The sequence below is a fragment of the Ferruginibacter sp. genome, from assembly GCF_028288465.1.
GTDB lineage: Bacteria > Bacteroidota > Bacteroidia > Chitinophagales > Chitinophagaceae > Ferruginibacter.
Genome location: NZ_JAQBNR010000056.1, coordinates 1 through 57,671 on the forward strand (window position 1 = coordinate 1; position 57,671 = coordinate 57,671).

Sequence of the window (57,671 nt, forward strand, 5' to 3'; positions counted from 1 at the left end):
TGCCAACGGGGATGCTGCCATCCTTACCAGCAGCGGCTTTACGCTGAGCAAGCTGCCGGAGCCCAATTACATTACCAACCCCGGCAATGTTACGCTGGCCAACGGTGTAAGCACGGGTGTAATGGAAGTATCGGTGGGTGCGGTAAAGGGCGCCAAAGGCTATGTGTACCAGATAGCGGGCGAAGAGCCTGTTACGGGAACTGAATGGCAAAGCACCAACAGCAGCCGCAGCAAATTTACCTTCACCAACCTGCAGCCGGGTAAACGCTACTGGGTAAGGGTGGCGGCTACGGGCAGCGGTGAACAGATTGCCTACAGCCCGGTGGCAAGCCAGTTTGTACAGTGACAGACAGGTGTTGATTGCTTTAAAGCTTTATTGATTGCAGTCTGCTGGTATTGACAGCCTGTATTTTGATAAAGCTTTTTAGTGCCCGGAAAAATAAGTAAAAATACGCATTGACATTTTGAATAATATTTATTTTATTTGTATTACTTTTTTCACTAACCCATTACATTTATGAAATCAGATGCCGCTATCAGAAAGCTTATTGAACAACGTAGCCTGCCCCAGGGATTTTTAAAATGGATTACCGACAGGCATATTTTTGAATTTTTTGGCATCAGTCCGGAAACGCTGAAAAACTGGCGCCGGCTGGGTAAAGTAACCTACAGTCGCTTTTGCGGTATTATTTTATATGATGCAGATGAGATGCTGGCGGAAATTGAAAAAGCAAAAGTGATGCGGAAAGTTGTTTAGCGGAGGATGGAACGCTGATGACGCGGATTAATACGGATGATGGCTGATTTTTTGTTCATACTGCATTAGAAAACACATATTTTAGAGCCGAAACATTCGTCTATTGGCTTCTTCCGTCCTATCAGCGTTTCAATTATTTTATTTTTTACATCAGCACTATATAGACACATAAATAATCCGTTTTTTATCCGTGCCATCTGTGTCATCAGCGTTCGATTGCTTTAGTTCCGCAAGAACACTTGCTGCCATAAAAAAACCGCCTCAATATTGAGACGGCCATTTTATACCATAATCCTGAACGATTATTATCTTTAGGAAAAACCTGTTTTATTTTTAACTGCGCTGATCTTGTGCCCCACTACTCTTTTCCTCCCTTCGTTCATCATCGCTTGTATATACTCTAAGTCCTAAAACCGTGCCAACAACATAATGCGTTGGTTTTAAGCAGTATATGATTTGGCCAGCTGCGCCATTTTCCATTTATTGGAAGCAAATGACACAAACGGGACTGGCGACCGATAGTCGAAACAGGCACATGGTTAAATTGTTTTATTGATGGATTGTTTGATGTTGAATTGCTTTCGTATTGAATTGCTTATTGTTGAATTGTTATTTGCAGGAGTTGGCTTTTATCGTTGGGATCAGTTTTTGTCTGAACTGTGATTTGTTTGATTTTTGTGATTTTTGTGATTTGCCGGTTGCAGTACACTGCATTTTTGATCATGATAATCATTGAATCATAAAATCATAGTTCAGACAGGTGTGAGGTTGACGACCTGGAGTACCCTGCCTCGTAATCCTGTAAATCATCGAATCATAAAAATCCCGTTCAGACTTGCTACAATTTCCTCAACTCCTTCTTCAATATTTTTCCGGTGGCACTCATGGGCAATGCGGCAACAAATTCAATGTGCCGCGGATATTTGTAAGAGGCGATGCGTTCTTTTGTCCAGTTGAGCAGTTCGGCTGAGGATACTGTATAGCTTTCCTTTAACACTACAAATGCTTTTACCTCCTCTCCCAGTTCTTCATGCGGTATGCCTATCACCGCCACCAGCGATACGGCTTCGTGCTGTATCATAGTTTCTTCCACTTCTCTCGGGTACACATTGTAACCGCCCCGAATGATCATATCCTTTGTACGGTCAACGATGTAATAAAAACCATCCGCGTCTTTAACAGCAATGTCGCCGGAATGCATCCAGCCATTTTGTAAAACGGTGGCAGTTGCTTCGGTTTTTTTATAATATCCCTTCATTACGTTGTGGCCCCGGTACAACAATTCACCTTTTTCACCAACGGGTACTTCGTTACCCTCTGCATCAATTAGTTTCACCTGTACGCCCCAAACCGGTGTGCCCACGGAACCTGGCTTACGACCCGTTTTTAAATCATTGAACGTTACTACCGGCGAACCTTCCGACATGCCATAGCCCTCAATGACGGGCACGTTAAAACGCTGCTCAAAATCCTGCAGCACTTTTACCGGCAGCGAAGCACCACCGGACAGGCAGAGTTTTAAATTGGCTGCAATGGCATTAAAATCAACTTGTGGGTTGGTATAATTTAACAGGCCCCAAAACATCGTAGGCACGCCAATAAAAAGCGTTACTTTATGTTGTTGCATCAATGCAAACGCCTGGGCTGCATCAAAACGGGTAAGCAAAACGCCGGTGCCCCCTTTGTACACGCCTGCGTTTAATAAAGCCGTCATACCAAAAATGTGAAACAGGGGCAACACAACTAAACTTGTATCATCAGCAGTACTGTTCATCAAATCACAAATTAAAATGGCATTCAGCAGCAGGTTGCTGTGTGTCAGCTCTGCGCCTTTGGGGCGGCCCGTTGTGCCGGAGGTGTATATAATAACACAGGTATCTTCGGCACCGGTCTGGCAGGTTTCAAATGTTACCGGTTGATCTTCCATTAAATCAGCAATGGTCTGTACCCTTTCTATAGATGCCGGCATTGCGGCATCCGGCATAATCAAAAAGAATAACCCACAGGCATCTACTGTATTAAAGGCATCATAGCCCATTTGCCCCATGGGTAACTCCGGTGTGCCGGTAAAACAGCAATAGGCTTTGGCATCACTATCCGTGAGATGAAAGGCTATTTCATCTTTTTTTAGCAGCACACTCAATGGTACCACCACAGCGCCGGTTTTAATAATGCCATAATATAAAACCGGGAAGGCCGGTACATTGGGACAGCTCAATGCCACTTTATCACCCGGCTGAATGCCCCTGCTGGTTAAACCATTGGCCACTTTGTTTGCAGCTGCATTTAATGCCGCATACGTCATTGATTGATCCATGAAAGTAAAAGCGGCTTTGGACGGATATCGTTTGGCGCTATCCTCCAGGATGACAGACAGGTTCAGCATCGGTTGTAGCTTTGCAATCGTTATTTAAATATGGCGTAGTGCTTTATTGTGAACTCAATAAATTAGTTCAACAATTTAAACAAAAATCCGGAGCATTAAAATTTGAAATAAAAAAAACTGCAACCAACAAATACGCTGCAAATCGCCCTTTGCCTGGAGGCGAAGGTGTCCGCCGCGGCGGACGGATGAGGTTGATGCGCAACCGTGAATGGCTTAGTATTGGCAAGCCGGTACGTTGTTAAAATAAAAAGATGACTTACTTTCTTTTTTTTCCTGATAAAAAAAAGAAACAAAAAAAATCAAGGCTGCGAATAAAAAGGCTGAAATTTTCAGTACAATCCTACAATCAAGGAACTCGCCCGAAGAGTGCAATACTTTGTGGTGCATGCGTGCTCAAACAGCCTTGATTGCTTAACGGATTGCACTGAAAATTTCTAGCACTTTTTATTCGAGGCCGTTTGAAGCGTATGCACAAGCGATGCGGCAAGGAATGTAGATTGGCAGTTAAAAGAATTACGAACAACTAAAGCGCTTCAATCCATCCTTCGAGTTGAATACAGTAACTGCGTAAGCTGCCTCTTTCGGTTCGGTCCCGCCCCAGGCGGGATTCAAAAAAATGCGCAGCAATATTTTTTTGAAAGAAGCGAAAGCAGCAGCGTCGCAGTTACGCAGCCCCGCCGGCGGCAGAGGCGAATCTTGATACAGAAAGCTGTTCCCATTGCCGTGAGGCGCAGGCAAACCTGGGAGCCAATTTCAAATGGAGCTTCAATTTTATTTCATCGTTTATGATTATCCTTTTATCTTTAGCCAATGCCATTGAGAAATAATCATATACTTTCAGGCCGCAATTATTCAACTAAAATTTACTACAACTAATGGGAAAAGTAATTCTGGTAACCGGTGCATCATCCGGCATAGGCCTTGCCTGTGCAACAGCGCTTCAATCAAAAGGGCATACCGTATATGGTTCTGCCCGTAACCTTAACCGGTTACAATCTGTATCGTTTAAACCAGTTGAGTTAGATGTTACCGATGATGTTTCTGTAAAAAAGGCCATTGCTGCCATTATACAGGCAGAAGGCAAACTGGATGTACTGGTAAACAACGCCGGCAATGGTGTTGCAGGCCCTGCTTATACCATGTCTGTAGAAAATGCAAAGAAACAATTTGAAGTTAATTTTTTTGGCGTTGTGCGCATGTGCACTGCCGTTTTGCCCGGGATGATTGAAAGAAAACAGGGAACGATTATTAATATTGGTTCACTGGCTGGTCTTTTTGGGCTGCCTTACCAAAGTATGTACAGTGCATCCAAGTACGCCATTGAAGGCTACTCTCAAAGCCTGCGGATGGAGCTGCGCAATACGGGTGTAAAAGTAGTAGTGATTAACCCCGGCGATTTTAAAACCGGCTTTACAGAAAGCAGGGAAAAAACGGCGTTTGGCATTGCCAACCCTCAATTGGAAGCAGAGTACAAAGCCGCTGTTGCCAGTATGGAAAAAGACGAAAGCATTGGCCAAAGCCCGGATGTACTGGCGGCTAAATTGTGTAAGATTGTAGATACCGCCAATCCGGCTCACCGTTACCTGATCGGGGCGTTTGGACAAACCATTGCTCCTACGTTAAAAAGGGTATTACCAGGCGGCTTGTTTGAAAAATTGATGAATGATCATTACGGCATAAAATAATTGCCGGCATTAAAGGCGTTGCTTACTTGTCATAATTGAAGTTGCTGATTCCTGCAATGCTATGTGGCATTTATCCTAAGGTCTGTTACCACTTTCACAAAAATGTTCTGCAGAATAAAAATCCAATAATGCCTGATGGCGGAGAAAAACGACAAAAAAACAATCTGGGCCTGGGCCATGTTCGACTGGGCTAACCAATCATATAATATGGTGATCACTTCCACCATATTTCCTGCTTACTATGTAGCCATTACCGCCAATAAAGAAAAAGGCGATATGGTTTCTTTCTTTGGTCATCAATATGTAAACACGGTTCTCTCCAATTACATACTGGGTTTGTCTTATCTTATTATCGTGGTAATGTTGCCCATACTCACTTCCATTGCCGATTACAAGGGACATAAAAAATTATACCTGCAATTCTTTACCTGGATGGGCAGCCTGGCATGTGCGGGACTGTTCTTTTTTACGATGGATAATTTTGAATTTAGTATGATCTGTTTTGGCATTGCTTCTGTTGGTTATTGTGGCGGCTTTGTATTTTATAATTCTTACCTGCCGCAAATTGCCACCATTGATCAGCAGGATGCTGTGAGCGCCAAAGGATTTATTTATGGTTTTGCAGGAAGCATTGTGGTGCAAATTATCTGTTTTGTTTTTGTATTATCACCTGCTACTTTCGGCATAACAGACGAAGCATTACCTGCCCGTATATCGTTTTTAATAGTCGGTATCTGGTGGATAGGATTTTCTATCATTCCGTTTTACCTGTTGCCAAAAGGCATGCCCAATGCAGGTTCTCACAACTACAGTGTTTTTACAGGAGGTTTTAAAGAACTGGCCAAGGTATGGTACAACTTAAAACACCTGCCCTTATTAAAACGATTTTTACCTGCCTTCTTTTTTTATTCAGTAGGTGTGCAAACCATTATGCTGGTGGCTGCCAATTTTGGCGCCAAGGAATTAAAAATGCCGGAAGAAAGTTTGATCAGTATCATCCTGATTATTCAGCTGGTGGCCATTATTGGTGCTTCTTTTACAGCGAAATTGTCTGGTAAATATGGCAATACCAAAGTGCTGGCGGGCATTGTTTTTATCTGGGCGTTGATATGTGCCGGCGTTTATTTTGTTACCAACGCAATGCAGTTTTATGTTGCTGCTGTATTGGTTGGCATCGTGATGGGGGGTGTACAGTCGTTGTCCCGCTCGACGTATTCCAAATACATTCCGCAAAATATTCCAGACACAGCTTCTTATTTCAGCTTTTATGATGTGACCGAAAAACTGTCGATTGTTGTTGGCTTATTTACCTTTGGCTTTGTAGAATCACTAACGCATGAAATGCGGGATTCGGCACTGGTACTGGATGGCTTTTTTGTTATTGGATTGCTGTTGCTGGTATCATTATCCATTTTTGAAACAAGCCATCAGTCTGCAAAAACAGTTATTGCTTAAAAGAGGAACGTATGAAAAAATCAGCTTCTGCAAGACGTCATTTTATTAAACTATCGGCGATGGGTATTGGCAGTCTTGCCGCAGCGCCGGTTGTACAAGCCATGCCGGCATCAGCAACAAATACTGCAGATAAAAAGTTGCGTATTGTTTGCGTTGGTGCCCACCCCGGTGATCCTGAATTTGGCTGCGGTGGTACCATGGCAAAATACAGCGATGCCGGGCATAAGGTTACTTTTTTGTATCTCACAAAAGGTGAAGCCAGTGACCCAAAAAAAACATATGCTGAGATGGCGGATCTGCGAACAAAAGAAGCTGCTTTATCCTGCAAAATATTAGGCGCTACCGCCATGTATGCAGGGCAGATTGATGGCAACACCGTGCTGGATAAAAACAAGAATGAAGAGATGACTAAAATGATCCTGGCACTTGAACCAAACATCGTATTTACACAATGGCCGGTAGACGGACATCCTGATCACCAGGTGACCGGTTTGTTACCACTGACTGCCTGGGTAAGGGCAGAAAGAAAATTCCATTTATACTTTTACGAAGTAAATACAGGCAGTGAAACCATGGGCTTTACTCCCACCGATTACGTTGATATTACCTCCTTACGGGAACGAAAGAAAGAAGCGATGTTTGCACACAAAACGCAAGACCCCATCAATACATACAACGATTACTTTAAGCCACTGGAAGAATTTCGCGGCCTGGAAGCAGGCGTAAAAGCAGCCGAAGCATTTATTCATTTTAAAGCCAAAGGCGAAAGGGCAAGCATCATCGGGTTGTAGTTTATCTTAACAATTGTATTTGATATCCTAAGCATTAATTACTGCAACTGCTCCACGCTTTCCGTCTCCATCACGTACCGCCTTCCCCGCCCTGTTTGCTGTTCAATAAATCATTGTCGTTTACCTAAGGAAAGTCAGTCCGGTGGGCAAGGTGGTCGACCTTGTTTAAAGACTGGTAACTATAAAGAGGTCGACCACCTTCATTCGATAAGTAAGCTACTTTGTTTAATGAATAATTATTTTTTCAACGTCTACGGTATTATCTCCAATAAATTTAACCATGTAAACCGCGGTTGGTAATTTACTAACGGGAATTTTTATCTGTCCGGATTGTCCTGCAATATTTTGTTTTGCTACAATGCTTCCATTGCTGCTCACTACTTCAATAGCACGATAACCAGGATTATCCAGGTATGCATTGATAATACCATTGCTTACGATTGTTGGTGCAATTAAAGTTTTGGTGGTGTTATTTACCGGGAATTGTATCACATTGGAATAGCTATAACTGCCATCTGTATTGAGTATTTTCAACCGGTAGAAAACAGTACCGTTGTAACGAAAGGCGTGTAAAAAACGATAGTTATTGGCAGCAGATGACAATGCAGGCTGCACAGTTCCCGCAAATGAAAATGCGCTGCCGTTTAAACTGTATTCAACATCATACTGACGTATGTTTTGTTCTGCAGCTGTTCGCCATTGCAGTGCCACCCCTGCTTTTTCCGGCGCACCGGTAAAGGCTGTTAATGTTACGGGCAAAGGTCCGGGTGCGTCTATGCGGTACACGCTGTTGCCTGTGAGCGAGACGGCGTATACTTCTCCATTGTCTGTCTCACCAAAATCAGCGATGTTATTTGTTGCAAGCACTTGTGTTGTAGTAATCCATCCGCCGGAACCATTTGGTTTCGTAAGGTAAAATGTACCTGAATAAAAATCGGCGCTGATGTTATACCCTTGCAGCGATGGATACTGCGTTCCCCGGTAAACGACGCCGCCTGTAATGGCAGCTGCCGGATTTTGGGTAGGATAAGTATACACCGGAAAAACGTAATTGGCTATCGGTCCGCAGCCGGTGGTGTTGTAAGTATTATTGCCTTCGTAACAACGCCATCCATAGTTTACCCCGGCAGTGGCTGCCGCTGGCCTGAAATTAATTTCTTCAAAAGAATCCTGACCAACATCACCTATCCACATATCATTGGTAAGCCGGTCAAAACTCCAGCGGAAGGGATTGCGCAAACCAAGATCATAAATTTCATTGCCAAAAGGATTACCAGCGGGAATGGTGTAATAGGGACTCGTGCTGGAAGTGTTTACATCAAACCGCAAAATTTTTCCCAGCAACACAGCGGTATTCTGTGCGTTGTTGGGAACATCACCTCCTCCTCCGCCATCACCGGTTGACAGGTAAAGAAATCCATCAGCACCAAAGTGCAGTTCGCCTCCGTTGTGGTTGGAATTTGTTGGGTGAGGTATCGTAATCAAAATTACTTTTGAAGCAGGATCCGCAACATTGGCATCGCTGCTGATATGGTATCTTGCCAGTTCCAGGTCACCAGCCGTGTTGGTATAATACACATAAAAAAAGCCATTGGAAGCATAATTTGGATGAAACACCATACTGAGCAAACCCCGCTCTCCGCCAACATTTACGTTAGATACGGTAAGAAAATCTGCCAGGAAATTAAACGAAGCATCATACGCTTTTATGGTACCGCCCTGCTGTACAATAAAAACACGGTTTGTTCCGTCACCGGCATTTACAAACTGTATAGGTGAACTTAACCCGGAAGTAATCACCGGTGTTAAAGCGATGGTTGGTTGAGCAAAACTTTTTCCTGTTAAAAGCAAACAGCACATACAACAAAGCAGGCGGTTTAGCATTCCATTCTTCAAGCAGGTAATGTCAAATTGTATCATAGCAAATAATTTTATGGTAAACATATTAAAAAGTAACACAAAGTATATGCCGGTAATTTTTTAAAGTCTGCGCCGGTTAAATTTATCTCACTCCAAAAAAATGTCTTTGCCATTGATGCCCTATTTTTGAAAAAAAATAAAACAACTGTTTATGATGACTGCAGGTACGCAACAGGAAGTGAGTTTGCTGACAGAAGGCGATGTAAATTTCGCACCCTCCCGTAAAGGCTGGTACAAAACCCTGGATACAACTACGATGGATTTACTTGAAAAGGACAGTGAAGTTTTTTTGCACCAGTCCCTCTCCACGCCCTGCCTTGATGTATTGCAAAGCTGCGAAGGCATTTATATTACCGACACCAGCGGAAAAAAACTGATGGATTTTCATGGCAATAATGTGCACCAGGTGGGTTACCGCAACGCCTATGTAGTTGATAAAGTAAAAGCGCAACTGGACATACTTCCCTTTAGTCCACGCAGGTATACCAATGCCGTTGCAATTGATTGTGCAAAAAAAATTACTTCCCTTTTTCCACCGGCACTTTCAAGGATCTTATTTGCACCGGGGGGTACAAGTACCATCGGCATTGCATTGAAACTGGCCCGGGTGGTAACAGGAAAATATAAAGTGGTATCGCTGGCAGATTCTTTTCATGGTGCTTCTATTGATGCCATTGCGGCGGGCGGAGAAGAACAATTTAAAAGATACCTGGGGCCATTGATACCAAACACAACCAACATTCCGCAGCCAACAGGCTACCGGCATAAAAACGGTGTTGAAGATGATTTAGCCTACGCCAATGCACTGGAAGATATTTTAAAAAATGATACCGGTGTTGGTGCATTCATTGCTGAAACCGTTCGCAATACAGATGTACAAATACCCTCCAAAGCTTACTGGCAAAGGGTAAGGGAAATCTGTACGCAGTATAATGTATTATTGATACTGGATGAAATACCCATCGCCTTTGGGCGCACCGGAAAAATGTTTGCTTTTGAACACTACGATATTGAGCCGGATATTGTTTGCCTTGGCAAAGGTCTTGGTGGTGGTGTTATCCCATTCGCGGCCATGATTTGCCGGGAAGGGTATAACATTGCCGGCGATGTTTCGCTGGGACATTATACACATGAAAAAAGTCCGCTGGGCAGCGCCGCCGCACTGGCTATGATTGAATACCTGGAACAGGAGCACATTCTTGAAAAGGTACAGGCAGATGAAATATTTATGCGGGAACAACTGCAGCTGTTGAAAGAGCGGCACCCGGTTATTGGGGATGTGCGGGGCATCGGTTTGCTTTGGGGTATTGAACTGGTAAAAGATGCCGTTACAAAAGTAAAAGCTATTACCGAAGCAGAAAAGATCATGTATGAATGCCTGGCTAACGGGCTAAGTTTTAAAGTGTCACAGGGTAATGTATTGCAGCTTTGTCCGCCACTGATTATTACGAGAGCGCAATTAATGAGTGCGATTACAATTATAGACAATGCAATTGCAACAATTTGCGGAACATAACATAATCGTTTGGTGCTGTTAAATAATGTTCTGAATAAAAGGAGCAGCAGCTGATTATTTTTTGTGACAGACTTTGGGTTGCTACGATAAGAATGGACGAGGCATATGCCGGTTTTAGTAATTACAAAAACACATTGTATGCATAGAAAACTTAGACACTCACCATGGAGACGATTGCCAAACCCAAGGCGCCTTTTACCTGATCTTATCTATTGAAATTTTGTACAATGGTATTAATAACGGGTTTAAATATCTGGTGGGTAACTGCAGCATTTTGTAGTGGGCTCGAATCAAAGACCAATCCGGTTGGTTTAATTTGGCATGACTGCTCTCCAGATATACATAGGGATCAGTGTGCGATGAAATAACAACGGCGTGTTTATAAACCTTGAAAAATCAAGCAGGCCTGATGTATGCGTAAGCGTATTTCCTATGGTGATGTTTTAAGGCACATTCCGAGAGTAGTGAACTTTATAAATAAGTTAATGAGTATTGCCATACAATCAGATTTCCATGTGTAATAGACAGTATTTAATCGGACAATGAAGAATTTTTAGTCTTATAGTGTCAGGATATATTTGTTTTATGCTGCCGGTGTGACCTGCCCTAAAAACTTCTTCCTTTTTAAGGTAATAGAATCCTTGAAAGTTTCCACCAGCAATAACCTTAAAATCTACTTTGACCTGCTGATTGACAAATTAAAGAGCACATCAAGCGAGGATAATATTGGGATCATAAGCTATTGCAGTTTGCTATAAATCTGAAACTAATTTATGAACCGGAAGAGTCACTTCGAATTCTTTTCGGCTAATTAATTACTAAGCCATTTATTGGATAATAATCAACCATTCAATACATTTATAATTGGATAGCATTACCACACTTCACCATCAGGGAAGGTAATCAGATAATACTATGCAGTTAAAAAAAGAACTCATACAGCAAATACAGTCCATCATTGCAACGGCAAAGGACAGGGCCATTCGTTCGGTTGATACCGAGCGGGTGCTGATGTATTGGCAAATAGGTAAGGTAATTTTAGAAGAAGAGCAGGAAGGCAAGGAAAGGGCTGGTTACGGTGAGTTTCTTATAAAATCGTTATCCGAAAAACTTCAGCCGGAGTTTGGCAGTGGCTTTTCCATCCGCCAGTTAGAAATGTGCCGCCAGTTTTACCGCACATTTCCAATTACGAACGCACTGCGTTCGCAATTCAGCTGGACCCACTACCGCACACTCATACGAATTGAAAAAGAAGAAAAACGGGATTTTTACCTAGCCGAAGCAGCAAAGAACAACTGGACAGCCAGGCAACTGGAAAGACAGGTTAACAGCCAGTTGTTTGAACGGCTTTTACTAAGCAATGAATTAAAAGATGTGCTGGCAGTGGCCAGGGAAGAAAATTACCATCCGATGCCAAAGAAATTATTAAAGACCCGATGGTGCTGGAGTTCCTGGGCTTAAAAAGAGAAGCTGCTTATTACGAAAAGGATTTGGAGAGCGACATCATTACCCACCTGCAGGAATTTTTACTCGAGATAGGCAACGGCTTTTCTTTTGTAGCAAGGCAAAAACGCATCCATATAGAAGGCGATGAATTTTCTATTGATCTTGTTTTTTACAACCGGCTGCTGCAATGCTTTGTAGTATTTGAAATTAAAACCACCAAACTCACTCATGAAGATATCGGGCAGTTACAGATGTATGTCAACTACTACGACCGCTTTGAAAAACAGGATTTCGAAAACTCCACCATCGGCATTTTATTATGTGCCGATAAAAACGATGCAGTAGTAAAAATCACTTTACCCGAAAGCAACAAAACAATCATTGCCAGCAAATATCAGCTATACCTGCCCACAGAGCAGCAGTTAATAGATGAAGTAAAGAAGGAAATTGAAAAATTAGACAACGGTAAAAATGGCAACTGATGCAGCAGTAATTACTTTCAAATATCATCCCTTTTACAATACCGGCAATTGTACAGGCAATCAGTACCAAATCACAAACGTCAGGACTCGCACTTATCCAGAATTTTGACGAAGGCCTGGCTGCCAAAAGGTTCTTATTAAACATCACTTAAAAAAAGTAACTGTCAATGTCTGGAATTTCCTTTATTAAGAAACTGTTTACCTGCATTCTTGCAGGGTTGGTCATTGGCGCATCGGCTTTTCGAATAACCATTACTTACTTTAGAAACTGGGGCACAATCGGCAGTTTTTCGATAATTTCCCTCGTGACCGTAGTTACCGCCATAACATACGCCTTCATATGGCAAGCCCGAAAAACAAATACCCCTTCGACGCTGGCTTTCTGGCAAGGGCTGATCCGTTATGGAGTTGCGTTTGACCTGGCTGAATTCGGATGGGCAAAAATCTGTCATTTGCAATTGGTGATGCCCATGAGCAAGCTTGATCTTCCTTATAAAAGTTGTTCACCATCGGATATATTCTGGAATTTTTTTAGCTATTCTTACACGCTTGGGTGTATTATAGCTGCACTACAGATTACAGGTGCAATGCTGCTGCTGTTTCACAAAACAAGACTGGTGGGTGTATTTATGTTGTTGCCGTTACTTGCCAACATTTTACTGATGGATATTTTTTACGAGATTGGCTACAGTGTAGTGATACATGCTTTCATAATGATGGCCGGGCTTGTATATTTTATGTTCATTGAATTCAACCGCCTGAAGGAATTTTCTTTGCAGCAACGAACCCCTTACCTGAATTGCATTTTTCCCGCTTCGTGAAATTAATGGTTCGTCTTTCTATCATTTATATTCCGTTATTGTTAATAGCCATGCATGGAAAAGTGGATAATTATCCAAACCTTACCGGGAAGTACGAGGTAAAAAAATTACTTATTAACCAGCAGGTACTGCATCAGGATACCTGTGCAGACAGCCTGCTTACGGTGGTTTATTTTGACATTAAAAATGGCTGTGTATTTCAATTCAACACGCCGGCTAAAAGATGGAACGGCAGTTTTACAAAGACAAGCAATCACATCAACATAAAATGGTATGCGCCATCCGGTAAGCCGGTTTTCAACGGTACACTGTCGACGCTGAACAACTCCGGAAATATGACACTTACGGGAATGCTGGGGAAAGATTCGATGGACGTAATACTACAGAAGGTGATTAATTAAGTCTTGCTGCGGTTATCTATTTTTTTTAACAGGTATTTACTTTAGTAAATAAAAGGTCATAACCATTTTTTATGCATCATCAATTATGCATAAACCCTTTACAGATTTATTATTAACGCCTGGTTACTTGCCAGCCTGAAAAAGGTTTAACAGTAGCGCAATTGGGGCCGCCATCTTTGGCTTTTCCGGCAACTTTTGTAGCCAGCATAAGATTGGCATCTCCCAATAACAGATCGATCGTCTCTGGCACTATTTCTTTTAAGGGTATTTTTAATCTACGTGTCCAGATAGAATCTAATTGCCCTGCGCAAGTCCCGATATCTATATAAATAAAACGTTCGTTCAAAACTCCGTGGACAAACGGGCCGCAAAAATCGTATTGATTCAATTTAGTTTTCTTTACTTCAATCCGGCATTCAAAGCAAAGTTTACCTGTTACAGATCTTTGTTTTTGGATTGTCTCGTATTGATTTCCCCTGCCTTCCTGAATACCAAAGTCAACACCTGGCGGAGGGTTTTCCAAAATAATTTGTATTGATATTTCCGGGTTCATTGTTTGATTCTATAATAATTTAAAAATGTCATCGCCAAAGTCAATTCAGTTTATGTTGCCTTAGATTCTTTTGGTGAAAACTTAAAATTACAGAATCTATTGAATTGATTTTGTCTTTCTCAAATGGAATGATTGTTAACTGGTCCTGAAGAAACAAAAAATTCCTGTCTCTTCCTACAAGAAAGTGCAATTAAAAAACAGGTTAATTCCTTACTAAATCATTTAGTATTTAAGTCGCATGGGAAATGTTATTTTAATATCGAATTGGGTTCTTATCGATTAAAAACAGAAATCACCTACGGGCCAAATAATACAATCAATTATAAGGTGCATTTACGGGACAAGTTTTTTATTCTTGAAGAAAGTTTATTGAACAAGTCCGACAAATGGAAGTTGAGAGAGATGTCAGATACTATTGATCTGGATAGGTTATTAGAAAATCTTCCCGAAATAATTAAAGGAATTGAAAAATACATGAGACCGAAAACACAAAAGAAAAGACCGTGGGATTAATGCAATCCGGTTGCTACCCTAAGTGGATATTTTTAAGGCAATCTTTCCTATAAAAATGTAGCTGAATTTCCATTGGAAATTAACTTAAATTCTTCCATGATTCTTCCCGGTTTTATGACCGAATGATGTAAACTTGCAGTATAAAATTCAATCAACATGAAAAGCACTTACCTCCTATTTACCTCCATGCTATTTTCGACGTTGGCATTTGGCCAAACGGAAATCAAGCTCGAAGATATCAGCAAGCATACCGGCGATTCCGTTAAGATTTGCACCACTATATTTGGTGGTATTTTTCTTGACAGAAGCAAAGGCTCACCAACACTTTTAAACGCAGGAGGAAGTTTTCCGGACAACCCTTTGACCCTCGTGATCTGGCCTGAGCTGAGGCAATCATTTGATATTAAACCGGAGGAATTTTTTAAAGGTAAACCGGTTTGTATTTTTGGAAAAATTGAAATTTTTAAAAACAAACCACAAATTGTAGTTCAGTCAAAAAATCAAATTCAGGTGCAGTAAATTGTTGCTTTACACCACCTGGATGGGCAGGTTTTCACCGTATTTTATCTGACACAATTATCAGCTAAAAACTTTTATATAAACAGCATTTAAATGGAAGAATCTGGCGAAGATCACCTCAGCGTAACCCGGCATAATGCAGCTGCATTGGAAAAGGAAGGCCACTTGCACGAGGCTGCCAGGATGTATGAACAACTCCTAAAATCGGCACCCTTCAGTATTTACATTTTGAATAAGCTGATGATAGTAAATCGTAGAATGAAAGCCTATAAAAAGGAAGTATTTTTTATTGATAAGGCAATAGCAATTCATGAGTCAAAATATCGTGTAGAAAAACCAAAGGATGTTAAGGTTGAAAGAATTAGTAAACAACTAAATTCTCTATTAGGCCACACCAATAAAAAAGGCCAAAATTTGTTGGTAATTCCCGAAGTGGAAAGATTACAAAAAAGAAAAGCAACAGCGCTGAAAAAGTTGAAAAATTAATTAAGGTTTCTATTGAAATTTTCAAAAGCTTTGCAAGGGCACTGCTTAGTACAGGAGGTATGGCATCTCCAGGTTGCAGAAGTTATCATGTACCAACTGGCCTGGTGTTTGTGCGCCACAATTAAATATTCAACCAAATAAATCGGAATAGTATGAAAAAGAATACCATTTGCCTGTGGTACAACCATGATGCAGAAGCCGCTGCGCAGTTTTATGCCCAAACCTTTCCTGACAGTACAGTAGGCGCTGTTCACCGGGCTCCGTCTGATTATCCTGATGGCAAGGAGGGGGAAGTGCTGACAGTAGAATTTACGGTATGCGGTGTACCCTGCATTGGACTTAATGGAGGAGAAACGTTTAAGCACAGCGAGGCATTTTCCTTTCAGATTTCCACTGAGGACCAGGAAGAAACTGACCGTTACTGGAACGCGATTGTTGAAGGAGGTGGTGAAGAAAGTCAATGCGGCTGGTGCAAGGACAAATGGGGTCTGTCGTGGCAAATAACGCCACGCGTTTTATCAGACGCGATGATACAGGGTGGTGCTATTGCAAAACGTGCGTTCGAAGCGATGATGCAGATGCGTAAGATTGATGTTGCCGCAATTGAGGCTGCAGTCAACGGTCAAGCTGTTTGAGCACCACCGTTGGTACCGGTACTACATAATTGAACTTGCATAGGCTGTTGGAGTAAGGCTGGTGTTAGCTATCCTTACTCCAGACAACAAATGCCTTACAATAATAATCCATCCATTGCTAAATGATAATAACATCGCCAGTAAATAAGTACTGCTAAATCTTCTTACTCTTCAAAAGGAACCAATTCTGCTTTACCCAGTAAGATTCCTATTGAAAAGTGTTAGACAGGTCTTAAATAAGTGAAAGACATACACACGTTTGTAAGCAAACAAGAGTGAAAGTTTTGCACTCGTCAACCAGGCTACTTCCAATGGCGGAAAGTCGGCATTTTCTTATGACAAAAAAGAAGCAAAATCAAAATATTTTTAGTTTCAACCAGCTGGCATGAAGGATGAAATTGCAAGAGTAATTGCAAATAAAATGGAGGGATAAAAAAGGTACCTTCAATTTGAATTTTTACCCCAAAATTATTTTAAACTGTTTCATTTTCTTTTACATCAATCGCAGATTTCAGCATTCTTAAAACAACTTTTTCAGCACCTGATTTTGCTTCTTCAAAATCGTACCAATTCCCTTCTTTTGTTCTGTATAATTTGCGGGAAAACGGTCCGCTTTGATCATCCTTTTTTGTGAAATGATATTGCTGCAAAACTGCAACAACACTGCCCAGTGCATTCTTTAATTCGTATGGTTGTGTAGTGTAATAAAAGACGCTGCCATCTTCTAAATTAATCTGCTCCGCGAAAAGATTTTTCAGGGCGTCTCTCATCTCACAATAATAAATGAAATATTTCAATTTCACCAGGTGTAGTTTTTCTGGTTGCTATTTTTATAACCTGAGCTGGGCTGATTGGTATAAATTTTGTCGCGGGGTGCAGGGAATCATAACCTTGAACATCAACCAGCTTCCTTTATTTTGGAACGTTGACTGTCTGTTTTCGTTACACTTACTGTTTGTTTCTGCTACCTCGTTAGAAATGAATTAACCCTTGCAAACCGGGTATAAATAAATTCGACCAGAACCCAGGCGAAAAGCACGATGAAAGCCGGCAAGAATCATCAGACCATTGACTGTTTTAAAACTTAAGAACAGAAATTAAAAAACCAAATGATAGGTAGAGCAGAATCAATTGCCTGCAAACACGCATACTACCCATTTTATAAATTATCTGCATTACCAGGCAACATATACCATATCGTCTTGTCTCTATAATTGTGTTCGTCATTTACAGTTTTGCCGCAGTGCGAAGAGATGCAGTAAAATTATAAGAACCTTTTGGTACAAAACTGGACGCTTCTCATAGGAAAATAAGTATTGAACAGGAACATTGCCAGGCCAGGTTTTGAACAAATCCCTCGGTGCGATTTGATAGCTACGGCGGCCGAAATAAATGTAAAAAATAAGTATAGCAATTTTAATAGCCATTAAACAACTGAATTAAAAAAATGAAAAACAGTTTACTGCTTTTTATGTGCGTAGCCATCTGCTCAGCAGCCTTTTCGCAGGCAACACTTAAGGGAAAATTGATAGACAGTACAGCAAAAACACCGCTGGGTTTAGCTACCGTAACTGTTTTTAAAGCAGCTGATACAGCCATTATTACTTACAGGTTAAGTAACCCTGACGGCGATTTCAAAATTCCGGGGTTACCATTTGCCGTGAATTGCAGGGTTGTAGTTTCGTATAGTGGCTACCGTGGGTACAGGAGAGAATTTACGCTTAAAAGCGATCAGCCTGTTTTAGATCTTGGCAATGTTTACCTGTCTCCCGTTTCCGCAGCAATGGAGGAAGTGTTTGTATACGCAGAGCGGCCACCGGTTGTAATCAAAAAGGATACAGTTGAATTTAATGCGGCTGCTTTTAAAACATTACCCAATGCATTGGTAGAAGATCTTTTAAAAAAATTACCCGGGGTACAGGTAGATAAAGAGGGGAATATCATGGTTAATGGCAAACCTGTTAACAGGATATTGGTGGATGGCAAAACATTTTTTGGTGATGACCCAAAGATGGCTACCCGTAATTTGCCGTCGCAGGTAATCGATAAAGTGCAGGTAACGGATGATAAAGAAGAGATGTTGCGTAACGGAGATGATAATGCGAACAATGTAGGCAAGGTGATCAATCTTACATTAAAAAAGGGTATAAAGAAAAGCATGTTCGGTAAAGCCTATGCCGGTGGCGGTGGAGGTCCCCAGGGTGGCCGGTATGAAACGGGAGCTATAGCAAATATTTTTAGGGACACACTGCAGGTAAGTGTCATGGGGTATTCTAATAATCTTAACCGCCCCGGCTTTAGTGTAACCGATATGCGGCAAACAATGGGTATCAGCCGTTCTATCGAAACGATGGGAGGTAACTCTAACAATAACACCAATAACAGCAATTACGGTTCCACCTTCAGCATCAATGATATCAATTTTGGAGGCGAATCACGGAACGGCGGTATCACAAAAAGTGATGGCGTAGGCATTAACATCAACCATTCGCCCAGCAATAAACGATCTGTCTATGGTCAATATTTTTATGGACGTGTTAATACAGATGTGCAAACGGAGAACAGAACTGATATTTATAAACAAGATACCATAATAAGTAATTTTTCAAAACAACACTATACCGAAATCGGTAATTCGCATGTGTTTGGAGCCGGTGCAAATTTAAAGCCCGACTCCACCGTCAACCTCATCATTGGCTTAAACTATGTAATATCCGGAACCACATCTGAAAGAAAGGATGGCAGGAGTGGAGTGAATAATTTTCTTGGCAAGCTAAACAACGGTCTTGTAAATAATACAGGCGACCTGAAAACTAACATGTATAGCCATAATATAATGTTCACCAAACTATCTAAAAGTAAAAAAGGGCGGCGATTGAATATTACCCATTACATGGGATGGAACAAAAGAGACAGAGATGACTATACTGATGCCGACATTGCATACCAGCAGCCCGTTAGCAAAGATACCACTTACCAGCAACTGCGTAATGAATGGGTACCAACATGGACGGCTAACGTTGCCGGTAATTACAGCGAACCGCTGATCAAAAACTTTTTCTTCAGGTTAGGTGCACGATACGATTATGAAAAACTGGATGACAGGGTTGGTACGTTTACAAATAACTCAGGTGACCCTATCAAAGGTCTCAGCAGCAGGTTTACCAGGGAGAGCAATAAGTACAGCCTTGCAGGGGGAATTGAATACCGGTATAAAGATTTTACTTTCCGGCCGGGCATACGTTATCAATCGCAAAAATTTGAAAACAATGTATACTCATTAAACCAGTCAATTAAACAGGAGCAACGTAATGTGCTGCCACAGTTTGATTTTGTATATAAAAAATTATCGCTTTCGTATAACCGGGATGTAGTGTTACCCTATTACACCAACCTGCTACCAGTGTTGAACAATAGCAACCCTTATATGATAAGGTTGGGTAATCCTGATCTTCAACCGGCATTACAGGACAGGGTACGTATTAATTTGAATACGTATAGCCCTAAAAGTACCTTGGGTGTCTGGTCATGGTTTGAAGCTTCGCAATCGAAAAATGTGATAGTAGACAGCATTAGTTTAGATCAGGGTGGTATACAAACGGTATACCCCGTAAATGCAAATGGGTATAAACGTATGGCCACTAATTTTGGTTTGTACCAGAATAAAAGGAATGCAAAGAATTTTATGATCCCCTGGAATTTTGGCACCTGGACCGAATATGTTCAAAATTATTTTTTCTATAATGGAATTCGTAGCCTGCAAAACAGGTTGAATTGTAATTTCTGGAGCGGCATCGGATTTAATTGGGATGATAAGCTGGAGCTTAACCAGGAGTACTCCCTTAGTTACCGCTTTGTAAAGAATAGCAATGCTGGTTTTGAAGATATCAAAACATTCAGCCAAACGATCGGTACAGAGGTGATAATCCGTTATATAAAACATGTAATATTCGATACAAGGTTGCGCTTGATCACGAATGATATGTTTGAAGATCCGGCATTGAAAAAGATATATCTATGGAATGCTGCGGTAAATTTCACTTTCTTTAAAGATGAAAGAGCAGTATTGAGGATAAGTGCAAATGATATATTGAACCAGGGAAAAAATGTGTACATGTCTCCTAATCAAAATACAGCATTCTTTTCTAAGGGCGATGTGCTGGCGCAGTATTTTTTGTCAACATTCACTTATAATCTACGGCCAGCAGGCGCAAAGAAAACAGCTGCGGGTGGAAAATGGTCTTTGTTTTAAGCGGTGGATTGAACAATAATTGACCTGGAATATCAGGAGGCTGGCAGGGAGGAGCCCCGGTACCTTTCAGGCCCTTCATTGAAAGTTATGGTAAAATTGGTGCACCCAGGCCGGATAGTTTGCAGATTAAATGAAGCGCCGTGACCTGAAAGAATTTCTTTCACGAGTGTAAGTCCAATACCCTGCCCGTCTTTTTTGGTACTGAAGAAAGGGCTGAAAAGCTGCTCATGAATTTGAGGTGATATGTCCATCCCATTATTAGAAATGATGAGGGTTTTTAAGCTGTCGTCTGCGGTAAAAGTTACGATGCCCTTTTCGCCGACGGCCTCTATGGCGTTCTTAACAATATTGATTAGCACTTGCTCCATTTGCTGCTCATCACCATGAATAGTAAAATTATTTCCGGCAAGGCAGTATTCAAACTTTACTTGTTTTTCAGCGGCGATCAGTTCCATCAACTTTGTAATGGAATAAATCATTTTATGAAGATCAAGCTGCACCATCTTTGGTTCCGGCAATCTGACGACGTCTGCAAAATTGCGCATAAATGCATTAAGATTGCTGTTCCGGCTCAATGCTACTTCCAGTGCTTCTTTCAGGGGCTCCTCTTCCTGCCGGTTCCATATTTTTTTTGAGTCCAGTGTGGATTGTATGATGGAATTGACAGGGCCAAGTGTATTGTTCACCTCATGTGCCATCATGCGGATAACCTTACCATAAGCCTTTTTTTCTGCAGCAAGTATTTCAGCAGTCAGCTCTTCAATCATAACAAAATGTCGGGCAAAGCCACGATCGATAAAATGGGATTTTTGAATTTTAAAAGTGGTGGCCCCGTTTAAAGTAACTGTTTTTGCTTCACCTGATTTTATTTGTTGTATTTGCTGAAGCAAAGGATTTTCAATGCTGCTGACTGGTTTATCCACCACATCTTTTTCCTCCAGGTTCAATAGTTTTAAAGCCCGTGGATTTATTTCATGTACTTCATCGTCGTAATTTAAAATCAGTATGCCGGTTGGCGAAGTATGAATTAATTTTTCCAAAAATAAATGCTGTTGTTCCTGCCTGGTACGCTCGCCTCTTAATTCATCAATCATCTGGTTGTATACTTTTATCAGTTCATCCATTTCGTATTTTCCGGTAGTCACAAACTTCACATTAAAATCTTTATCCCTGATGGCTTCTGCGCCCTGCATCAGCAATTGCAGTGGCTGTATCAGTTGACGGTACAACTGCCAGGCAATTCCGATGGAAATCAGCACAAGCACTTCCGCCGCTATAAACACGATTTTGTTTTGTTGAAAAATAAAATAGGTCAGCACCAGTGTAACAAGATGCAGAATAATTACAAACAAAATGAATTTAATCCGAAGTCTCATCGTAGGGAATATGGTATTTATCTAAACGCCGGTAAAGGGAGCTTCTTGTTAAACCCAATGATGCTGCAGCCTTGGCGATTTTGTTTTTATGAAATTCCAATGATTTTTTTATCATCATCACTTCTATTTCATCCAGCGTTAAACTGCCTACTTCGGGTAACTGCAGGGTATTTTTCTTTGACGGCAGATTTAATTGCGGTTCAAAATCAGTTACATCCAGTACATCTTTACGGCTTACTAAAACAGTACGCTCTACCAGATTTTTTAACTGCCTTATGTTACCCGGAAACTGCAGTTGCTGCAGCCATTTCATAGCATGGGATGTCACAGAGAGGTGCGGACGGTTATAAATTTCTTTTAAATTATTAATCAAAAAATTTACCAGCAAAGGAATATCTTTTGGCCGTTCCCGCAGTGGGGGTAAGTGAATGGTGATGAGATTAATGCGGTACAACAGGTCTTCCCTGAATGTGCCTTTACTTACCATTTCATTCAGATCTTTATTGGTTGCGCAGATCAGTCTCACATCAACTGTTTTGGTTCTGCTGCTGCCCAGCACTTCGTAGGTACGGTCCTGCAATACCCGCAGCAATTTTACCTGGCTGCTGTGGTCGAGATCACCGATCTCATCTAAAAAAATCGTGCCTTTGTTGGCCATTTCAAACCGGCCGGTACGGTCTGTTCTGGCATCTGTAAAAGCTCCCCGGATATGTCCGAACATTTCACTTTCAAAAAGCGATGTAGAGATGCCGCCCAGGTTTACTTTTACAAATGGCTTGCCGCTGCGCAAACTATTGTTGTGAATGGCTTCCGCTACCAATTCTTTTCCAGTGCCGCTTTCCCCGGTTATTAATACAGATGCACCGGTTGCTGCAACGCTGCCGGCTGTTTCAAGTAGTTGCAACAGCCGCTCGTCTTCACCAATGATGTTTTGAAAATTATACAGGCTGTCTAACTGTTTGCGGGTATGGGTTTCTTTTTTTATTTCTTTTAAAGACAGGATGGTTTTTACAGATTGCAAGAGGTAGTCATTGCTCCAGGGCTTATTGATAAAATCGCTGGCACCCAGTTTCATTCCTTCCACCGCAAGCTCAATGGTGCCCCATCCGGTAATAAGAATTACAGGTATGGCAGGATCTGATTTTTTTATTTCTTTCAGCAGGCTCATCCCCTCTCTGCCCGAAGTTTCAATAGAGAAATTAAGATCGAGCAGGATCAATGAAACAGGTTGCGTGGCGATCATGGCAAGCGCCTTCTTTTGCGAATCCACCCCTTCCGCATTATAACCTGCTGTTTTAAACAACAACAGCAAAGAGGCCCTCACAGCAATATCATCATCAATAATCAGTATCATAATGCCAACAACAATTTAATAAATTTTTGCGTAGATTTTTTTTCATTAATTATTCCTCGTGCAATGCAACTGCCGGAAAGATGGCTGCCGCCTGCCTGCCGGGATATAGCGCACAAATTATAACCAGCAGATAGATAAAGGTAATGGCCAATGCCAGGGCGATGAGGTAAGTATTTGTTGCAAGGTTAAATACATTCATCAGCGGAAACTGGATGGCGAAAAAGGTACCAATGATGAGCGCCAGTGTAGCCAATACCATCGCTTCGCCGATCAGTTGTTTTGATATGGCGGCACCGCTGGCACCCACCGCCCTGCGCAAACCAATTTCACTTTTTCGTTTATTGATATTGTACCACAGCACACCAAACAATCCCAGCGCAACATTCACTACAAGAAAACCCGCCACGATTAAAATAATGATCACTCCCGTAAGCAAGCGCTGGTTTTTGCCGGTACGCAGTTTATCAAGATGTGAAATTTCAATACTTTTATTTTGTATGGCGCCGCTAAGCGCTTTATATAAGCGCCCTTCGAAATCAGCATCAGCAGTGGGTTTTACCTTTATCAGCATCACGCCACCCCATAACTGGTTACTGGTATCCACCCTGCTAAAAACAGCATTTTTGCGCCCCGTAAAGTCTCCTTCGTCTTTCATGTCGCTTACTACGCCTACTACCCTGTCGTGATCGTTCACGGTTTTTCCTATAGGATTGTCATTGCCAAAAAGTTCTTGTTTTAAGCTCTCATTTATCACTACAGGTTTTTCCCTCGCTCCCATGTCGTCTTTAGAAAACCACCTACCTGCTTTAAGCTGTATACCCAATACATCCCGGTAAGCATCATCGGCACTGTACAGATTTGTTCGTGCCTGTATCTTTCCATGATTAATCCCACCCCCGATGGTGGCATCCGAAAAAGGCGTATTCACATTAGAGAAGGCGACCTCCGCTACCTGCGGCATTGCCTTTACGAGTTGTTTTAATGACGCCCGAAACTCAGTAACACTGTCAGTGTCGCTCATTCCGGCAGGATTATCATAACGGGTTGTCCAAACATTTTCATATTCAAATCCCATAGGCCGGTTGTAGTTCTGATAAAAATATACCACCAGGGTAAACACTGCGAACATTACAATGAAGGAGATAAGCATCTCAATGATGAGCAAAAAGTTTTGCTTTTTTTTGTTCCAGATGAGTTTAAATAAATGCTGTAACATGTAAATTATTTTATACAATGAATCAAATTGCTATTGCGCTTTTAAGGCGCTAACCACCTGCATACGCGACATGCGCCAAGCAGGAAAAACTCCTGATAAAAACCCAAAAACCAGGCAGGCGAAAAGGCTGAAAAGTAATACCCGGAAATTAATGCTCAGTTCCATATCGGGTATAATATTACTGCGATTGAATACCTGGATGATAATAAACGAAAGCATGATACCAATAAGGCAACCAATAAATGTAATGATCAGGTTTTCTACAATAAACTGGTACACCAGTGTTTTGGAAGAAGCCCCAAACGCTTTGCGCACGCCAATTTCAGAGTACCGGTCCATGATACGGCTAATATTGATATTAACCAGGTTGAGTGTTGGTAGTGACAAAAAAAGCAGGAAGAAAATGCTTATGATCAAAATAAATTTCCCTATACCGGAATCAGCGCCATTGCCAAAGGGTAGTCCCCGGGTAAAAGCTTCCAGGTAACTATCCGCATACGTAAATCTCAAATCAAGATCCTTGCTTAGCATTGGTATTTTGGCAACCATCTGGTTATATTCAGTTTTCATTTTATCAATATCATCTTTTGAATGCAACAGCAGCACACCGGTATAATCTCCAATCAGGTCTGTGTTGTGAATGTCCTCTTTTGAAAGCGTGTAAGGAGCAAACATATCGGCATAAAAATATTCCCGCGAAAGAGGCACATTTTTTACAACGCCGGTAATCCGGTATTGTATGTTGTCTGTCTCAATGTATTTACCAACTGCCGCAACCCCATTGCCAAAATAATTGTTGCGGGTGCTTTCAGAAATAACGGCTACTTTTTCAGCGTTGTCAATTTCTTGTTTGGTGTATGGCTTACCTTCCAAAAATTGATACTGCAGCACGTCCCAAAACTGATCATTGGTGTACGACAGTTGGGTGACCATTTTTTTGTTATTGATATAAGTACTGGTAGCATAGTTGTGTGATATAAGCGCCAGCTTCTCGGGTGTTTTCAATTTGGATACATAGTGCTCAAAAAAATAAAAACTTGGGCCGGCACTGATATCTGACCCGCTTTTTGAACCCTTGTATTTCATGCGGGTCACGAACAGTTCCCTGTCCCTTGCGGTATCAGGATAACCGGCACTCAATACATGATCCGTTAAAGCAGCAACAACGATTACAATGGTGAGTGTAAAGCTGATGCCAAACAGGCTGATGAAAGTAAAAAATTTTCTGCGCTTTAAAACCGCGATGGCTATTTTAAAATAATTTTTAAGCATGACGAAACATTATGAATTGTGAGTTATGAGTTATGAGTGCAGGTACTGCCTGCGCATTAACTACTTTTTTATTGCACTTGTGAGCCATCAAACAGCCGTACTAAACGGTGCGTTTTTTTCGCCATTTGTTCATCGTGTGTTACCATTACAATGGTGGTGCCTTCTGTGCGGTTTAAGTTAATCAGTATTTCCATAATCTCATTGCCCATGGCACTATCCAGGTTGCCGGTGGGTTCATCCGCCAGGATAATTTCCGGCTCACCTACAATGGCCCTTGCTATGGCTACCCGCTGTTTTTGCCCTCCGGACAACTGGGTGGGAAAATGTTTCACCCTGTTACTTAAACCTACTTTAGCCAATGCCGCAGTGGCCAGCTCTTTTCGTTGTTTGGCAGTACTGCTCCGGTAAAGCAATGGTAGTTCAACATTATCCAGCACTTTTAAATCGTTGATGAGGTGATAGCTTTGAAAAATAAAGCCAATCTTTTTATTGCGGAACTGCGCCAGTTGTTTATCGGAAAAACCTGTTGTTTGCTGGGTGTCTATTTTTATTTCTCCTTTCGAAGGCGCATCCAGTAATCCCATAATATTCAGCAGTGTACTTTTACCACAGCCTGAAGGCCCCATGATGGAAAGAAATTCGCCTTTGGCTACATTTAAACTAATGCTGTTGAGTGCCAGCGTTTCCACGGTATCAGTACGATAGACTTTTTCAATTTTTTCTAAATGTATCATGTTGTTATTTTAATGGTTTGATTATTATTGGCGATCCCTTTACTGATAACTGATCTTACTGTTTTTTTCAAAATCGTATAAGGATAAATACCGCAACTGGTAATAAGCCCCCCAGTAATCCCGCAGCGCAGCAATATAATCCCGTTTGGCCTGGTCCTTTTCCTGGAAGGCAATGCTCAGATCCGTGATGCTTAAATTACCGAGTACATACCGCTCTTTGGCAATGAGGTATTTTTCACTGGCGATACTGTCGGCATTGGCTGTTAATACAAGTTGCTCCTTCATCATATCAAACAAGGTAACCTGTGTTACAATCTCCTGCGTAAAAATTTGCTTGTCCTGCTCCACCGCATAGTTGGTAAACTGCAGGTTAGCTTCGGCTGTTTTTATTCTTGATTTTGATCTTCCCCAGTCAAGTATCGGTATGGCGAATATCAACTGTACCTGCTGCTGGTCTTTGGGTGATTGGTACACTTTGGAAATGTTGACGGCGCTTTTTGAAAAACCCAATTGAGCGGTAAGAGATGCATTCAACCCATTGTCCCCTTTTGCTTTTGAGATGTCGCGTTTTGCTTCGGCAATGCGTCGTGCGAAAGCAATGGCATCGCTCCTATTGGCGAACGCCTCTTGCAAAACCTTATCAACCGGTACCGTCATGCTGATGATGGCGGCAGGTAAAGAGAGAGCGATTTTAGTAGTGTCCTGCAATCCGCTGTAAGAGCGAAGGTTTAGCGTGGCGATCTCCACATCCCGCCTGGCAATGCCTGCGGCTTTCTGTGCTTTTAGTTGCTCTAACTGCAATTGTAAAATTTCATTTTTTGATATTTTTCCGAGGTTGAATTTTTCATTCGCTATCTCCAAAATATTTTTCGTGTTGCTTACATTGGTGGTTGCAATCTGCAGGTTTACCTGCGCCAGCAGCAGATCGAAAAAGTACCCGCTGGCTTTGTAGGCGATGGCTTCCATTGATTCAATAAACTGCTGTTTGCTTTCTGAATATTTTAACGGCTGAATCTTTTTTTCCCATTTTAAATTATTGAACTGAAATAAAGGCTGGCTGTACCCTATGCCAAAAGGTACACCGTTGTACAGGGTGTTGTTTCTTTCAAAATCATCAAAGCGCTGTAATTGTGTTGTGCCATACACATTGCCACCGGTAGCCGAAATGGCCTGGCTGAAAGAAAGATTGAGCGATGAATTGTTGTTCTTTATCGGCTGAAATAAAATGGTGCCATCGGGCTGTTGTACTTCAACAAATGATTTGTTGTAGGCTGGTAACCTTCCATCCAATGATAGCTGTGGCTGGTAATTGGATTTAAAAGTACGGTACTCCCAATACTTAGTTTCTTTAATGGTAGAGGCCTGTTTGGAAGCAATGGATTTTGCTTTTGCCATCGCCACCACTTCCTCCAGGCTAAGGGTGAGCGTATCATTTTTTACCTGGCAAAAGCCGGTGAAAAAAAAGAAGCAAAATGTAGTGGTATAGATAAACCGGAGTTTCATGCGGTTAGTTGTTGATGGTAATTTCTTTTGTGTTTTTGTATTGCTCCATGTCAGAAGTTATAATCACATCTCCTGCTTTTACATTGTCTTTTAATTCAACAAAATCAAAATTAGACAAGCCAGTATGCACGGTTCGTTTTTCTGCCTTTCCATTGTTCACCACAAAAATATCCTGGGTAGCAATTCCTTTAAAAGCCGGGCCGTTGGCCACTCTTAATACATTTGTTTTTGCAGCAGTAACAAGAAACACATCTGCTTTTAAATTTGGCCGCAGCAGCTTATTGTTTCTTTCTTCTAACTGAATATTGAATGATGCCACACCATTTTGTACGGCTGGCTGTATATTGACGACAGTTCCACGTAATTGCGTTTCGTTAATGCGGATGATTGCGTACATGCCGTTGTGCAATTGGTCAAGGTAGTTGTCTGATATCGTTCCCTGCACTTTAAAGCTGCTCAGGTTGGCGATGCGTGCCAGGGTTTCTCCTTCCCTTACGGTGGCACCAATATTTTTATTTAACCAGGTTACCACACCATCGCGACTTGCCACAATATTCGCCAGCTTTAATTTTCGTTCCAGTTCACTTAAATCGTTTTGCTGAATGGCGGCAGCTATCGTGGCTTCCCGCATTTCCACTTCCATGGTTTGCTGCTTGTTTTTTATTTCATTTTCCAGTTGCAGCTTTTCAAGCGTGGCGACTTTTAAAGCCAGCTCCGCTTTTTCAATATCTTCCCTGGTGCCGCCCCCGGCCTTGAATAAACGTTTTGTATTTTCAACGTCCGCCTGCAAACTGTTAATGCGCAGTTGCTTTATACTGTTGCTGGATTTAATGTCGTAAAAACTTTTGTCCAGTTGAAGCCTGAGTTTTTTAATATCATTTTGTTTTGATTCCAGTCCGAATTTCAGTCGTTCAAATTCAGTTTGTGAAGCTGCTTTGTCCAGGGTAAGCACCGACTGTCCGACCTTTACGGGGAGGCCCGCATCCAGCAATACATTTTGTACAGATGCATTGATAGGACTTGCGATGATCTCTTCAAACTCCGGTAGAATTTCACCGGTTGCGGTAATGGTATTTTCAATGTTACCTGTTTCAACAACAGCGGTTGTAATGGAAGATTTTTTTACAGAAGATGAGACAGAATACCGCAACAGAAACCAGGCGCAGCCCAATAAAATGACACTGAAGAGTATGACAATGATTATTTTTTTTCTTTTGTCCAATTGTACTTCCGCTTCAATAGCCGTATCCATAACTGATATTTAGGCCAATGCTATTTCAAGCTATATGCCAAAGTAAAAATCAGTGCCAGTAAGGGTTTTATCGATTTCCATTTTTAATATTTGTCCGGTACCGGACAAATTGTTTGATTTCGTTCAACATACGAATCGATAATTGAAAAAAGTATACCCGTGCATGATTAAAAAAAGAAACACCGGTGGTCCTTAATAAATCTACCACCCGAATGTTGCTAAAAAATAGGTAGTGTCACCTTAAATATTACTTAAATGTCTCCCGAATAATATTTTTGGCCATAAGTAGTTAACAATTTTGTCAACTTCTAAATGGCCGAAATTCGGGGGAGCTTACAAACTAATATATCAAAGAGGTTGTAAAATTGGCCGGTATTGATGAAAAAATAAAGATTACACATAAGCTAGGTAATAAAATAATTGAAGAAACAAAACCCAAATACGCGTGGATTATGTCTCACACCTGTCGTGGTCGTTTTGCACAAATGAGTTTCTTGACGGAACACCAACAAACTTAATCATGGGCATCAACGGACATAAAACAGAAAAGGCATTCAGGAGATACATTAAAGCAGACCAAGTACAAAAAGCTCACATGATTAAGAAACTTTGGGACAACAGATCAGGTTTGTAATCGATTTTCATCTGTAAATGGAACTTTTGGCTGACAATAAAACTTGTTGCGCATCATTTTTTAGCCGCTATAGAAATTCGTCAAAATAAGAACCTGTAAAATTTATTTTATTAAATAAACAGCTTTTAACTTAATAAAGATGTAAAGAAAATTTCTCTTAAGAGGATAACACCGGACACATCTGCTAAACGATTAACGGCAGATCTGCGTCAAACGCAACTAATTTATAATTAACAGAAATCATCAATTTTGATAAGCCTAATTGAATTCTTACTCAATGCTCGCCAATAATCAAATTTCCTCCTGCCATATCACTTGTTGCTGATTTCCATTTTTGTAAGAGCACAATTTTTCCGTTGGGCAAAATTTCCGGATGACACTCGCCTGATCCAGCAAACAAAACCAAGTCAGTAGTTACGTGATGATAACACATTTTCATGCTGCCGTCATCGTCAACAATCGCCAGCATTTGCCCTCTTACAATATTTCCGCCTGAATAATTTGAAGTAAGAATGTTGCCTGTTTGTCTGAACACAAAAAGAGCCTCTGTCCAATAATCGCTACCTGTATTATTTACAATTGGTGAGAATATTTTTCCGTTATAATTAATCATGATAATAAATAGTCAATAGAGGTTTATAAAGTCTATAAGAAAGTAAAGTTGGGGTGTCATTTATCTGAGGATGAGGTAAAATACATTATAAAAAAGCCGCCCTAAGGCAGCCCAAAAAACAAGTTTTTTTAAAGATGGAACTCACAGGAAAAAATTGAACTTAAAACGTCCATGGTGGCATTCCAAAATTTGATCAAAGCTTATCTCCACTTTGTGGATGGCATTTGTATGTTATTTTAAATGGTAAAATATCTTAAACGTGAGCAGTTGGTTTCTGGCAGCCGTTACCTGCTTGCCTTCGAAAGCAGGCCGCAGTGCATACTGGTAAGTCAGGTCCAGTGCCACTTTATTCATTGAATATCTTAAGCCACCAACCAAACGATAATCCATTTTTAATGGACTTACTTTATAGTTATTTTCAGGCGCAGCAGCCGCGGCGCCCATAAAAGTATTTTGCGGCACATTTGCCTGCCTCATCTGAAAATCATATTTATCAATGGATTCTTTACTTTTTGTACCTAATAAAATGGATGCCTGCACGCCACCTTCTGCTGACAATCTTTTACCAAGTTTAACACCGGCCATCACGGGTATATCGGCATAATATAAACGGGTGTAACTGGTGACCTTGTTGTAAAACTGAATGTTGTTGGCAGTATCATTCACGTAGATTGTTTTGCTAACGCCATGACCACTGGTTGCCACAACAGCACCTGCAGTTAAACCCATGCTTACATAAAAATTAGGAGAGGCTTTATACAGCATTTCTGCGGCAGGAAAAGGTTGCAGGTTTTGCCGCTGCCCCGGAATTACATTTACGTCAACACCCGCAGAAAACAGCAGTTTATTTTTATGCTGCATTTCATTGACCGCTTTTCCTGAAAGCTGCATGTTACCTGAACCGATTGGCAATGGGCGAATGAGGTGACGCGATTTTGAAAACGGATTTTCAAGGCTCAGGTAATCCTCCTTTTCTAAATCCGCGTGATCAATTCCTACTAAGTCCGGGACCTCTCCTTCCGGAAGCATTTGCGGATTGATCGTGTTTTCATTTACCTTCATTTCAGCTGAATTATTATTGGCAGCATCGTGAATAAATGGTTTCTTAACACTAAATTTTCGAACCGGGCTCATCACCTGCTGCTCCGCTTTAGAAGTACCTGGCTCTTTGTTTTCAATTGTCTTTACCAGGTAATTATTTTGCGGTACCAGTTGTAAATAATTGTCATGAGTAAGAAGAGAACTTAATAATAACAAAGCCGTCAGGGAAGCTGCAACACCTGCACGCACCATTGAAAAATTGCTCTTTCTTCTCACCGGCAAATTTTTATCCAGCAAAACTTTCAGCTCTTCCCAACCGTATTGCGGAGAGTCGAATAATTCATCACTATTATGTAAACGTTTGCTCATATCCTGTGCTCTTTAGAAAGTTTAAATTGCATGGACTGCTTTAATTTTTTTCTGGCTTCTGAAACATGCCAGCGGCTGGTTGATTCAGAAATACCCAGCTTCTCTGCAATCTCTTTATAATCATACCCATCAAAAGCAAAAAGATTAATCACAATTCTTGTAACAGAGGGTAAGGCTTTCAGGTGCTGTGCTACTTCCTCCATGCTATGATTAAAATTAAGCTGGAAGTCATCATTACCTTGTTCCTGGATATTATCAATGTGAATTACCTGCGTACCTTTTTTCCGGTTGCGGGTGTGATCAATGGCTGTATTAATAATGATGGTTTTAAGCCAGGGTTTAAAATCACCCAGCTCAGCACTGTACTTTAAAATATTGGTAAATGCTTTTAGAAATCCATCATTTAATATGGTGAGCGCATCATGGGGATCTTCGGCATAACGCTTACATGTCACAAACATATCTTTATAAAAATGTTTGTAAATAGCTTCCTGCGAGCAGCGGTCATTCAACCTGCATCCCGCAATATGTATGTATAATTCGTCCTGACTCACCAATTTTTTTGACCGGTTGCAATGGTATGAAAACACTGCAACTTTCCTGCGTTGAAAAGTTGCAGTGTATGTTAATTAATGTTTAAAAGAAATCGTCTTAACTATTTTGGTAGCAGGATTTGTACTATCTGTGTAGCGCACTACAAGAGCGGTATCATTTAAAGTAACTACTTTCCATGAAGCATACTTAACCGGTGCATTGGATGAAAGCTGGATAGAATCAGCTGCAATTTTGTAAGCCCAGCTTCCTTTTGAGTAACGGAAGGCAGTAGAATCGCACTTCACTGTACCGTCCTGAAAATCATAACCATTATTGGAAAACTGAATGATATCATCGCTCATACAATCTTTGTAAATAGAACTGTCTGCTGCAGGCTGCCCTGCTTTGGGAGTTGTAATGGCCTTAATTTTCCAGGGAACCATTAGCTTGCTTACTTTGTCGGGAACTGCCGGTGAATCATCTTTTTTACACGCAGCGAAGATTACGGTAGCTGTCAAAATAAGTGTAACAGATTTCAATATGCTATTTTTTACCATGTTATTTTTTGTTGTTATAAAAATGAAATAATGTCCCGGGATGTTTGTACACTAACTGGTACGGTTTATTATTCCGGTTTGTTGGGAGAGCATTAAAATATTTTTTTTTAATTTAGGAAAGAAGAAAAACTGACGATCACTGGTTACTACAAAGAAATCCTAAAGCCATCACAGCATAAAAAACAGCTGGATGTTACCCGGTTGTATAGTGGTACTGTGGGTGATAGTTATTTTAAAGAAATGCAATTACCATTAAGCGATGGCCGAATGATCGGTTATTTATCTGCAGTACTGCCGGTAAAAGAAATTATTTTCAGGGAAGTGGAAGCTTTTTACGATTATGATTTTCACAATGCACCCGGCGGCAATACACTGTGCTGCTGGATGACGGCATACAAATAGAAACCTCCACTGGTGATACCAAAAGCTTTGTACCCGGCGAAGTGATCCCTGGTAGAAGATAGTACCGGTAAGGACATCGCACTAAAAACCTGGAGGCTAAAACAAGGCGGTCGGTGTTTGTTATTTTTTAAAAGGATTTATTTTGGAACGTACCATGGAAGCAGTGGGCAATATCGATGTGTATTCTTGTACCGTATGCCATTATTGAGCTTCTATTGCCGCTAATATTTAAGGAAGGCACTGGGATCGTAGTACATTTAAGATTCTACAAGTAATCTTGGTAAACGTTCAAATGCCAAATGAGGTGGTGGTTGTGGGAAAGCTGCCCTCTGTGAATCTGTAAATACTTTTGAATCAACAGCAGTGCAATACTCTTTTTGATATGCATTAGAATTGAAAGCCTTCTCCCCTACTTTTCCTTCTTCATGCAAAACTCTCCACCAAAAATCTTCAAACTCGTTTTCTCCAAATGTTGAAATCGACCTGAAAATTTTCTTTATAACAACTGAAATAAAACCATAATGATAGCTTATTTCTTTTTGCTCTTTGCTTTCGAACTTAGGTATAGAAACAATCCAACGCCCGTGTTCTATGTTATTTTTTGCCTGTTGGTAATCTGGTGCTTCTTCAATTAATATGGCCATACTTTTATTAGGCTCCAGAAAATTCGAGTTCAAACGAGCCAATTCACAAAGGAAAATTTGTAAACTGCTCGCAAATTCTTCTCCGATAGCTGTTAAGAGATATGTATTTGCAAACTCTATGCGCCAGTCAATATGAAGTGCATTGAAAGCAATGACTTTTAAGGGACCAACATCGCTTAGTGGATCGCTTTGAAGATGTCTTTTTACAAATCTTAGAAGTTGTGTCTCGTCTGTGATGGATTTTTCAAACTGTTCTATCTGCGGAGCAATAAACTCACGCCAAAGGTCTTCCCATTTTCCAGACCGAAAATCTACAAAATAGCTGATTTGAGGAAATAGTTTTTTTGAGGCGTAAATCAGGAATGACATATCAACAAGCGCTTTTTTAAACATCTCATCGCCATTCCCTATCCAACCATTGGGATTAAAGTTATTTCTTGCATTAATGAATAATTCAAAATCTTCAATTGCCTGCATCCAAGCGCCCTGTTTGTAATCATTAATGAAGATCAGACCAGTTGCCTGAGCTAATCTATTAAAAATTGATTCGTCTTTTGAATGCCAGGTTACCCATATAGCACATAGAGCGTAGTACTTAGCGGCTATATTCATACCTAAAGCTGTATAAACCTGGCCAATATTGATCAAGGCTAAAATGTAACCTTCTTTGGTTCGTTCTAAAAGCCATAGCGACTTAGCCTTATGAAAGGAGGTAAGTGCCTGTAAAAAATTATGAAGGCCTCCTGCGCTCAGATAGTCATATCCTCTTTTGGCCAAGTTTTTTGCTGCGATATGACGCTGCCCTGATTTTACAGCCGCCTCCTGTATTTCCTCCATGAAATTTTCAAGTAATAAAATTCCTGCAGAGTCAGCTTTAAACTGAATCAAAAGAGAAATCATGCTTTCAAAAGTGTCAAACATAGAGGAAACAGAATACAACTCAGCCTGCGGAAGAAGGGGTAATATCTGTCTATATATATCAATGGATTTTGCACTGTTCTCTCTTGATTTTACAACATTGGTATGAAACTCAAAATCTCCTTTTAATTCAAGTAGTATACATCGATCATCTACCTTGATATCTGATTTCAATTGCTGTTCAATAAAGGAATGCATACTATACCTCCATTTATTAATCTCTTCCGTTTGTATTTCAATTTTACCAATTAAGGATTGAACTAAGACTATTTGAAGCAATGAGATATCTTCATGTATATCAGCCAAGTTATTCCGATGCTCCCATTCATTAAAATAATACTTGACCCAATCCTCACAACCTCTTAAAGGTAAAATGTCATCACCTTCCACAGGAGTGGGGTTTAATGCTAAAAAAATGAATTCGTAAATTGCTTTTCTTCTATAGTGAGGTTTTATTTGTTCGTTGTCTATATACTTTTTAAGCAGCGACATCCATAGATTATTGTGCCCAAGCTTATGAAAATTCATCCTGTAATACCTTTCTGCATCAATAATTTCATAAAACTGGCCGAGATGAAATTCAGGAATGTTTTGTACATCCTTCCACTTTGCATATAATTCAGCATACCATTTTTCCTTTTCATCGCCAGATTCCAAAAGAATCATGTCAATCAATTCGTTTGTAAGTTTACGCATTTCAGGATCGGCCTGATAAGATTTAGTAACAACTGCCCGATACAATAAAGAAAAGGCTATTTTGACATCGTTAGTTATTGGCAAGGGGATTCTTTCAATTAAAGAATTGATTTTATTTATTTGGTTTTCTACTGCTTCATCCGAAGATAATCCTTCAAAGTTCCATTGAATTGACTGAATGAATTTATCGAGGATCTCATCGGTCATTTTATTAAAGACAATTTCAGCCTGCTGCACTTGCAGTTTTAAATTAACATTTTGAATTTTAGCTTCGTATTCCTTTTGAATATAACTCTGTAGAATTTTTAGAACTCTTGCCCGCACTCTCTGCAATGTTTCACCTGATAAATTTTGCTGATTGGCAGCCCAAGCCTGCAGCAGATCAGCATCATTATCTTTAACAACCCTGCCCACCACCGAAGCGTTTGTTTCAAAGGAAAAAATCATTTCTTCAAGCATGTAATCACCTTTTACAAACAGCATAAAAAAGTTGGCTATGGTCTCCTGTATAGCATCTGATGAAAATGAGAAATCTGTCGAGTAAAGTTTTATCTGTCGGAATTTCGATTCTCCTTTTGCCAAATCCCTATGAAATATATCCTCTTCGAAGTCGCAGTAAATTATTTCTTCTATATTATTTAATCTATTATTTATCCAAGACTCAAGCGTTTTCAAATGCTGAAACTCATATCCTTTTAAAGTAGCTGCCGCATCTCTCTTTTCAGCGAAAATCTGAAGTTGTTTTAGTGACATACTGAAATTATAAAATAGAATAGTCTAAAGTGTTTACAAGTTTAATTTAATAAAGGTCTTCCCTTAACAAGTATCCATTTACCGACCCTTTTGATACCAAAAAATCTAATAGGGTAAGCACATTTTCTTTCATGAAGCGGCTAGTTTTCAGCTTTGTCCTGTTTAGATAGACGTATTTCCTGGCTATTATTTCCAGATAATAAATAGTGTTAGGATGCAGATCCTCCATTTGCAGGTTTGCGTTTTTAGTTAATATATCTCCAATCCAAATTATACCCTTATCAAGAAAAGATGAACCTATTTCGTTTAACAACTTTGATATGGAATATAATACCGAAGGATGATTCCCCATTTCTGTACATATTCGTTGAAAAAAGACAGTTTCCCTTTCACGAAGGCTTCGCCATTCTTTTGCTGTATCCTTCCAATATGGCCAAGCCAGCATATAATTACGTATTATTTCATCCAAATGTCTATGATGATCGTTCTCTGCGGCAGCTTTAATAATTGGATAAAAACATTCCCATATAGCCCAAAAGCTATCGTATTTACCTAAACTATCTTCTTCAGAAACTACATCTGATAAGAAATCAGCCATTTCCCTTGAAACGGTAAAAGCATCTTCAAAAGGTTTTAGCCATTCCTGTATTGAAGGTGGCTCCCGGTGTAATAAGAAATTAGCAAACTTCCTGTAAAAGCGGTGTTTTAATCGGTAATCAATTTCTGAATCATTATCAGAATAACGGGTTTCCTTTAATATTTCACTACTGAAATTTTCTAGGAATTTTCTAATGTAATCTAAATGGATAGGGTTATTTGTATCAGAAGGTATTATTTGAAAAGCCGTTTCAGCTACTCTAATCCCTTGTGATGCAAAATCAATCGTACTGTAATTAGCAGCAGTTGGTTCAATCTCCCCCAATTCCTTATCATACTTTGTAGCAAACTCATCAAGTATTTCAGCCCTTGTTTTTCTCTCCCTCATTCGTCTTTGTGGTGGATTATCCAAGTCAAACTTTGGCTTAAACATCATATAGCCAACCAAGATAGTATTGGCATCATCAGGAGATAATTCAAATAAATTGTTTCTTATTGCCTCAACTGCATAGTCACAAATTCTTTTATACTCTCCAAGCGGATAAGTATCAAATAATATAAAAAGCAAAGTGATGTTAAAGTCTAGTGTATTTTCAGGAAACAATTTGTAAAGGAATGGTAATGTACTAATAGCTGCTTCCACACCATCGCCAATTTGATAATCATAATTCTCTCTAAAAGGAGAAGTAGCATAAGCTGTTACAATATCTCTACAAAATATTAGGTCATCAGATGAAATTTTGTCACTATATAGTCTAAGTAAGGCAGAGCAAGTATAAGCAGGAATATAACTGTTGAATAAATGAAATTCTTCGCTATCCCCTTTCTGCAACCCGTCAAGTATTTCCTTTGTTTCCTTCAATACTAATTCTGGGTCTCCATCATACTGGGGGTATGGGCCATACTGGTTATGGTTCTCAACTTTATTTGTTGCCCATAATTTCAAAGCTGTGTATTTAAACTTCTCCTGATAGGTTTTCATTCCTTCTTCACTATATTCTTTCAAATCAGATTCCAATGAAGGGTTAAATTCAATCAATAACTTGTCTTTTTCCTGATGTACCACGGGATTCATTTTCCGCCTATCAATCCTTGCTAATAATAGTCTTATATTTTTATTTCTATCTGATTCTTCAGGAGGTATTGTACTGTATAGATAATCAATAATCGTCCAAATTTCTTCTTTACGTTTATCCGCTTCTTCATCGCTTATATGCTCTTTTTTAAACCACTGATAATTGAGGGCAAGACTTTCAAGGGAAAGTTTACGGTGAGGGTCATCGCAAGTAGCTAATCTTTCATTTTTGTATTCTTTTTTTCTATCCAAACCAGCACCAATCAAATAAAGGTTTTTCGCCGAATTTTCTGAACCTGCTCGTAAATTGTCGTACTTATAAAATTCGTAGTTTTTAAATAGGATGACAGCTACTTCAAATAGTTCATCGGGGTATGCCAATACAACACTGGCAACAACAGCAGTTATAGAAGCTGACCGTGTATTTTTGAGTAAATGAATCAACCATTCCTTTAAATTCTTTTTATCAGAAGCCTTAGCAATTTCAAGCAGTCGCTTTTCTAAAGCCATGTGCATAGATTGCAAGAGATAGGGAGTAACGGGTGAGCCAGAACCTCTGTATATATTCCAGAGGCCGCTGCTGATTATTTGCTTTGTCTTATCTGAATCAATTATAACCTCTATTTCATGGACAGAGGAATCAAAACCAGAAGCAAGATATGCTTCAACAGCACGATTTGTAAAATCAAGAAAAAAATCTATTGTTTTTGAAAAGTCAGCAAATAACAAAAAATAAATAGGCGTTTGCAACGCACTTGAAGGGAAATAATCATGGTGTGAATGGCTTCTGAGTGAATAGTAGTCTTCCACTCCAATACCCGAAGAATAATAGGGATGGTTATCAGTTTCAGCTTTATGCCAGGAACTATCTGCCAGTTTTATTACATACTCTGGCAGGCTCATAATATAAGCAGTATTATCATATCCAGAAGCCAGTACAGCTTCCCTTAAACTATCAAAAGGCTCTTGCCTGTTGAAAGGTCTGGATAATAAATCTTCTGTTATGGCTACTAATTCAGTTTTTAATTCAACGGCAGCAGCCAATACAATTTGTAAAAGTTTACTTTCCGTTTCAGAACTGTAATAAGCATTCTTATTTAACTCTGCATCTTTGTAAAAGTGCAGGGCAAACAATCCAGCTATTTTTGCAGTATTCCCTTTAGGTTGATGACCAACCCATTCCTTTAGGAAGGGCAAAATAAAATTCAGTTCTTCTTTTTGAATCAAAGTAATCTTAGAATGGATGTATTCCACAGCAACTTCCCATCCCTTACCTTTTGGTTTAGTGAAAACATAGGCTGGACTGATAGCTAAGTCTTTTGTATTCTGCAAAATTTTGTTTAAACGTGTATCTAACTCTTTACAAGCTGTTCTTAAAAGGAAGATAACTTTCTTTAAAAAGAATTTATCATTTGCCAATAGTACATTGTCAAAAAGTTTGAAGAAAGCAAAGGAATAGTCAGAAAGCAATATACTAATTAGCAATTCATCTTTCCAGAATACAGGTACAGCATCTTCGCTAAAAGATTGCTCAATAAATTGCTTGATGCCTGAATCGGGTTGTAATATTTTATCTGAAAGCCAGTCACGGAAAGCCCTTCGTATCGGCAATGAATTTCCTATATTTTCAAAAAATAAAGAGTGCGAAACTAAAGTGGTGTATTCTTTTTCAATCAATTTTTCAAGTGCCCATTCTTCATAAATATCATGGGTAATAAAGTAGCCATCCTGTGACGGCTCATATTTTATAATCTCATCTTTTTCGAGTAATGATAAAATTTCATTTTTGCATAAGTCCCCACTTAAAAAAAAGTTCCCGGTGTCGCATCTTTGTTTGGCAAAATTCAAGAAGCACCTACCTCTCTCAAGGTGAATATTATCTTTTTTGAACTTTGAATTTTGAATTCTCTTTTGCCAAAGTATATCCCGGAACTTCACAACATCTGTTTGGCCATTGATTATATCATAGTTTGTAAGATACTCATTCAAATAAAACAGGTTACTAATTAAAGACTGTAATCGTGGGTTATCGGGTATCTTAAAATGGAAGGTAGCTGACAGACTTTCTAACTCTACAGTAGCTAGGTTTTCCAGCTTAATAATATCGAAAGGAAGTCTGTACACTTCCAGCATTTGGAAACACAAGTCGTCAAGATAGCTGTTCCTGGTTGTGAATATTATTTGCCAGCTATTCTTAATTAAAGCGGAAAGCAACTCAATAAACACATCCTGATTTTCTAAATCAGACAGCTTTTCAGCAGAATCAATAACAAATGTTTTCTTTGGTTCATCTTCATGGAAATGTAGAAAATCATTCATGTCATAACCACCGAATTGATTAAATATGACAGTCGAACTCGGTTTTGTAAATTCGGCAGCTTTCAATACATAACAGGGATCGGATTGATTGTTGAACAACTCTTTAATTAATGCAGTTTTCCCACTTCCTCCTTCACCTGCAAGAATTATTATCTGTGTCTTATTATTGGTAAGTTTTGAAAGGTCGCTTTTCCTGTCAATTTTAATTTTCTGTTCTTTAAATCCTATATCCGTCTGGATGGCAAAAAGGATATTTTCTGAATGGGCTTTAAGCTTGTCTAAGAAATCTACAACTCCATTCTCCCATCCAAAGAAATATTGAGCTAAGTAGTCATTTTCTGGAACGGAAAGTTGTTTCTCGAAGTGACTTGGCAATCTCCATTCAATATCAATGCTAATTTTTTGAGCAGCTTGCTCAATTTCTGTTTGGTAAGCTGTTTTTTTTTCTCGTTTTTTGCTACTTTCAGAAAGCTCCTGGTTTGTGTAAATCAGGATTTTATTTAGTGAAGGGTTTTTTGATTTTGCTTTTTGCAGAGAATCTATAATATCATCTTTATTATCTGAAAGTTTCGTGTCGTAATATTTAGCTTGAAAGCCCACTTTTAAGCCATCCAAATCAATAGATTCTGTTTCTATACCTGTTTGATTCTTAAACTTGAAAATGCCTACCCGTATATTGAATTCATAACAGAAAAGCATGTAAGCAAGCCGCTCAAAAACAATTCTTTCCTTTTCATTGAATTTTGATTTGAAATTATTCCAATTTATATCAATCATATATTTTTGCCTTTAAAAGTATTTCCTCAAATCTCGTCATTATCTGAAGCTTCATCAAAATCAGTTTGTTCCATCAATACTTTTATCGAACAATTTTCATTCTCTACAACATATTTTCTCAAAAACTGCAACACTTGAAATAATAGAGATTTTATTCCGGAGAAGTTTTCACAACATATCCTAACCTCAGCCAAAGCACGCGTCTTGAGCCGTCTACCCATCGATAAAAGCTCATTTAAGATATTCAAGTACAACTGTGGACACAACGATGCAGATCCCGCTTACCAATGCTTGCTCCAAAAGAGATACAAATATTTTTTCCACTTTTGCGCTATGAAAGTTCTCAATAAATTGCTCCGCATTCATAACAAAACAACTGGCTACCAGGCTTCTTTCTCAATGTTTATGTTCATCATTACCATATTCCAAATCAAACGGTACCGGTACAGCATCGCCGGAAGCAGGCATTCCCGGTGTAAGGTAATAGAACAGGAAATTGAAATCTTCCTTCTTATAAAAAGATTCAATCCTAACGGGATAAAAGCCTTTCGATAATGGCATCAGGTAGGTGAACACAGCTCCATTAGCATTGTCATCCCATTGCATGATGAGCTTTTTATCAATCCATGCTTTTGAACCTTTACCGGCCCTCATAATAAAAGTATAATATCCGTCTTCCTTTATTTCGAGGTAGCCATCTATCAGCAGGGCAAAATTGTTTTTCGGGTGAAGACTGTCTGCTTTAAAGTTTTTATCCAGTATGCCTGTTTTAATCAAAGTAGCAGTTTTAAGGTCAGGCTGCTCATCACCGATACCTTCATAATACCGGTAGGTAAGGCCGCCCGGTTTTGCATGGTGCAACCTGGCTATTGGTGGCGGCAGGCTTTCGGCAATAAATTGACCGGTGGTACTTTTGCCATAACGGGCACGGTTGCTGATTTGTTTGTAGGTGACTGTTGCCGGCCCCGTCACCGTTAATTCGTGGCTTGCCTTTGGCGACTGTGCTGTTGGTACTGCACCATCCAGTGTGTAGTGAACATAAGTGGTATCATCCGTATAATATATTTTATACGGCTGGTCTTTTGCTATGATCCCGTTCATGGGAGCAAATTCAATGGCTGAAGTCTGCCCTTCGTAAGTAAATTTTAACCCGTCGTAAGTGGCTCTCATACGCAACGAGCTGTGCGATTCTCCTTTGTAAGTAACCAGCTTCCATTTTAAATTCGGCGGAGCGTATTTCCTCAGCATCGTTTCCATCGTGTCAATTTTCATCTCCTGAAATGGCGGACCTTCCCTGCCGCTCATGAAAAAGGTAATGGTGGAATCCGGTAATGCCTTCAACCTGGCTGCAGCCATTTTTGGCACATAGCAATCGTCCCACCACATGCTGGGGTCCACGGCAATAACTGATTTAAACAGTAATGGCTCCTTCAGCATGGCCCAGGTAACAAACATACCACCCAAAGAGTGACCCCACAAGGTATTATCGCCGTTGGAAGGATAGGATTTATTGATATAAGGGATGAGTTCGTTTTTAATAAAAGCCAGGAATTTATCTGCTCCGCCAGTGGGTGCATTCCACGATTTTAGGACCGTAGGTGTAAGCTCAATATTACGGTCAATACCCGTCACGCTCACAATGATTGTTGGGGGCATCTGTCCCTCGTTCTGTATAAAGCGCTGTAGCGGTGCCACTACATTCATGTTCCAGTTACCGCCATCAAAAACATAGAGCACATCATATTTGTCGGCACTGCCCGGTTTGTAACCGGCAGGGACAAAAACCTGCACAAAACGTTTTTGATTTAACGTTGCGGAGTTGATGGAGTCCAGCTTTCCATTATACGATACGGTAAGTAATGTGTCCTGGGCGGTGACAACTGCGGCTAGCCCGGTTACTATTAATGCAGTTAAAAAAAACCTGGACAAACTTGCTTGTAGCATGGCAATTGGTTTTAAACTTTTAAGGCAATGATACGAAGCCAGTTCGGTTTTGTTACAACTACCTCCAGATTAAATTATTTGGTTAGGGTCCTGCTTAGTTTTCAGCGGTGATGGAACTTTTTTAACCAACACCCTGGTTATCTTCAATGCAAGCCACTGCTGGCTGATCATTGCTTACCAATGGCAAAATTGGCACCTGTATTTCTTCTACTTTTGCGCTATGAAAGATGTCATTAAATTGCTGCACATTCATAAACAAAATCACCAGCTACCCGAAAGCAGACTATAAGAATTGTCTTTTACTTTTTTTTAATAAAATAATATTCCTTCTTTTCTTCCGGAACCTGGATCACCAGCATGGACTAGTTATTTTCTTTTTTAAATGTGAACAGCAGCCGTTCATTTTCTGCCATAAAGTATTCAGTTTTATTGAGCGGAATTAACCGTGTAGGAAGATCGCCTGCCCGCTGAAATTTCCAGTATAGTTTATTCTTATCAGTAAAGATCAGCGCACCAGGCAATGATGTGTCCTTGCTGGTGTAACTTCCTTTGTACCCATTAAAAATAACAGGGCTAACCACTGCTGCCTCGCGGCGTTCGCAATAACCAAAGGCTACAGCATTCTGCATTACCTCCGCCAGTGCAGCACCATGATTGGCACCCGGTGTAAAATCTTTCCGTATGCGGAGGCCTGGGCACTTACGGGAAAGCAAAAAATTTGCAAAGGAATCAATGTTTTTTGCGGTTTCGGTTTCGTAACTGCCCTTTTCATTTGGTCAAGTTATTCCGTGATTTTCGTAGCTTGTTATATGGACCTAAAGCGATTACAATCTGCATGGCACTTTGCAAATAGTATAGGGAAGAGTCAATGTTATGCATCAGTTGATAAGTAGCGCCTATCGGCTCCTCAAAATAATTCCAGTTTGCTGCATAGTAGTTTATTCCGTGCAACGTTCCATATTGCTGACCTTGCCTGTAATAACTCAGGGCATCCTCGTAATCGCCGGCAGACCTGTACAGGTAGCCCATATTTGCAAGTGAAGCCGCCACACAAACATGGTCGCTCATTGTTTCACGAAGCAATAAACTTTTTGTGCAATATTCAAAGCTGCTGTCATAGTTACCGGTAGCCGCGTACAGAAAGCTTAACCATGCCCAGGCTTTGCCTATGCCTTCATTATTATTGTGTCTGGTAAGGTAGCTTAATGATTTCCTGATGCAGGAAGCAGCCTCGGTAAACCTGTTTTCAGAATACAGCGTCTGACCAAGCCATAAGTTGCACCATCCCTCTCCGTTTTCATCGTGAACGCTGTCAAAAACCGGCAGGGCTGTTCTTAAATAATTTTCGGCCGTTACAAAATTTTTCCGGTAGATGGCTGATACACCCAGGTGCATACCTGCCTTAGCCAAACCGGATGTATAATTATTATTTGCGGCTTCTTTGTAAGCTATGTCAGCCCACATAGAAATCGAGTCAGGATATACCCTTGGTGGCCACCAGTATTCTTCACTCAAATCATTCAGGCAGTCGATGTATTGTGTACCCTGTTTTAAGGGCAAAAGCTTTTTTAAGCTATCAATCTTTTGCCGGGCCGGATGCTGGGCAGCCAGGTATAAAATGCAGCATATCTGCAGTATGAAAATGCCTGTTTTTTTTAACACTAACATAGTATTAGTGATCAAAAATTGTTCAGATAAATAAACTCTGGGTTATTGCTGATGGTAAAGTTGTATCTCAATTCCCTGCTGTTCAAATGTAGTATTTTATTAGCTACATAGAACCGACAAATGAATACCTGCACATAATTCATGATGGGCTGCGGGGTTCAATGAGTAGTTCACAAGCGCATAAATTAAGCTCTTAACAACACATTTAAATTTCATCAGTTTTCTGTCTCGCGGTTTGTGAATTGCTAACCAGTTTCAGCAGATTGCCTTTCAGGGCTGTTAAGTAATCATCGGGACTTTTTATACACTGGCTGTACCGATAATTTCATGGAAGTAAATTGAAGTTAACAATATGAAAGTTTCACTCACAAACATCTGCAGTTAGTCACCGCAGGATTACTTTACAGGCACGGTTTCAAGCCTGGTTTAAATTAAACCTGGAGCAAATAAAAGAAACTATTAAAAATTGCTAAGGGTAGATTGGCACAAAGGTTTTATGCTTTCATAATGCCCGTCGCTGGCCGGCTAAGCTGGAACCGAACCTAAACAATAATCGATCGTGGAAAATTGCATTCACTATTCTGTTAAACACTGGCAACAATACCCCAAAAAAGGATAGCCCTCTTTTTCATAAAAACTTTTTGAATAAATTTTCGGTACACAGTAATCAATAAAAATCAATAGATCATGAAACGTTTATTTAATTTATCAACAGGCTACGTTAAGCAATTACTTGTTTTTGCGGTTATTATTTTCAGCCTCCTGGCAAGTTGTAATAAGTCAGACCATTTGCCGGCTGCTGGACCAAATGATGCCGGAAAATATTCATCCGAAGTGATCGACAAATGGCTTACGATGCAGATTCGGTTAATGAAAAATGCTACCGGCATTCCCAATGTACTTTTTTGCAGGTATTACGCTTATACTGGGTTAACAGCCTACGAAGCAATTGCTCCGGGCACATGGCTCGGTGAAGGAATAAATAGTAAATTAAACGGCCTTACGGATCTGCCTGCAGCAAACCGTTTTAAATTGTATTACTGGCCTGCCAGCGTGAATGCAGCATTGGCAGCTGTGAACAGAAGTATTTTTGTTAATGCAAGCACTGCAGATAAAGCAGCCATTGATTCTCTTGAAAATGCATTGAACACGGGTTACAGTTCCCAGGCACATGGCGATGTGCTCGTACGGTCAAATGAGTTTGGCAAAAGCATTGCTGCTGCTGTATTTAACTGGTCTGCCACCGACGGCATTGCCAATGTAGGAGCATCGTATACTCCGCCTGTTGGTCCCGGCTTATGGGTGCCCACACCTCCTGGCTTCGGCGCTGCAAGCACGCCATATTTTGGAAACCTGCGTACTATTGTAACAGGCAGTACCAGTAACTCACAACCCGGTGCCCCGATAGCTTATTCCGAAGATCCTAATTCGACCTTTTATAAAATGGTGCTAAATGTATATACGGTGTCACAAAATTTAACTCCGGCACAAACGGCACAGGGTTTATTTTGGAGGGATGTACCGGGAGTTACAACTGCGGGTCACTGGGAAAGTATTTTACAGCAGGTGCTGAAACAAACCAATACACGGCTGGATAAGGCAGCCGTGGCCTATGCCATTACTGGTATTTGCAGCAGTGATCCCAGCATTAGTTGCTGGCAATCAAAATATCACTACAACCTTATCAGACCGGTAACTTACATCAGAAATGTAATGGGGTTTTCCTCTTGGAATTCTTTGCTCACTACACCAGCGCATCCCGAATACTCCTCAGCACACGCGGTTATTTCGGCCGCTGTCGCAGAAGCGCTCATGGCATTGTTTGGTGATATGGGAAGCTTTACCGATCATACCTATGATTACCTGGGTTTTACGCCAAAAACGTTTTCATCGTTTCGGGCAATTGGAGAAGACGCGGGTAATTCAAGGGTTTTTGCAGGCATCCACTACCAACCCTCTGTTGACACAGGTTTGGTGCAGGGCCGCAAGGTCGCCGCAACCATTTTGAGCAGTCTCGGCTTTCAAGCTAAGGTCGAAAAATAAAGCGGGCAAGGGATTGCTATAAATGCTTTTATGGCAATCCTTTTTTTGGACAACATCGGCCACTAGGCTTTGTCAGCATGGACCGGGATGTTGCGCCATGTTAGTCTGCACTATGTTTCAGACAAGAACTACGACCTTTGCTTCAAGAGTGTACGAATGCCTTTTTGTGGTGCTGCCAAATATTTATTTGTAATTGGAAATTACCAGATACAAAACGACAATAACAATGTAGTAGTTTTATCGGGGTGGACTTTCTAAACTTACAAAGCAAGTCTTCACAATACATTTTGTATAAAATCTTATGTAAGTCATTTGCTTGAGGTGTGCAGATAAATATTAAAAAGGGAATGACAAAGAGGCTGCATCAACGCCTAAAATTTTGCTATCCGATTCTTTGATATTCATAATACTGCATTGAAATAACGTCTGGCTGATATGATAGAGAAAGGAAAATGATTTGTTTAAAAATATCCGTTGCCTGTTATTAGTTTATCATTTCACCTTCCATTGCAGAGGCTGTATCCGGATGGCTAAATGTGGTCTAAAAATAATACTAAAGTAACAGGATAAAGATGCTATCAACCCCGGTAGATAAAACGCAATCATTACTTTAAAATTATAAGTTCGATCACCAAAAAGGGTGGTATTGTAAAACACAACTGGTTCTGCTGTTGCAAATCTTGCAATACTTCTTCACACGATTTTGTTAAAAGACAATGCATTGATAAATATTAAGCCAGTGTTAATTCCGATTCATCAAATACCTTTAAAATAACTTTGTGTTCCTTTATCCAGGCACATTTATATTTGCCATTAAAATTGGAGGGCCGTAAAATTGGATTACCCAAATTGCCACTTTCATTTATTACCGTAATAATCATCATTTCCTGTTCCTCATTAATACCCTTCACAAAAAGTCCAATATCAAATTTCGGTTGCATAAGAAAATTATTTTAAGCAAGTTACAAATCTGCATGTCACCACATAATTATCAAATTGTTTCCTCTCTTTTGTTTAGTTCTGTTTGTAAGAATTAATGAAAAAACACTTCTATCGTTTATATTGATATAGGATATACTAATCCGGAACCCAAAGCTGCGTTAGTAAAATCTAAAGTGAGACTGCAACTAAAAAAGTTATATCCAACTTTGAATCACACGGTTATTGGATAATTGCAAATTAATATCAATAGGAAAATTGCCAGGTGCGAATCCCTGGCTCATTAAGATTAAGATATCCAAAGCCTGATTGCCACCTCCAGACCATGGTGTGTAAAATAAAAAAAGTGCGCCACTAACGCAAGCCTTCACCTGCACTGACAATTGTAAAATTTCATCAGACAGAACTGTTACCAAACCCGATGGCACCAGCATAAAACTAATGAGCGGGTATGAAATTGACAAGGATGGCAAAACCACGATAATTGCCCAACGGCAGGCCACGTTTGTACAAAGGATTGCCCGATGGCAAAGAAAATGTAAACTTTCTGGGGTTAGTGAAACCGCTAACCCCTGTTTTTTCGGTCCAATAATTTGATTTATTATTGGGGCACACGGCGCATACTTCTTAAATACAGGCAGTAGGTTGCTGGTACAATTGTTTAAAGGCTGGCATCAATTAAACCGGAGGTAACAATATGGAGTTATAATTGTTGGTATCACAATGGATCGATTTTTTAATTTCAAATTGCAGGCGGATAATTCTACATTACAAAAAAAATAAACAGCATGGAAACATACTACAATCCTGATGATTTAAAAAAATTTGGAAACCTTGCCGATTTTCAAAAGAACCTCGGCGATAAATTTTTTGCCTATTACGGAGAAGTTTTTAAAGACGATGCATTGACTGCCCGGGAAAAATCATTGATCGCTTTGGCGGTGGCGCATGCGGTGCAATGCCCCTACTGCATTGATGCCTACAGCAGCGATGCGTTTGAAAAAGGCTGGAGCGAGGCACAGATGATGGAAGCAGTACATGTGGCATGCGCTATACGTGGCGGCGCTTCACTGGTACATGGGGTGCAGATGATGAATAAGGTAAAAGAAATAGCAATGTAACATGAAATCATTATTGGCAGAACATAGTAGACTCGCCATCGCAAGCGAACAGATCGATATTCTGGAACATGGACAAAGTCCCGGTTACAGGCTAATTCCCTTTCAGCAACAACTGGAAGCAAGTGGCTTGTATCCTTTACATCCAACTACACTCGAAGTGTTCCAGGTAAATGTGGGCAAGATGTGTAACCAGGTTTGCAAACATTGCCACGTGGATGCCGGGCCCGACCGCAAAGAAATTATGAGTCAGGAAACGATGCAGCTATGCCTGGAGGCATTGAAAAATAATCCTTCGTTAAAAACGGTAGATATTACCGGTGGTGCCCCGGAAATGAATCCGCATTTCAGGTGGTTTGTTGAAGCAATCAAAAAACTGGACAGGCATATCATCGTTCGATGCAATCTTACCATCATTCTGGCCAATTCAAAATACAATCACCTTCCGGAGTTTTATAAACAACACCAGGTAGAAGTAGTTTCTTCTCTTCCATTTTATACACAGGACAGAACAGACCGGCAACGTGGTAACGGTGTATTTGAAGACAGCATTAAAGCATTGCAAATGCTGAATGGTGTTGGTTATGGTTTGGAAGAAACCGGACTGACTTTGAATTTAGTGTACAACCCGGCCGGTGCATTTTTACCGCCGTCACAATTGGCGTTGGAAAAAGAATACAAGACAGCATTAAGCAATCAGTATGGCATCGCGTTTAATAATTTGTTTGCCATTACCAATCTTCCCATCAGTCGCTTTTTAGACTACCTCTTGCAAAGCGGCAATTATGAAAAATATATGGAGAAATTGCTGATGGCTTACAACCCTGTTGCAGCTGCCAATGTAATGTGCCGGAATACCATTTCAGTTGGATGGGATGGTTATTTATACGATTGCGATTTTAACCAGATGCTGGATTTAAAACTGTCAGGCAGTTGCAGGCACATAGCACAATTCAACACGGAAAAACTTCAGAACAGGGAGATCATTGTTGGGCAACATTGTTATGGATGCACGGCTGGCGCTGGCAGCAGTTGCGGTGGTGCAGTAGCCTGATATAATCTTTTTTATAATAACAAACAACGTAACAATATAACAGTTATGATGGATCAACTCAACGAAGCAACGGCGTATCTACAATCAAAAGGAATACATAAGGCAGATGCAGGTATTGTGTTGGGAACAGGCTTGCATCACCTGGTAAACCTCATGGAAATTATTCAAACCATACCCTATGCAGACATCCCCAACTTTCCTGTATCAACAGTAGAATTTCATAAAGGCAATTTTATTTATGGCACTATCGGCAATAAAAAAGTGCTGGTGATGCAGGGTCGCTTTCATGCGTATGAAGGTTATTCCATGCAGCAGGTTGTGTTTCCCATAAGGGTTATGAAGCTGCTGGGCATCCAATATTTGTTGCTGTCCAATGCAGCCGGTGGTATCAATCTCAATTTCAAAAAAGGTGACCTGGTGTTGATTGAAGACCACATCAATTTACAAAATGGCAACCCATTGACAGGTAAAAATCTGGATGAACTCGGCAGCCGTTTCCCGGACATGAGTGAACCCTACAGCCAATTGCTATCGCAGGAATTGATTGATAAAGCAACCACTTTAAATATTATGCTACATAAAGGTGTGTATGCTGCGGTCAATGGACCTAACCTGGAAACCCGCGCAGAATACCGTTACCTGAAAGTCATTGGAGCCGACCTGGTGGGCATGTCGACTGTCCCGGAAGTAATTGCCGCTAACCACACGCAACTGCCATGTGCTGCTGTTTCTGTTGTAACAGATGAATGTGACCCTGATCATTTAAAGCCGGTAAATATTGCAGAGATTATTGCAGTGGCAGGCAAAGCAGATGAAAAATTATCCATGCTTTTTTATGAAACAATCAAAGCATTGCAATGACACAGGCACTTTTAATTTTTGCAAAAAATTTGATTCATGGCAAGGTAAAAAGCAGGCTGGCGGGCACTATCGGCAACGATGCCGCCATGAATGTGTACAAGCATCTGCTGCGACATACAGCGTCTATTACAGATCAGCTGCCCGTTCATAAAATCCTATTTTATTCAGACAGTATTGAAACCAATGATGCCTGGTGTGACAAAAAATATGATAAACAAATGCAGTCAGGCAATGATTTGGGAGAACGGATGCGGCATGCATTTGAAAACGCATTTGCGAAGGGAAATAAAGAAGTTGTAATTATTGGTACAGACTGTTTGGATATATCAACTGATGTAATAACACAAGCCTTCTCCCATTTAAAAAATTTCGACGTGGTGATAGGCCCGGCAAAAGATGGTGGTTATTATCTCGCAGGGATGAAACAATTGCACGCTGCCCTTTTCATAAACATCAACTGGAGTACCAGTGAAGTGTTGCAACAAACATTGGACATTTGCAAGCATAAAAACCTGTCTGTTTATTTGCTGCCGGTGTTATCAGATATAGACACAGAAAAGGATTTGAGCGAAGCGCAGAAACAATTCTTTCAAACAAATCAGCGGGAAAGATGATGACTGTAATTATTCCAACTTTCAATGAAGCTGCGCATATTCAATCCACCATTCAGCAGCTGAGGGAACGTGATGCTGGCAATTTGATTAAAGAAATTATAATAGTGGATGGTGGAAGCACAGATGACACGGTGGCCATTGCCAAAGCAGCCAATGCAACAGTCGCAGTGAGCCCTGCAAAAGGTCGTTCGGCTCAAATGAATTATGGTGCCTCTTTTGCAACGGAAGATATTTTATACTTTTTGCACGCCGATACAATCCCACCCAGGAACTTCAGCACCGATATTGCAATGTCGGCTGAAAAGGGCTTTGGTGCAGGTTGCTTCCTGTTGTCATTTGATTATGATCATTGGTTTTTAAGAGCCAATTGCTGGTTTACCCGGTTTGATGTGGATGCCATACGCTTTGGTGACCAGAGTTTATTTGTAACCAAAGCAGCTTTTGAAAAGGCAAACGGTTTTTGCGAAAAACACATTGTATTGGAAGACCAGCACCTGATAAAACGCTTAAAAAAAATAACGCGTTTTACCATTATAAAAAAACCGGTCCTGACTTCTGCCAGGAAATACCTGGAGAATGGCATCTATAAAACACAGGCTATATTTTTTATCATTTATGGCATGTATCGCCTTGGCTATCCGCAGGAAAAACTGGTGACTGCTTATAGAAAAATGATCAATCAAAATAAGATTTAAAAAAGGCTGTTATTGTATGACGAAAAAGCAATATGATATCATTGTAATCGGCGCCGGTTCGGCAGGGCTAAGCGTTGGCTTATTTATGAATACGGCTGGCTTTAAAGTGTTGATGCTGGCAAAAACAGATATGGCCATTGGTGGAGATTGCCTGAACGATGGCTGTGTTCCCAGCAAGGCATTGATTCATGTAGCAAAGATTGTCAACAGCGGCAAAGTGGCCGCTGCATTTGGCTTACAGGTAAGCGGTCATGTAGATATAAAGAAGGTCATTGAGTATGTTTATTCCAAACAGGCAGTGATCCGCAAACATGAAAATGCGCAATGGCTGAAGGAACAGGGCATTGATGTTGTGTTGGGCAACGCCAGCTTTGCAGGTAAACACAAAGTGGCTGTAAACGGAGAAACATTTACCGGGAAAAAGATTGTCATCGCCACGGGCTCCAGTCCGAAAAAATTAAACGTGCCCGGCGCTGAAAAAATAACCTTGTACGACAACGAGAGTATCTTTCATCTGCAGCATTTACCTGAACGACTTTTAGTTGTTGGTGGTGGCCCGATAGGTATCGAGATGGCACAGGCTTTACACCGGCTTGGCAGCAAGGTAACCGTTGTTCATAAAGGTGCCATGATTTTAGAACACGATGAACCATCGGTAGCGATAATCCTGCTGCAACAATTGCAGGCAGAGGGAATTGAATTTATTTTCAACGCTTCTGTTGAGCAATTCACCACTGCCAATGAAGGCATCATACAAATGGCAAATGGTAACACGCAAGTCGTGCAATTCGATGCGGTCTTTGTCGCCATTGGCAGAGAACTTATATCGGAGCCCTTGCATTTACAAAATGCAGGCATCAGTGTTAAGGATGATAAAATAGTCATTGATCGATACCTGCGGACCACCAATAAGGATGTATTTGTTTGCGGTGATATTGCAGGCGATCTCCAGTTTTCTCATGCAGCAGAATTTCATGCAAGGATATTAATCAACAACTTTTTTTCTCCTTTTAAAAAGAAGTTAGATAACCGCTTTATGTCCTGGGTAACCTTTACGGACCCTGAATTGGCAACGTTTGGGTTGAATGAGAAACAGTTAAAGGAAAGAGACATTTCCTATGAAAAATTAGAACAGGATTTTAGCATGGATGACCGGGCGGTCGTTGATAATTACCAGTACGGCAAACAGATTTTATTTATCAGCAAAAATGCTTTGTTTAAAAAGCAGGTATTGTTGGGAGGCACGATGATTGCACCCAATGCAGGCGAACTGATGCAGGAACTTATTTTGGCCAACGCCGGCAAAATTTCGATTAATGCTATTTTTAATAAGGTGTATCCCTACCCTGTGGCAGCAAGAGTAAATCAATTATTGATTGTAAAACATAAAGAAAAAACCCTGACGGCCACGGTGAAAAAACTATTGCAACAAGCCTATAAAATATTCAGCTGATGGCATTATGGAATTTAATTAAAGAATGGTTTTTAAGCCCCGGTACAAAGTACAACGTAAACCCTTACATTTTCGGTGGCATCTACGTTGGAGCCATTCCTTTATTCTTTGTTTGCCTGGGTTGGACTATGAAAAGAATGAAAAATAAAAAGCCCTATGCATTGCCGCTATTGCTTACAGGTGGCTGTTTTGTATCGGCGTATGTATACCTCTTCTTTGTGGGCAAAAACATTCCGCAATGGGTTTATTTTTTTATTGCAGCCATGATTGGGTACGGCGTTTATTCAACTGTTTTAAAAATCAGGAAAAAGATATAACAACACCATGATACATGCCATATTCGATAAAATCGGTGCACCTGTTTTGACTGTCATTTTTGTAGTGTTGTTTTTGTTTGAAACAAAATGTCAGCTTCGTAAAAGAGTGCAAAACAGGTGGCGGAGAATAATTGTAAATCTGTTGGCTTCCGCCCCCTCTTTTGCGTTGTTGCGATTTATGTTTTTACCAGCCATGGTTTGGCTTGCTTATACAAATGAAACTTACCATGTTGGATTAAACTACCAGTATGCTCTGCCTTCCTGGATGGAAGCTGCCATCGCCTTTATAGTGCTGGACTATGGAAACTATTTATGGCATGTGCTCAATCACAAAATCCCGCTGCTATGGCGTTTTCACCTTGTTCATCATACCGATCCTGACCTGGATATTACAACCGCTTTTCGTTTTCATTTTGGTGAAATGATTGGCTCCCTTTTCTTCCGCGGAGCGTTTGTATTTTTTACGGGTGCCACTCCGTTACTTGTATTGATCTATGAAATTATTTTTGAAGCCGCCACGCAGTTTCACCACAGCAACTGGAAACTTCCCATCAAACTGGAAAAACTGCTGAATATCATATTCGTTACACCCCGGATGCATGGCATTCATCATTCCATCGTACAAGAAGAAACAGACAGCAACTACTCGGTCATTTTTTCCTGCTGGGACCGCCTGCATAAAACGATGCGCCTGCATGTAAAGCAAGATGACATTACCATCGGCGTGGCTCCGTATAATAATCCTGCTGAACTGACAACAGGTTATCTATTGAAGTTACCTTTTACAAAAATCAGGAAGGGAAAGCGCTATAAACAATAATAGAAAAGTCATGATTGTAATTACAAATTTTCTCTGACCTCACTACTGTTTCCATCGTCGATCCGGAGGTACGCCAATTACAACATCTTTTATTTTTTTGCTTTGTTGTCTAAAATATGCTGCAATTTCTGAAGCTTCTTAGCCCAGAATTTATCAAAATAGTTAATGAAGTCCTGTACTTCATTGAAACCGTCCTGGTTTAAAACGCAGTGCCTTTCCCTGCCGATATCTGTAATAGTAATGAAGCCGGCGATGTGCAAAATTTTGATATGCTTTGACACAGCGGGCCGGCTCATATCAAAGTTTTCCGCCAGCGAATTAATGGCCATGCTATCGTTTGAAAGCATCATTAACATTTGCCTGCGGCTGGGATCGGCAATAACCTGAAAGGCATCCGACGTTTGTGTCGTCATTTTTTAGAAACTTTTAAAAGTTCACCCAATTTGTTACCCAGGAAAGATTGAGGATTTCTATTTACAGTGATCATTTTTGCGAAGAAATTTCTACAGGAAATTAACGATTTTAAGTGGAGACCAGATATCAGACTTTGGCATGTTTTTAATCCAGTTTTCTTGATCACTTCACTTCCAGATTTACTCAAAAAAGGTAATTCTTTTATTGTTTAAAATATCCAGCGGGCTATTGATGCAATTTTTTGACTGGTCTTATTGGTGGTACGTAGCTGTAAAATCGTCCTGTTACGGAAGTAGAATGGTTCAGAAAAGCAAGGGTGATAGTTATCCACGCCAAAGTTGATATTTTAAAAAGCCTGAAAGCTCTAATCCATTGCATTAAACAACAATTAAAATTATAACACTACAATTAAACACACAAAAAATTATCGATTATGAAAGCATTGGTTTACTATGGGCCCAGGGATGTCAGGATTGCAGAAATGCCTGATGCAAAAATTGAAGCCCCCACTGACGTACTGGTAAAAATCACCACTACCAATATCTGCGGTTCAGACCTTCATATGTATGAAGGAAGAACAAATATGGAAACAGGTAGGATATTTGGTCACGAAAACCTGGGTGAAGTGATAGAAATAGGAAGTGCGGTTACCCAAATTAAAGTAGGCGATATGGTTTGTATGCCATTTAATATCGGCTGCGGTCACTGCAGAAATTGTGAATCAGGTCTGACAGGTTTTTGCCTTACTATGAATCCTGATCCAAACATGGCTGGCGCTGCTTATGGTTTCGCTGGGATGGGTCCCTACAGTGGTGGGCAGGCCGAATTTCTTAGAGTGCCGCATGGTGATTTTAACTGCCTTAAACTACCGGAAGATGCGACAGAAAAGGAGAATGATTATGTAATGCTTTCAGACATTTTCCCTACCGGTTATCATGCAACTGAGCTGGCTGGCGTACTGCCCGGCGACTCGGTAGTAATATATGGCGCAGGTCCGGTAGGCCTTATGGCGGCACATTCTGCTGCCATTAAAGGGGCAGGAAAAATAATGGTTGTTGACAATCACCCCGACAGGCTAAAACTTGCTGAAGATATGGGAGCCATCGCCATTGACTTTTCCAAACACTCCGCAGTAGAACAGGTACTGGAGCTTACAGACGGAAAGGGTGCAGACAGGGGCTGTGAGTGTGTGGGCTACCAGTGTTGCGACAAACATGGCAGGGAACATTCCAACGTTACTATGAATGAGTTGGTACAAGCTGTAAAAGCTACGGGATCAATTGGCGTGGTAGGTGTGTTTGTAAAAGAAGATCCAAAATCAAAAGAAGAGCTTCAAAAAAGAGGGCATATGGATTTTGATTTTGGCTCATTCTGGATGAAAGGCCAGCGGATGGCTACGGGACAGGCGAATGTAAAATCATACAACCGCCAGCTTTGCGCCCTCATCTCCTCCGGTAAAGCAAAACCGTCCTCAATAATTTCGCATGAATTGTCACTTGACGAGGCTCCTCAAGCTTATGAAAATTTTGATGAAAGAATGAAGGGATGGACAAAAGTGATACTGAAGCCGGGGAAAACTGGACGAAAAAATGCCATGAAAAAACAGGCAAAGCATACCGTGCTATAAAGGGCGACACATTACAGTAAGCCCGGCATTTGCCGGGTTTATTTTTTGCTTATAATACCTACCTGAGATTCCGATACCCGTTCAATGGAGTGTACATTTTCCAACCTCTAGCACATGATAAAGACTATTGAAAAAAATAATAGAACGAATGGGATTAAAATAGACACTTTAAAGAATAACCAACGCTTGGGTTTGGCGGAAAGACATAAGTATTTCAATAAAAAATCACAGCTCCTTTACAGCAGCTGTGATTTTTTATATATAAAGACCTCTCCGATTTTTTTATTGCGGGCTTTTATCTTTCATTTTTATTTTTACTGAACCATCTTTTTTAACCTTGTATTTTTTTATATCCGCCGCATTGTTAGCCCAAGGATTGGTCCCGTCAACTATAATCTCCTGTTGTCCGGCCTTATCTACTACAATTGTTGGTGGCAGGCTTTGGGCTTTGGTCCAGTTTTCCGCTCCCTTCTCCTGATACCAGTAAGTATCAGATGCCTGGTCATAGTAGACATTCTGCTCAGGATAAAAAACATACTTGTGGCCTGTCGTGGTGGTTGTAGTAGTGACCGTCTTACTCGTGCTATCCTGAGCGAATGTTGTCAGTGCACTTCCACATATCAGCATACCTAAAAGAATCTTTTTCATAATACAAATTTTAAGTTTTCAATTAATTTACCACAACATATATGACCAAAAACATGCCAAAGAAAACCGCATGAGTGTAGAATAAATTCCATTATTACTCTTTTTTGAAAGCAGGTTATTTTAAAAAGGAAACTGACCATGCAGCATTTTTGTTTCCGAACAGTATCAATCGCTTACTGACGCAAATACGTGACGTTGGCTA

General features: G+C 40.4%; 48 protein-coding genes and 1 pseudogene. 26 read left to right on the top strand and 23 right to left on the bottom strand.

Features of this window, described 5'->3' with window-relative positions:
* Both JWR61_RS21505 and JWR61_RS21510 read left to right on the top strand, forming a co-directional pair.
* The coding region (locus JWR61_RS21505; RefSeq protein ID WP_301929759.1) for a fibronectin type III domain-containing protein at window positions 1–346 on the top strand (346 nt) is incomplete at its 5' end.
* 171 nt (window positions 347–517) lie between these two features.
* The gene (locus JWR61_RS21510; protein WP_301929760.1) at window positions 518–757 is read left to right on the top strand and encodes a hypothetical protein; all 240 of its coding nucleotides are present in this window, start codon (window positions 518–520) and stop codon (window positions 755–757) included.
* 838 nt (window positions 758–1,595) lie between these two features.
* Here JWR61_RS21510 and JWR61_RS21515 read toward each other — a convergent pair.
* Window positions 1,596–3,143 carry a long-chain fatty acid--CoA ligase gene (locus JWR61_RS21515; protein WP_301929761.1) on the bottom strand — a complete coding sequence of 516 codons (1,548 nt, stop codon included), beginning with the start codon at window positions 3,141–3,143 and terminating at the stop codon, window positions 1,596–1,598.
* Between the two features lie 875 nt (window positions 3,144–4,018).
* On the opposite strand from JWR61_RS21515, the gene JWR61_RS21520 reads away from it, so the two are divergent.
* The 3 genes from JWR61_RS21520 to JWR61_RS21530 all read left to right on the top strand — a co-directional run bounded on the left by JWR61_RS21520 (window position 4,019) and on the right by JWR61_RS21530 (window position 7,074).
* Entirely contained in the window at window positions 4,019–4,828 is an 810-nt protein-coding gene (locus JWR61_RS21520) for an SDR family oxidoreductase (protein WP_301929762.1), read from the top strand.
* 135 nt (window positions 4,829–4,963) lie between these two features.
* Window positions 4,964–6,283, top strand: a complete 1,320-nt coding sequence (locus tag JWR61_RS21525; protein ID WP_301929763.1) for an MFS transporter — start codon at window positions 4,964–4,966, stop codon at window positions 6,281–6,283.
* An 11-nt stretch (window positions 6,284–6,294) separates the two neighbouring features.
* The gene (locus tag JWR61_RS21530; protein ID WP_301929764.1) at window positions 6,295–7,074 is read left to right on the top strand and encodes a PIG-L deacetylase family protein; all 780 of its coding nucleotides are present in this window, start codon (window positions 6,295–6,297) and stop codon (window positions 7,072–7,074) included.
* A gap of 225 nt (window positions 7,075–7,299) precedes the next feature.
* On the opposite strand, the gene JWR61_RS21535 is transcribed toward JWR61_RS21530, so the two are convergent.
* A complete protein-coding gene (locus JWR61_RS21535) occupies window positions 7,300–8,994 on the bottom strand; it encodes a PQQ-dependent sugar dehydrogenase (protein ID WP_301929765.1) in 1,695 nt (564 codons plus the stop codon).
* A gap of 151 nt (window positions 8,995–9,145) precedes the next feature.
* Between JWR61_RS21535 and JWR61_RS21540 the strand changes: the two genes are divergently transcribed.
* From JWR61_RS21540 to JWR61_RS21560, 5 genes are all read left to right on the top strand, one after another.
* The gene (locus tag JWR61_RS21540; RefSeq protein ID WP_301929766.1) at window positions 9,146–10,510 is read left to right on the top strand and encodes an aspartate aminotransferase family protein; all 1,365 of its coding nucleotides are present in this window, start codon (window positions 9,146–9,148) and stop codon (window positions 10,508–10,510) included.
* A gap of 915 nt (window positions 10,511–11,425) precedes the next feature.
* Window positions 11,426–11,971: a DUF1016 N-terminal domain-containing protein gene (locus JWR61_RS21545; protein ID WP_301929767.1), complete on the top strand. Its 546-nt coding sequence runs from the start codon at window positions 11,426–11,428 to the stop codon at window positions 11,969–11,971.
* Window positions 11,947–12,438: a PDDEXK nuclease domain-containing protein gene (locus JWR61_RS21550; protein WP_301929768.1), complete on the top strand. Its 492-nt coding sequence runs from the start codon at window positions 11,947–11,949 to the stop codon at window positions 12,436–12,438. Before JWR61_RS21545 ends, JWR61_RS21550 begins: the two co-directional genes overlap by 25 nt.
* A 167-nt stretch (window positions 12,439–12,605) precedes the next feature.
* A complete protein-coding gene (locus tag JWR61_RS21555) occupies window positions 12,606–13,259 on the top strand; it encodes a hypothetical protein (RefSeq protein WP_301929769.1) in 654 nt (217 codons plus the stop codon).
* Between the two features lie 5 nt (window positions 13,260–13,264).
* Window positions 13,265–13,660, top strand: a complete 396-nt coding sequence (locus tag JWR61_RS21560; protein ID WP_301929770.1) for a hypothetical protein — start codon at window positions 13,265–13,267, stop codon at window positions 13,658–13,660.
* A gap of 112 nt (window positions 13,661–13,772) precedes the next feature.
* On the opposite strand, the gene JWR61_RS21565 is transcribed toward JWR61_RS21560, so the two are convergent.
* Entirely contained in the window at window positions 13,773–14,213 is a 441-nt protein-coding gene (locus JWR61_RS21565) for a DUF5990 family protein (protein ID WP_301929771.1), read from the bottom strand.
* A 669-nt stretch (window positions 14,214–14,882) separates the two neighbouring features.
* Here JWR61_RS21565 and JWR61_RS21570 point away from each other — a divergent pair.
* The 3 genes from JWR61_RS21570 (at window position 14,883) to JWR61_RS21580 (ending at window position 16,366) form a co-directional block, all read left to right on the top strand.
* On the top strand, window positions 14,883–15,245 hold the full coding sequence (locus JWR61_RS21570; RefSeq protein WP_301929772.1) for a hypothetical protein: 363 nt from the start codon (window positions 14,883–14,885) through the stop codon (window positions 15,243–15,245).
* A gap of 93 nt (window positions 15,246–15,338) precedes the next feature.
* Window positions 15,339–15,731: a hypothetical protein gene (locus tag JWR61_RS21575; RefSeq protein WP_301929773.1), complete on the top strand. Its 393-nt coding sequence runs from the start codon at window positions 15,339–15,341 to the stop codon at window positions 15,729–15,731.
* A gap of 152 nt (window positions 15,732–15,883) precedes the next feature.
* A complete protein-coding gene (locus JWR61_RS21580) occupies window positions 15,884–16,366 on the top strand; it encodes a VOC family protein (RefSeq protein ID WP_301929774.1) in 483 nt (160 codons plus the stop codon).
* 473 nt (window positions 16,367–16,839) lie between these two features.
* On the opposite strand, the gene JWR61_RS21585 is transcribed toward JWR61_RS21580, so the two are convergent.
* Window positions 16,840–17,136 carry a hypothetical protein gene (locus JWR61_RS21585; protein WP_301929775.1) on the bottom strand — a complete coding sequence of 99 codons (297 nt, stop codon included), beginning with the start codon at window positions 17,134–17,136 and terminating at the stop codon, window positions 16,840–16,842.
* 677 nt (window positions 17,137–17,813) lie between these two features.
* On the opposite strand from JWR61_RS21585, the gene JWR61_RS21590 reads away from it, so the two are divergent.
* The gene (locus JWR61_RS21590) at window positions 17,814–20,618 is read left to right on the top strand and encodes an outer membrane beta-barrel protein (protein WP_301929776.1); all 2,805 of its coding nucleotides are present in this window, start codon (window positions 17,814–17,816) and stop codon (window positions 20,616–20,618) included.
* A gap of 32 nt (window positions 20,619–20,650) precedes the next feature.
* Here the strand turns inward: JWR61_RS21590 and JWR61_RS21595 are convergent, their stop codons facing one another.
* The 11 genes from JWR61_RS21595 to JWR61_RS21645 all read right to left on the bottom strand — a co-directional run bounded on the left by JWR61_RS21595 (window position 20,651) and on the right by JWR61_RS21645 (window position 33,055).
* On the bottom strand, window positions 20,651–21,994 hold the full coding sequence (locus JWR61_RS21595; protein ID WP_301929777.1) for a PAS domain-containing sensor histidine kinase: 1,344 nt from the start codon (window positions 21,992–21,994) through the stop codon (window positions 20,651–20,653).
* Complete coding sequence (locus JWR61_RS21600; RefSeq protein ID WP_301929778.1) at window positions 21,978–23,348, bottom strand: sigma-54 dependent transcriptional regulator; 1,371 nt, start codon at window positions 23,346–23,348, stop codon at window positions 21,978–21,980. Before JWR61_RS21600 ends, JWR61_RS21595 begins: the two co-directional genes overlap by 17 nt.
* A 49-nt stretch (window positions 23,349–23,397) precedes the next feature.
* Window positions 23,398–24,564 carry an ABC transporter permease gene (locus tag JWR61_RS21605; protein WP_301929779.1) on the bottom strand — a complete coding sequence of 389 codons (1,167 nt, stop codon included), beginning with the start codon at window positions 24,562–24,564 and terminating at the stop codon, window positions 23,398–23,400.
* Window positions 24,565–24,594: 30 nt separating this feature from the next.
* Window positions 24,595–25,836: an ABC transporter permease gene (locus tag JWR61_RS21610; protein WP_301929780.1), complete on the bottom strand. Its 1,242-nt coding sequence runs from the start codon at window positions 25,834–25,836 to the stop codon at window positions 24,595–24,597.
* Between the two features lie 68 nt (window positions 25,837–25,904).
* On the bottom strand, window positions 25,905–26,570 hold the full coding sequence (locus JWR61_RS21615) for an ABC transporter ATP-binding protein (protein ID WP_301929781.1): 666 nt from the start codon (window positions 26,568–26,570) through the stop codon (window positions 25,905–25,907).
* Between the two features lie 39 nt (window positions 26,571–26,609).
* A complete protein-coding gene (locus JWR61_RS21620) occupies window positions 26,610–28,073 on the bottom strand; it encodes a TolC family protein (protein ID WP_301929782.1) in 1,464 nt (487 codons plus the stop codon).
* Between the two features lie 4 nt (window positions 28,074–28,077).
* Window positions 28,078–29,325 carry an efflux RND transporter periplasmic adaptor subunit gene (locus JWR61_RS21625; RefSeq protein ID WP_301929783.1) on the bottom strand — a complete coding sequence of 416 codons (1,248 nt, stop codon included), beginning with the start codon at window positions 29,323–29,325 and terminating at the stop codon, window positions 28,078–28,080.
* A 908-nt stretch (window positions 29,326–30,233) separates the two neighbouring features.
* The gene (locus JWR61_RS21630) at window positions 30,234–30,572 is read right to left on the bottom strand and encodes a hypothetical protein (RefSeq protein WP_301929784.1); all 339 of its coding nucleotides are present in this window, start codon (window positions 30,570–30,572) and stop codon (window positions 30,234–30,236) included.
* Between the two features lie 231 nt (window positions 30,573–30,803).
* Window positions 30,804–31,982 (bottom strand): outer membrane beta-barrel protein, encoded by a 1,179-nt coding sequence (locus JWR61_RS21635; protein WP_301929785.1) that lies wholly within the window; start codon window positions 31,980–31,982, stop codon window positions 30,804–30,806.
* A complete protein-coding gene (locus tag JWR61_RS21640; RefSeq protein ID WP_301929786.1) occupies window positions 31,979–32,536 on the bottom strand; it encodes an RNA polymerase sigma factor in 558 nt (185 codons plus the stop codon). Before JWR61_RS21640 ends, JWR61_RS21635 begins: the two co-directional genes overlap by 4 nt.
* Before the next feature lie 75 nt (window positions 32,537–32,611).
* Window positions 32,612–33,055, bottom strand: a complete 444-nt coding sequence (locus tag JWR61_RS21645) for a lipocalin family protein (RefSeq protein WP_301929787.1) — start codon at window positions 33,053–33,055, stop codon at window positions 32,612–32,614.
* Between the two features lie 258 nt (window positions 33,056–33,313).
* On the opposite strand from JWR61_RS21645, the gene JWR61_RS21650 reads away from it, so the two are divergent.
* Complete coding sequence (locus JWR61_RS21650; protein ID WP_301929788.1) at window positions 33,314–33,475, top strand: hypothetical protein; 162 nt, start codon at window positions 33,314–33,316, stop codon at window positions 33,473–33,475.
* A gap of 257 nt (window positions 33,476–33,732) precedes the next feature.
* Here JWR61_RS21650 and JWR61_RS21655 read toward each other — a convergent pair whose 3' ends face one another.
* From JWR61_RS21655 to JWR61_RS21675, 5 genes are all read right to left on the bottom strand, one after another.
* Window positions 33,733–36,486 (bottom strand): hypothetical protein, encoded by a 2,754-nt coding sequence (locus tag JWR61_RS21655; protein ID WP_301929789.1) that lies wholly within the window; start codon window positions 36,484–36,486, stop codon window positions 33,733–33,735.
* 46 nt (window positions 36,487–36,532) lie between these two features.
* Window positions 36,533–41,254, bottom strand: a complete 4,722-nt coding sequence (gene avs4, locus JWR61_RS21660; protein ID WP_301929790.1) for an AVAST type 4 anti-phage nuclease Avs4 — start codon at window positions 41,252–41,254, stop codon at window positions 36,533–36,535.
* A 396-nt stretch (window positions 41,255–41,650) separates the two neighbouring features.
* Window positions 41,651–43,198: an alpha/beta hydrolase-fold protein gene (locus tag JWR61_RS21665; protein WP_301929791.1), complete on the bottom strand. Its 1,548-nt coding sequence runs from the start codon at window positions 43,196–43,198 to the stop codon at window positions 41,651–41,653.
* 362 nt (window positions 43,199–43,560) lie between these two features.
* Window positions 43,561–43,911: a hypothetical protein gene (locus tag JWR61_RS21670; protein ID WP_301929792.1), complete on the bottom strand. Its 351-nt coding sequence runs from the start codon at window positions 43,909–43,911 to the stop codon at window positions 43,561–43,563.
* Between the two features lie 55 nt (window positions 43,912–43,966).
* Window positions 43,967–44,860 (bottom strand): tetratricopeptide repeat protein, encoded by an 894-nt coding sequence (locus tag JWR61_RS21675; protein WP_301929793.1) that lies wholly within the window; start codon window positions 44,858–44,860, stop codon window positions 43,967–43,969.
* Between the two features lie 693 nt (window positions 44,861–45,553).
* Between JWR61_RS21675 and JWR61_RS21680 the strand changes: the two genes are divergently transcribed.
* Window positions 45,554–46,909 carry a vanadium-dependent haloperoxidase gene (locus tag JWR61_RS21680; RefSeq protein WP_301929794.1) on the top strand — a complete coding sequence of 452 codons (1,356 nt, stop codon included), beginning with the start codon at window positions 45,554–45,556 and terminating at the stop codon, window positions 46,907–46,909.
* A 731-nt stretch (window positions 46,910–47,640) separates the two neighbouring features.
* Here JWR61_RS21680 and JWR61_RS21685 read toward each other — a convergent pair.
* Complete coding sequence (locus tag JWR61_RS21685) at window positions 47,641–47,850, bottom strand: hypothetical protein (protein WP_301929795.1); 210 nt, start codon at window positions 47,848–47,850, stop codon at window positions 47,641–47,643.
* A gap of 352 nt (window positions 47,851–48,202) precedes the next feature.
* Here JWR61_RS21685 and JWR61_RS28315 point away from each other — a divergent pair.
* The 9 genes and pseudogenes from JWR61_RS28315 to JWR61_RS21725 all read left to right on the top strand — a co-directional run.
* Window positions 48,203–48,445, top strand: a pseudogene (locus JWR61_RS28315) (hypothetical protein); the annotation flags it as partial.
* A gap of 191 nt (window positions 48,446–48,636) precedes the next feature.
* Complete coding sequence (locus JWR61_RS21690; RefSeq protein ID WP_301929796.1) at window positions 48,637–48,969, top strand: arsenosugar biosynthesis-associated peroxidase-like protein; 333 nt, start codon at window positions 48,637–48,639, stop codon at window positions 48,967–48,969.
* A gap of 1 nt (window position 48,970) precedes the next feature.
* Window positions 48,971–50,020 carry an arsenosugar biosynthesis radical SAM (seleno)protein ArsS gene (gene arsS / locus JWR61_RS21695; protein ID WP_301929797.1) on the top strand — a complete coding sequence of 350 codons (1,050 nt, stop codon included), beginning with the start codon at window positions 48,971–48,973 and terminating at the stop codon, window positions 50,018–50,020.
* Window positions 50,021–50,065: 45 nt separating this feature from the next.
* Window positions 50,066–50,881, top strand: a complete 816-nt coding sequence (locus JWR61_RS21700) for a purine-nucleoside phosphorylase (RefSeq protein WP_301929798.1) — start codon at window positions 50,066–50,068, stop codon at window positions 50,879–50,881.
* Window positions 50,878–51,495, top strand: a complete 618-nt coding sequence (locus JWR61_RS21705; protein ID WP_301929799.1) for a TIGR04282 family arsenosugar biosynthesis glycosyltransferase — start codon at window positions 50,878–50,880, stop codon at window positions 51,493–51,495. The genes JWR61_RS21700 and JWR61_RS21705 overlap by 4 nt, the downstream gene beginning before the upstream one ends.
* Window positions 51,492–52,190, top strand: coding sequence for a TIGR04283 family arsenosugar biosynthesis glycosyltransferase (locus JWR61_RS21710; protein ID WP_301929800.1), 699 nt, complete (start codon window positions 51,492–51,494; stop codon window positions 52,188–52,190). Before JWR61_RS21705 ends, JWR61_RS21710 begins: the two co-directional genes overlap by 4 nt.
* A 16-nt stretch (window positions 52,191–52,206) precedes the next feature.
* The gene (locus JWR61_RS21715; RefSeq protein ID WP_301929801.1) at window positions 52,207–53,643 is read left to right on the top strand and encodes an NAD(P)/FAD-dependent oxidoreductase; all 1,437 of its coding nucleotides are present in this window, start codon (window positions 52,207–52,209) and stop codon (window positions 53,641–53,643) included.
* Window positions 53,643–53,960, top strand: a complete 318-nt coding sequence (locus JWR61_RS21720) for a hypothetical protein (RefSeq protein WP_301929802.1) — start codon at window positions 53,643–53,645, stop codon at window positions 53,958–53,960. Before JWR61_RS21715 ends, JWR61_RS21720 begins: the two co-directional genes overlap by 1 nt.
* Window positions 53,961–53,967: 7 nt before the next feature.
* Window positions 53,968–54,780 carry a sterol desaturase family protein gene (locus tag JWR61_RS21725; RefSeq protein ID WP_301929803.1) on the top strand — a complete coding sequence of 271 codons (813 nt, stop codon included), beginning with the start codon at window positions 53,968–53,970 and terminating at the stop codon, window positions 54,778–54,780.
* An 89-nt stretch (window positions 54,781–54,869) separates the two neighbouring features.
* On the opposite strand, the gene JWR61_RS21730 is transcribed toward JWR61_RS21725, so the two are convergent.
* Window positions 54,870–55,193 (bottom strand): helix-turn-helix transcriptional regulator, encoded by a 324-nt coding sequence (locus tag JWR61_RS21730; protein WP_301929804.1) that lies wholly within the window; start codon window positions 55,191–55,193, stop codon window positions 54,870–54,872.
* A gap of 434 nt (window positions 55,194–55,627) precedes the next feature.
* On the opposite strand from JWR61_RS21730, the gene JWR61_RS21735 reads away from it, so the two are divergent.
* Window positions 55,628–56,821 carry a glutathione-independent formaldehyde dehydrogenase gene (locus JWR61_RS21735; protein ID WP_301929805.1) on the top strand — a complete coding sequence of 398 codons (1,194 nt, stop codon included), beginning with the start codon at window positions 55,628–55,630 and terminating at the stop codon, window positions 56,819–56,821.
* A 282-nt stretch (window positions 56,822–57,103) separates the two neighbouring features.
* Here JWR61_RS21735 and JWR61_RS21740 read toward each other — a convergent pair whose 3' ends face one another.
* A complete protein-coding gene (locus JWR61_RS21740; RefSeq protein ID WP_301929806.1) occupies window positions 57,104–57,469 on the bottom strand; it encodes a hypothetical protein in 366 nt (121 codons plus the stop codon).
* Window positions 57,470–57,671 lie beyond the last annotated feature (202 nt).

Bases quoted from the DNA above. Each gene is read 5' to 3' on its own strand.
- JWR61_RS21510 (WP_301929760.1), top strand. From the start codon at position 518: ATGAAATCAGATGCCGCTATCAGAAAGCTTATTGAACAACGTAGCCTG.
- JWR61_RS21515 (WP_301929761.1), bottom strand. From the start codon at position 3,143: ATGCTGAACCTGTCTGTCATCCTGGAGGATAGCGCCAAACGATATCCG.
- JWR61_RS21520 (WP_301929762.1), top strand. From the start codon at position 4,019: ATGGGAAAAGTAATTCTGGTAACCGGTGCATCATCCGGCATAGGCCTT.
- JWR61_RS21525 (WP_301929763.1), top strand. From the start codon at position 4,964: ATGGCGGAGAAAAACGACAAAAAAACAATCTGGGCCTGGGCCATGTTC.
- JWR61_RS21530 (WP_301929764.1), top strand. From the start codon at position 6,295: ATGAAAAAATCAGCTTCTGCAAGACGTCATTTTATTAAACTATCGGCG.
- JWR61_RS21535 (WP_301929765.1), bottom strand. From the start codon at position 8,994: ATGATACAATTTGACATTACCTGCTTGAAGAATGGAATGCTAAACCGC.
- JWR61_RS21540 (WP_301929766.1), top strand. From the start codon at position 9,146: ATGATGACTGCAGGTACGCAACAGGAAGTGAGTTTGCTGACAGAAGGC.
- JWR61_RS21545 (WP_301929767.1), top strand. From the start codon at position 11,426: ATGCAGTTAAAAAAAGAACTCATACAGCAAATACAGTCCATCATTGCA.
- JWR61_RS21550 (WP_301929768.1), top strand. From the start codon at position 11,947: ATGGTGCTGGAGTTCCTGGGCTTAAAAAGAGAAGCTGCTTATTACGAA.
- JWR61_RS21555 (WP_301929769.1), top strand. From the start codon at position 12,606: ATGTCTGGAATTTCCTTTATTAAGAAACTGTTTACCTGCATTCTTGCA.
- JWR61_RS21560 (WP_301929770.1), top strand. From the start codon at position 13,265: ATGGTTCGTCTTTCTATCATTTATATTCCGTTATTGTTAATAGCCATG.
- JWR61_RS21565 (WP_301929771.1), bottom strand. From the start codon at position 14,213: ATGAACCCGGAAATATCAATACAAATTATTTTGGAAAACCCTCCGCCA.
- JWR61_RS21570 (WP_301929772.1), top strand. From the start codon at position 14,883: ATGAAAAGCACTTACCTCCTATTTACCTCCATGCTATTTTCGACGTTG.
- JWR61_RS21575 (WP_301929773.1), top strand. From the start codon at position 15,339: ATGGAAGAATCTGGCGAAGATCACCTCAGCGTAACCCGGCATAATGCA.
- JWR61_RS21580 (WP_301929774.1), top strand. From the start codon at position 15,884: ATGAAAAAGAATACCATTTGCCTGTGGTACAACCATGATGCAGAAGCC.
- JWR61_RS21585 (WP_301929775.1), bottom strand. From the start codon at position 17,136: ATGAGAGACGCCCTGAAAAATCTTTTCGCGGAGCAGATTAATTTAGAA.
- JWR61_RS21590 (WP_301929776.1), top strand. From the start codon at position 17,814: ATGAAAAACAGTTTACTGCTTTTTATGTGCGTAGCCATCTGCTCAGCA.
- JWR61_RS21595 (WP_301929777.1), bottom strand. From the start codon at position 21,994: ATGAGACTTCGGATTAAATTCATTTTGTTTGTAATTATTCTGCATCTT.
- JWR61_RS21600 (WP_301929778.1), bottom strand. From the start codon at position 23,348: ATGATACTGATTATTGATGATGATATTGCTGTGAGGGCCTCTTTGCTG.
- JWR61_RS21605 (WP_301929779.1), bottom strand. From the start codon at position 24,564: ATGTTACAGCATTTATTTAAACTCATCTGGAACAAAAAAAAGCAAAAC.
- JWR61_RS21610 (WP_301929780.1), bottom strand. From the start codon at position 25,836: ATGCTTAAAAATTATTTTAAAATAGCCATCGCGGTTTTAAAGCGCAGA.
- JWR61_RS21615 (WP_301929781.1), bottom strand. From the start codon at position 26,570: ATGATACATTTAGAAAAAATTGAAAAAGTCTATCGTACTGATACCGTG.
- JWR61_RS21620 (WP_301929782.1), bottom strand. From the start codon at position 28,073: ATGAAACTCCGGTTTATCTATACCACTACATTTTGCTTCTTTTTTTTC.
- JWR61_RS21625 (WP_301929783.1), bottom strand. From the start codon at position 29,325: ATGGATACGGCTATTGAAGCGGAAGTACAATTGGACAAAAGAAAAAAA.
- JWR61_RS21630 (WP_301929784.1), bottom strand. From the start codon at position 30,572: ATGATTAATTATAACGGAAAAATATTCTCACCAATTGTAAATAATACA.
- JWR61_RS21635 (WP_301929785.1), bottom strand. From the start codon at position 31,982: ATGAGCAAACGTTTACATAATAGTGATGAATTATTCGACTCTCCGCAA.
- JWR61_RS21650 (WP_301929788.1), top strand. From the start codon at position 33,314: ATGCAATTACCATTAAGCGATGGCCGAATGATCGGTTATTTATCTGCA.
- JWR61_RS21655 (WP_301929789.1), bottom strand. From the start codon at position 36,486: ATGTCACTAAAACAACTTCAGATTTTCGCTGAAAAGAGAGATGCGGCA.
- avs4 (WP_301929790.1), bottom strand. From the start codon at position 41,254: ATGATTGATATAAATTGGAATAATTTCAAATCAAAATTCAATGAAAAG.
- JWR61_RS21665 (WP_301929791.1), bottom strand. From the start codon at position 43,198: ATGCTACAAGCAAGTTTGTCCAGGTTTTTTTTAACTGCATTAATAGTA.
- JWR61_RS21680 (WP_301929794.1), top strand. From the start codon at position 45,554: ATGAAACGTTTATTTAATTTATCAACAGGCTACGTTAAGCAATTACTT.
- JWR61_RS21685 (WP_301929795.1), bottom strand. From the start codon at position 47,850: ATGCAACCGAAATTTGATATTGGACTTTTTGTGAAGGGTATTAATGAG.
- JWR61_RS21690 (WP_301929796.1), top strand. From the start codon at position 48,637: ATGGAAACATACTACAATCCTGATGATTTAAAAAAATTTGGAAACCTT.
- arsS (WP_301929797.1), top strand. From the start codon at position 48,971: ATGAAATCATTATTGGCAGAACATAGTAGACTCGCCATCGCAAGCGAA.
- JWR61_RS21700 (WP_301929798.1), top strand. From the start codon at position 50,066: ATGATGGATCAACTCAACGAAGCAACGGCGTATCTACAATCAAAAGGA.
- JWR61_RS21705 (WP_301929799.1), top strand. From the start codon at position 50,878: ATGACACAGGCACTTTTAATTTTTGCAAAAAATTTGATTCATGGCAAG.
- JWR61_RS21710 (WP_301929800.1), top strand. From the start codon at position 51,492: ATGATGACTGTAATTATTCCAACTTTCAATGAAGCTGCGCATATTCAA.
- JWR61_RS21715 (WP_301929801.1), top strand. From the start codon at position 52,207: ATGACGAAAAAGCAATATGATATCATTGTAATCGGCGCCGGTTCGGCA.
- JWR61_RS21720 (WP_301929802.1), top strand. From the start codon at position 53,643: ATGGCATTATGGAATTTAATTAAAGAATGGTTTTTAAGCCCCGGTACA.
- JWR61_RS21725 (WP_301929803.1), top strand. From the start codon at position 53,968: ATGATACATGCCATATTCGATAAAATCGGTGCACCTGTTTTGACTGTC.
- JWR61_RS21730 (WP_301929804.1), bottom strand. From the start codon at position 55,193: ATGACGACACAAACGTCGGATGCCTTTCAGGTTATTGCCGATCCCAGC.
- JWR61_RS21735 (WP_301929805.1), top strand. From the start codon at position 55,628: ATGAAAGCATTGGTTTACTATGGGCCCAGGGATGTCAGGATTGCAGAA.
- JWR61_RS21740 (WP_301929806.1), bottom strand. From the start codon at position 57,469: ATGAAAAAGATTCTTTTAGGTATGCTGATATGTGGAAGTGCACTGACA.